Consider the following 57130-nt stretch of genomic DNA (forward strand, 5'->3'; position numbering starts at 1 on the left):
GGATCGACACGGCATACGCGGGCCTGGGCTACGCAGCGTTTGCCCTGACCATGACCGTGGGCCGCCTGCTCGGTGACCGCATCGTGCGCAAGCTGGGTGCGACGCGAATCATTCTGTTCGGTGGGCTGTTAGCGGCGGCGGGGTTGTTTCTCGCCACCTTCGCACCGAGCTGGCAAGCGGCGCTGCTCGGGTATGCGCTGGTCGGCGCCGGTTGCTCGAACATCGTGCCGGTGCTGTACACGGCGGTGGGCAAGCAAACGGTGATGCCGGAAAGCATCGCGGTGCCGGCGATTACCACCCTCGGTTATGCCGGTATTCTCGCCGGGCCAGCGGTGATCGGTTTTGTCGCGCATGCCAGCAGCCTGAGTTTTGCCTTTGGATTGATGGCGGTTTTGCTGGTGGCTGTGGCGATCGGTGGGAAGACATTGAAGGTCTGAACATCAGTGCGACACCTGTCAGGTTTGACAGTAGACAAGCCTGAGCCTCATGAATCATGTTGATTTCTCCCTCCACCGGAAAGGAAATCCACCGTGAATATGAGAATGGGATGTGCCGTTGCAGTCATTGCTCTTCTCCAGGGATGTCTCTCTGTCAGTCGATACGACTGGGGCGAAGGCACAGTCAACTTTGCTCCCGCTCAGCGACTGGCCAATGCAAACGGGCACTATGCGCATTGGCAAGCCATTGGCCGCGTCCAAGTTGAAGGCGGCATGACCTGCTCCGGCACACTCATTGATACCCGCGGACCGGGTACCCTGTCGCACCCGGCCTATGTACTGACCTCTGGGCACTGCACACACCCGGAGGTCGGCAACAACGAGATCGTCGTCAATGAACCTGCGAAGGGTCGGGTGACATTCAATTATTTTTTCGACACTCAACCGCAAAATCGCTCTTATGCTGTGAATCGGATTGCCTGGAGCACGCTGCGGGGTCAAGACATCTCTATCATTGAACTTGCTCCGTCTCTGGAACAACTGGTCAGAGACGGTATCGAGCCTTTGAAACTGGCAGATGAGCCACTGGCCACCGAAGAAAACATTCTCATCACGGGCGCGCCCATCGACGGTTTCATTCAGCGAATGGCATGCAGACAAGAACACCCGGCGTCTGTCATCGAAGGTCCATGGCGATGGATCGGCCAATCGAGCAACCGCTGCCTGGATGTCGTCAGTGGGTTATCCGGCTCGCCGGTGCTTGCGCGCTATACCAATGAAATCGTCGGTGTGCTGGGCACTACAACCCGCGGAAGTGGGCGCAATCGCTGTAAAGAAGGCGCTCCCTGCGAAGTCGTTGCCGGACAGGTCGACAAGCGTATAGATACCAACTATGCCTCGACGACCCAGGGCCTGGGCGCTTGTTTCACCAAAGGACAATTTGACCCGCGCCCGGGTGAGTGCCCCCTGGGAGCGGCATGGTCTTTTCCAAGAGCATCGCAAGATAGCGATTACATCAAGGTCGAGCGTGACGAGCACGGACAGATATTGCCATGGCAGTGGGTGCAAAACTTCTCAGTGAGCGCCCCGTTCTATCGCTATCGCTATACGCGCACTCTGGATGAATGTCAGTCACTCGCAGGGTACAGCCAAATACAAACCGCTCGACCTGATTCGGAAAATGAGTTGAGTCATGAACTCAAAGAAGGTGCGGGACTGTATTTTTTGCCTGATCGGTCAACAGCGGCCTACGGACGCGCCAAAACAGTCGGAAGGGAAGACCGCCAGCGTCTATTGGCGGTGGTTGCTGGAAGCGCCAGCGCCATTGGCGCCGACCTATAAAGTTGAGTGGGTGAATGGCGATGACTACGATATCAGGGTTTTTCCGGCTCTACCGGATCTGGATCCTTTTCGGTTTCAGTACAAGTCTGGTCAGCCGGAGCATATCGATTGCCATGACGAGCGTGGATTCCAACGTGTGTCTGGCTCCACAGGCGTGTTCCATGTCTCCCTCGCAAATGGCCGGCAGAGCATCTGCCTCAAAGGTGCAGATCTGGTGGGCAATCCCGGCCCGGTTATCAATTTCCTGATACCTCAATAGCTGAGAACGGCTATTGCTGAACCCCTGCGCACCAGTCCAGCAATAGCCGAAGGCTTAGAAACCGACGCTCGCCTGCACAAAGAACGTGCGCGGCGCGCCGACATACATCCCCGAGTTGTTGTCGCTGGAGCGGGTGAAGTACTGCTTGTCGAAGACGTTCTTCACCCCGGCGCCGAGCTTGAGGTTCGACACTTGCGGGCCGAAGTCATAGCCGCCGCGCACGTTCCAGGTCACGTAACCCGGGATGTCGCCGTACTGCCCGTCCGCCGTGCCTTCGGTGATGTAATTGCCGTTGAAGCTGCCATCCGCATTCACACCGGTGCCCGGCGAGCGCTGTTTCGATTGGGCGAAGCCGTCGATGTTGTATGTCCAGCGATTGATGTCGTAACGCAAACCGACCGTGGCCACCTGCCGCGAATAGAACGGCAGATCGCGGCCCTTGAAACCGGGGATCTCGCCTTCATAAGTGGCGCGGGTGTAGGTGAAACCGGCGTTGGCGGTCAGGCCATCGAGGCGCGGGTCGAGGGCCACCATGTCGTAGTGCACCGACGCTTCGATGCCCTGGTGTTTGGTCGCACCGAGGTTGGTCCAGCCGACGTCGTTGCTGATGTATTGCAGTTCGTCATCGAAGTCGATGTAGAACAGCGTCACCTCGCCGCCCCAGACGTCATCGTTGTAACGCGTGCCGATCTCGTAGGTCTTGGCCTTTTCCGGCTGCAGACCGTTAGCGGTGCTGTCACCCGAACCGCCCTGGCCGAGCTGGAAATACTGCAGGCTGCCGAACGAGGTTTCGTAGTTGGCAAACAGCTTCCAAGCATCGGACAGGTGATACATCACGCTCAACGCCGGCAGCGGCTCATTGCTTTCGATGCTGCGATTTTTTCCGGTACCGGCCGGCCGGCGGTGTCGAGTACGGCGCGGTCGTGCCAGTCGGTGCTGATGTGTTCGAAACGAATGCCCGGGGTGATGGTCCAGTTGCCGACGTCGATCTTGTTGTCGACATACACCGAGTTGGCCTCGGTGCCACCGGTGCGATCCTGGAATACATGGCCGTCGGAAGTCGGCGTGACCACCGGCTGGTTGTTGACCAGTGCCAGACGACTCGACTCTTCGTGCATGGCCTCTTTCAGATAGCGATAACCGACGCTGACTTCCTGGGTGGTCGGGCCGACATCGAACACCCGCGACACGCGCGGCTCGATGCCGAGGGTGTAGTAGGAACGCGGGTACGAGCTGAGGGTGCCCTGATCGCGCGCGGCGATGGTGCTGCCGCGAAAGCTGTCGGTGTAATAGGTGAGGATTTCCGCCTGAGTGCGCTCGTCGATCTGGCGAATCCACTTGAACGACACATCCTTGCGCCGGCCTGTGAACTGGTCGTAGTCACGCACCGACTCGTACGGCTTGTCGTCGTACTGGCGCTGGGTCAGACCGCCGGGCATGTCGGCGCTGGCGTCGTAGTAGTGGAAATTAAGACTGAAATCGTCCTGATCGGTCGGTGCCCAATGGGTCTTGAGCAGCACGTCGTCGATGTCGTTGCCGTTGTTGCGCTCGCGATAGCCGTGACCGTTGACACCCGAGTACAACAGCGCGACGCCCATGCCGTTGTCGGCGGTGCCACCGAGGAACGCGGTGTCGATGTGTTTCCAGCCACCGTACTGCGTGGTCTCCAGCGTTGTGCCGATTTCACCGGTGGGTTTTTCCGGGATCGCCCGGGTCACGAAGTTGATCACGCCGCCAACGTTCTGCGGCCCGTAGCGCACGGAACCGGCGCCACGCACGACGTCGATGCTGTCGAGATTGCCCGAGGAAATCGGCGCCATCGACAGTTGCGGCTGGCCGTATGGAGCAAACGCGGCAGGTACGCCGTCGATCAGTACGGTCGAGCGTGGCGACAGGCGCGACGTCAGATCGCGCACGCCCACGTTAAGGGAAATATCACTGCCGCCGGTGCCGTTGGAATCCTGTACCTGCACGCCCGGCACGCGCTTGAGCACGTCGCTGACGTTCATCGCGCCCTGCTCGACCATCGCTTCGCGGCGAATCACCGTGCGTGCGCCCGGGTGGTTTTGCACCACCGCCGCGTCAGCGTCACCGAGCCAGTCGCCGACCACTTTGATATCGGTCACGCCGAGCTCCAGTGGGCCGTTGCTGGCTGCGGAAGTCGCGGCGGGGGCGAGCGTCACCGAGCCTTCGTTGATCTGATAATCGAGGCCGCTGCCCTGCAACAGCTGACGCAAGGCCTGTTCCGGCGAGAGGTCGCCATCGACCGCAGGCGCCTGTTTGCCGGCCACCAGCTCGGGGCTGAAAAACACCTGCAGCGAGGTTTGCTGGCCCAGTTCGCTCAAGGCCTGGCCCAGCGGTTGCGCGCGGATATGAATGGCTTCAGCGGCAAACGCCGACGGCATCGCTGCGCTGACGGCCAGCGCGAGAGCCAATGGCAGCCAAGGGGATTTTTTATTGTGGTGGGTGGTGATGTTCACGTCGTACGGAGTCCTGTGGATCGCAAGAGTGTGCGGCTGTTAATGCAAACCAGTTGCAGTTGAACAGGAAGACGATGAACGGGGAAAAACCTGAATGCTATCTGGAAATTATTTCCTGACTGCCGTCGGCAAGGGTGCGCACGGCCACCGGCAGGATGTTCGGCAAGGCTTTGAGCAAGGCGTCGGTGTCATCGGATTTGAACACGCTGGTCAGGCGCAGGCTGGCCACGCCCGGTTGCGAAACGATCAACGGCTTATCCCGATAACGCGACGCTTCGGCCGCCACTTCTTCGAGGCTGGCGTTGTTGAACACCAGTTTGCCGTTGCGCCACGCAGTCAGCTGCGCCGGGTTGATCGCGTAGGCCGGCAGGACTTTGCCTTGCGCATCGACCGACGTGCCGAGGCCTGCGGTGAGGTTGATGAATTCGTGGTCCGGCGCAGCACTTGCCTGCACTTTCACCGTGCCCTGCTCCACCGCTACGCGGGTGTGCGTGGCATCGCGGCGCACATCGAAACGCGTGCCGGTGACCGTGACCTTGCCGCTGCCGGCCTCGACAATAAAAGGACGCGAGGCGTCGTGTGCAACGCTGAACATCGCCTCGCCGGCGCTCAATTCGATGACACGTCGATCCTGCTCGTAGCGCACCTGCAAGCGGCTGCGACTGTTCAGATCGATCACCGAGCCATCGGGTAACGCCACATGTCTGCGCTCGCCCAGCGCCGTAACGAACTCGGCGCGGTAGCCACTCGGATTATTCAGTCCACTGAACAGGCCAAGCCCCAGCGCCACGGCCAGAACACTCGCGGCCACGGCATAACGCAGCAACGGCCGGCGCTCGCGGCGATTTGGCGGTGTTTCAGCAAGCGCTTTGAGGCGCGAAGTCGGCAGCAGATCGGCCGCCGTCCACAGGCCTTGCAGCAATTGGAATTCTTCGCGGTGTTGCGGATGCTCGTTCAGCCAGGCGTCGAAGCGCCGCCGTTGCTCGACGCTGACATTCGGTTCCTGCAAACGCACGAACCAGGCCGCCGCCTTGTCACGCACCGCCGTTTTCCCACAGGCGCAATCACCCGTTTCCATCATGGAATGTCCTGTCCGACTGAGAATGAAAAGGCGCGAGCGCTCATGATTGAAATCCATCCAGCCGCTCACGCAGATGACGCAGGGTGCGGATCATATACTTTTCGACCATATTCTTGGACAGCCCCAGGCGTTCGGCGATTTCTGCCTGCGTCAGCCCTTCGATCTTCTGCCAGACGAAGATCTTGCGACAGTTGAGCGGTAATTCGCTGAGCGCGCGTTCGATGGAATCGGCCAGCTGGATCGCGTGCATGTAATGCTCCGGATCGCCCGCCGACGACGCACTGTCATCGACTGCCTCCGACTCCATGACACCACGGCGGTCCTCACGCCGATAACCATCGACGGCGATATTGCGCGCCGTCTGGTGCAGATAAGCGCGCGGCTGCTGCACCGCCGCCGAATCCGCCTCGAGCACCCGCACAAAGGTGTCATGCGCCAGATCCTCAGCCTGCGCGCGATTGCGCAGGCGCCGAGTCCAGGTGCCGATCAACTCTTCGTAATGCTCGAAAAAGCCGGATCTGCGGGAGCGCATGGAGATGGGCGGCGTGGTGAGGAAAGGGCGTGAATAATAATGCTTCGTATTAATCCAACGCAATGCGCGCTGTTGCCGGCAAATCCGGATAAACGACCATCGACCGCAGAAATAATTTGCCACCAAATATTACTCGCGTCATATTACGACTGTAATAACGCCTCGTTTCCTCAGGTACAGACGCCATGACCAGCATGCCCTCCCCGATCCCGTTCCGGTCAAGACCAGACCTGCGCTGCGCAAACTCCTGTTGATCGCGGGCGCCCCGTTGCTCGCACTGATCCTGGGCGGCTTGTACGCCATGCATTGGTGGGGCGCCGGGCGTTTTCTCGAGGAGACCGACGATGCCTACATCGGCGGCAACGTCACGGTGATCGGACCGAAAGTGGCCGGCTACATCGACGAGGTGCTGGTCAGCGATAACCAGCCGGTTAAGGCTGGCGATGTGTTGATCCGTCTCGATGCCCGCGACTATCGCGCCAATCTGGCGAAGGCCGAAGGTGCCGTGGCCGCCGAAGAAGCGCTGCTGGCCAACTTGGACGCCACCGAACAGTTGCAGTACGCCGTGATCGGTCAGGCCCGCGCCGGTATCGATGCGGCGAGCGCGGAGACCGCACGCTCGCGGGATGACAATACGCGCTATAAGCGCTTGGTGAGCAGCAACGCGGTGTCGGTGGAAAGTGCGCAGCGTGCCGACGCCACTTTCAAAACCGCCCAAGCCCTCAGCGCCCGCGCCCAGGCCGAACTGCTCGCCGCGCAACGGCAACTGGCGGTGATCGAAACCCAGAAACAACAGGCCCGCGCTGCCCTTCAGCAAGCCCGCGCCGAACGCGATCTGGCCCAGTTGAACCTCGGCTACACCGAACTGCGTGCGCCGGTCGACGGGGTGATCGGCAATCGCCGCGCCAGGGTCGGCGCCTATGCCCAGGCCGGTTCTCAGCAACTGTCGGTGGTGCCGGCCAGCGGTCTGTGGGTCGATGCCAATTTCAAGGAAGATCAACTGGCGCGGATGAAACCCGGGCAACGGGTGCGCATCCGCGCCGACGTGCTGACAGGCCAGGAATTCCACGGCCATCTCGATAGCCTCGCCCCCGCCACCGGCTCGCTGTTCAGCGTGTTGCCGCCGGAAAACGCCACCGGCAACTTCACCAAAATCGTCCAGCGCGTGCCGGTAAGAATTGTCCTGGACCCTGCCGACGGTGTGCTCGGCCATTTACGCCCCGGCCTGTCGGTGACCGCTGAAGTCGACACCCGCGCCGAGCCTGAAACCGCCGCCATAGCCGTCGCGCCATGAGCACCCGCCTCGCCGCTCCTGCGCAACCCTTCAACGCAGCGGACATGAGCACGGCGACCAAAGTGTTCGCCTTCGCGACGATGTGCATCGGCATGTTCATCGCCCTGCTGGATATCCAGATTGTTTCGGCGTCGCTGCGCGATATCGGCGGTGGCTTGTCCGCCGGTACCGACGAAACCGCGTGGGTGCAGACCAGCTACCTGATCGCCGAAATCATTGTGATTCCGTTGTCGGGATGGCTATCGCGGGTGTTTTCCACGCGCTGGCTGTTCTGCGCATCGGCGGTCGGTTTTACCCTCGCCAGTCTGCTTTGCGGCCTGGCCTGGAATATCCAGAGCATGATTGCCTTTCGCGCGCTGCAAGGCTTTCTCGGCGGCTCGATGATTCCGCTGGTGTTTACCACTGCGTTCTTTTTCTTCACGGGCAAGCAACGGGTGATTGCCGCCGCCACCATCGGCGCGGTGGCTTCGCTGGCGCCCACGCTGGGGCCGGTGATCGGCGGCTGGTTCACTGACCTTTCTTCGTGGCACTGGCTGTTCTACATCAATCTGGTGCCGGGGATTTTCGTCGCGGTAGCGGTGCCGATGCTGGTCACGATCGATCAGCCGGAACTGTCGCTGCTCAAGGGCGCGGATTACCTGAGCATGGTGTTTCTCGCGCTGTTTCTCGGTTGCCTGGAGTACACCCTCGAAGAAGGCCCGCGCTGGAACTGGTTCAGTGACCAGACAATCCTCACTACCGCGTGGATCAGCGGACTCGCCGGGTTGGCATTCATCGGTCGCACGCTGCACGTGGCCAATCCGATCGTCGATCTGCGCGCGTTGAAGGATCGCAATTTCGCCCTTGGCTGCTTCTTTTCGTTCGTCACTGGTATCGGCCTGTTTGCGACAATTTACCTGACGCCGCTGTTCCTCGGCCGCGTGCGCGGCTACAGCGCGCTGGACATTGGCATGGCAGTTTTTTCCACCGGAGTGTTCCAGATCCTGGCGATTCCGCTGTATGCCTTTCTGGCCAACCGCGTTGATCTGCGCTGGATCATGATGCTCGGCCTCGGCCTGTTTGCCTTGTCGATGTGGGAGTTCAGCCCGATCACCCACGACTGGGGCGCCGGGGAGTTGATGCTGCCGCAAGCGTTGCGCGGAATTGCCCAGCAACTGGCCGTGCCACCGGCGGTGACGCTGACTTTGGGGGGACTGGCACCGGCGCGGCTCAAGCACGCGTCAGGGTTATTCAACTTGATGCGCAACCTCGGTGGTGCGATTGGCATCGCTGCCTGCGCGACGATTCTCAATGACCGCACCAACCTGCACTTCACCCGGTTGGCCGAGCATCTGAACAGCAGCAATGAAGCGATGAATCAGTGGCTGTCGCAGGTCGGCGGCAACTTCGCCAACCTCGGCCAGAGCGGCGATGTCGGCGTCACCGCCAGCCTGCGGCAGCTGTGGCTGGTGACGTATCGCGAGGCGCAGACGCAGACTTATGGCGATACGTTTTTGATGATCATGGTCTGCTTCATCATCGCCACGGCGATGGTGCCCTTGATGCGCAAGGTGCAGCCACCGGCGGCGCCGAGTTCACAAGCACATTGAAGATTCCCTTGTAGGAGTGAGCCTGCTCGCGATAGCGGTCTGTCAGATAGCAAACATGGTGACTGACCTACCGCTATCGCGAGCAGGCTCACTCCTACAGGATGTGCGTGGGACTTAAGCCTGGGGCAGTTTGCGGAAGCCCACCGCCAGGCGATTCCAGCCGTTGATGGTGTTGATCGCCACGGTCAGGTCAACCAGTTCCTTGGGCGAAAACTGCGCAGCGACTACCTCGTAATCTTCGTCGGGCGCGTGGGTCAGGCTCAGTTGCGTCAGCGACTCGGTCCACAGCAGTGCCGCACGTTCGCGCTCGCTGAAGAACGGCGCTTCCCGCCATGCTGTCACGGCGAACAGGCGACGCGGGGTTTCGCCGTCCTTGATCGCGTCGGCGGTGTGCATGTCGATGCAGAATGCGCAGCCGTTGATCTGTGAAGAGCGCAGCTTGACCAGTTCGATCAGGCTCTTTTCCAGCGGCAGTTTCGAGACGGCATTTTCCAGCGCCATCATCGCCTTCATGGCATCAGGGGAAGCGGTGTAGAAATCGGCACGAGGTTGCATGGTGGACTCCGGGGTAGCGATTGAATGTGTGGCTACGTTAGTCCCCGGGGTGGTTCGGCAAATAGCCAATATTGCAGAAGAACGGTAGGCCACTTGGCGCAGCGATTGACCGCTCGTCACTCGACTGGCACCAAGGCTTGGGCGTGCGAGACCAATATCAGGTAATCCCCTTTATCAGGAGACGTACCATGATGACGCGCAAATTCACTTCGTTATTGTTGGCCGGTCTGCTCGCTACGGCATCCGCCGCCAGCTTCGCTGCCAATGACAGCACCGATGCGACGGGCACCAAGTCCGGCGGCGCCAGCAGCTCGACCATGCCGCCAGACAACACCCCGGGCTCGCCATCGGGTGGCAGCGGTTCTGGCGGAACCAATAACGGTACCGGCACTGGTTCGGGCATGGGCACGGGCACGGGCACCAATGGCGGCGCCAGCGGTTCGGGTTCCGGCGCGGGTGGCGGCACCGGTTCGGCCGGCGGCGGTACAGGTGGCGCGGGCGGTGGCACGGGCGGCTGAACGAACAAGAGCCATCCCAGATAGTCTTGAGTCCGTCACGGACCAACGTGGGAGCGAGCCTGCTCGCGAAAGCGGTGTATCAGTCAAAAAACAGGGTGACTGACATGCCCTCTTCGCGAGCAGGCTCGCTCCCACTTCTGATTTATGTTGATTGAAAGAATCAGCGATCCGACCGCATCAGTTCGGCAAAACCTTCTTCCGACGCATACACCGCCGCGCGATTGCGCCCGGCATTTTTCGCCTGATACAACGCCGCGTCCGCGCGCTGGATAAACATCTGCGGGCTGTCGTTGCCGTGCGGAATAAACGCATAACAGCCCAGGCTCACGGTGAGATAGCCGGTCGGCGAGCCACTGTGGATGATGTGCTTGTCGATCACGCTGCGCCGAATCTGCCCGGCAATCGCCAGCGCACCGTTGATGTCGGTGTCCGGCAACAGCACGGCGAATTCCTCGCCGCCGTAACGCACCGCCAGATCCGACTTGCGCTGGCAGCAGGTCTTCACCACTTGCGCCACTTGTGCGAGACACTGATCGCCGGCGACATGACCATACGCGTCGTTGTAGCGCTTGAAGAAATCGATATCGAGCATGATCAGGCTGACCGGGCTGACCTGGCGCGCGCCACGGGCAAATTCGATATCCAGCGAACGCTCGAACAAGCGTCGATTGGCCAGCCCGGTGAGGCTGTCGTGGGTGGCGATCTGTTCCAGCGCCAGCTGAGCCCTGCGTAGATTTTTCTCGATACGCTCGCCGTCGCGCACCTGATGAATGAATACCCAGCCGAACAGACCAATGCCCAAAACAACCAGCGCGACGATCACGCTGGACTGAAATGCGCGGTCGTGCCAGCCCCGCAAAATCGTGTCTTGCGAAGTCGCGGCAGAGACCACCAGCGGATATGAGGCAAGCTGCCGATAGCCATACAATCGTGTCACGCCATCGACCACGGAATTGAGCATCGCCGTGCCGGCGTTAGCGTTGGGCAGGAGGGTTTGATAGATCTCGCCGTGGGCCACCGAGGTATTGATCAACGCCTCGTCAAAGGGCCGTCGGGCCAACAAGGTGCCGTCGGTCAATGCCAGAAACATGATGCCGCTGTCATCGAGGCTGAAGCTTTTGAAGAACTGATCGAAGTACGACATGCGGATGCCGGCCATCAGCACGCCCTGAAAGTTGCCGGACTGGTCGTTGACGCGTCTGGAAATCGGAATGATCCACTCGCCGTTTTCGCGGCTGCGAATCGCCGGGCCGATGTGCGCAACCGTCGAAGCATTCTGCTGATGGAACTTGAAATATTCGCGATCGGCCACGCCATTGCCACGGGGTAGATTGGGGAACGACGTAATGACCCACTGCCCTTCGCGATCGAAAAGAAAGATGCCGTGCAACTGATCCAGTTGCTGCGCGCGGCGGGCAAAGATCCGCTGCAACCGAGGTCGCTGCGCCGTCCCGTAACCATCGTCCTGAATCCAGTCGACGAGGCTGGTCATCACCAGGTCCGCCGCCCGCACAGTGTCCTCGGCCTGCTGCGCCATGGCCCGGGTCAGGTTGCCCGAAGCCATCTTCGCCACCGCCAGATCCTGACGCCGTGACTGCTCCAGTTGCAGGTACAGCAGACCGCACAGGCACAGGCTCACCGCAACGATAAACAGCACCGCTGCTTTGCGAAGCGGCAAGCGTTTAAGGGTGCCGGGGCTTGATGCGGATCGTGAATAGGGATTGGCAAAAGCATGTCCTGGGCAGGTACGACTAGGGCGTGAGCCCGAAACCCTTATTTTTGTGAGCGTAGTTCATGGACAGTATCGAGGCAATTGAAGGCACCTACGGTATTGCAGTCAGCTCCATCACCCCACGAGAACGTTAGCGACCTGTATCTCCGCAACTTGACCTGTTAAAGTCAAAAACTTTCAAAAAGCAATGGCTACAGGCCACCATGCAGCTCTTACCGCTGACCTCAAAGGACTGAACGTGAACCGCTTTCTTGAACAACTTGATGACACGCCGCCATTCGATTTCAGCAACTATTTGGCTTACGGCAAGATCGATGACATTGAGGCTATTCCCGGCGAACCCTCTTTCGCCATGGCGTGGTTCAACTTGATCGCCATAAATTCACTATACAAATGTGGATTGCAGCGCAAACATCACGTTCAAGTTCACCGCGAACTTGCGAGTTTCGATGAGAATCCATACGAAGAAGCGGTGATTTTCCGCATAGAAATAAAACTCCATGTTTCTCGGGAATACTCATCGCTAGACGAGTTTCTGCTGAGTCATCAGGACAAGTGGTACATATTCAAAGTCCGCGATCCCGGCAAACAAAACGGGAACTCGAGGCTCTACACCAACCTCTTTACTACGTCGATTCCGAGTCAGGTTCGTTTCGACCCGGTGGACCCGGACCACCAGAAAATGCTTAACCGGGAGTTTTCTCTCGACACCGCCGAAAAGATCAACATGGTCGAGTTACAGCATCTGATCGCCCAATCGACCCCAGGCCCACAATTTCTGGCTGCATATGACGTTGGCCAGGGCAACTCCAACGCCTTGATCAGTGACTCCGGGGGCTTGTCCAGACATCTACTTTGATGTTGGTGCCGCTGTCGGCCCCAACAAAAGTTCAAAACCGGGTCTGATTGATTTCTGCTTTAGCAAACAACCGCTCATCATCATGTCTCATTGGGATCATGATCACTGGGCAGGTGCTTGTCCGAAGGAAAACAAGGACAGCGACGCGCTGAAGATGAACTGGATTGTGACCAATCAAATCCTTGACCCCATCCACAAGACCTTTGCTATGGAGGTAATCAATAAAAAAGGCCGCATCAGAGTTCTCGACATGCCAGTGGGAGATATTGGTCAGGCTGTTTTGAACAATAAGATGTCCATCCGATTCACTCTGGGCAATGGACGCACGCGCAACGATTCCGGGATTGTTCTTTCCATCGAGAACAATGACCCGGACTTCCCGGCCTGCTGGCTTTTGACCGGCGACTGCGACTACAAATGCTTCCTCGACAAATTAAAACCACCACCCGCCGTGGCAGTCATAGCACCGCACCATGGCGCTAATTTAAAAGCTACCGGCACTGTACCGATACCTGTGCAAAGTGGTTACCGGCGTCTGGTTTATTCATTTGGCAGGGGTAACAAATACAGGCATCCAACTCCCAAGTCAGTAGAACGGCATAAGAATGCGGGCTGGGATGTCGGAACCTGGTCGACCGCCCCTGGTGGCTGTGTGAAGACAGCCGATATCTGTGCAACCGCCGATAATGCCGTTACCGGATCATATCGAGGAGGCGTGCTAATCGGTTGGGAGGCTCTGACATCGCCTTTGCCAAACTGCCTCGGATGCAGCTGTAACACCACGCTGGTCAACCACTGAGTTATCAAGCCGCATAAAAAACAGGCGTCCCGTCGGACGCCTGTTTTCTTATCACCGCGACGGCGGAACTCGAATATCCCCGCCCGGCACTGAGTCTTCACACCCTTGCCGCACGCGCCAAACTGCAAATCCTTGCCCATGCACACGCGCACTTCCGCCAGTTCCGGGCCACTGCAAATGACGGCGATGCCATCGGCCGGGATCCCCGGGTTGGCCTTGCGGAAAAGGTCAGCAATTTCCTGGGCTTCGAAGTAATAGGAGGAGCTGAAGGGTTGCAGCTCATCGGGGACTTTCACCGCCGCCACCGCTTTGTCCGCTTCATCCAGATAACCCATCGCGCCGAGGCCGCTGCAGGTGCCGTGCTTGGACCATTCGTGGTCGAGCAGTTTCTTGGTCGGGAACAGCGTCAGACCTTTGCTGGTTTGCGCCGCGTTCAACGTGGTCAGCGGCGGGCAGGATTCCGGCCAGCCGCCCTTGACGTATTGCGGCCACAGGCCGTGCAGCACGAAGCCGTAGCCCTTGCCCGTGCACTGCGAGTCATCTTTATGCGTCAGGCAAAAGGTCGGCGACCAGGACAGCGCCAGCAGGTAGTAATCGAACACTCCCGCCACCGATTCCGCCTGGGCTTTGCTTGACTGTGATTGCCGCGCCGAACTCAAGCCGATGCTACCGGCCATCAGCGCAATCACCGCCAAAATTGTAAACAGCTTTTTCATGTACCCACTCCTTGGGACGCCTGCGTCCATGGTTTTCGATCCTGACCGACTTGGCCAGCGCTGATTTCGACACGCTTGTGTTGCAGGCGCATGACGCAAGGCAACGTCGTACACCGTTGAAAGGTCTACGATTAACAGGCAGACATCAAACCGAGGGATCCGAAATGAGTAAAGCAGACGAACTCGCCGCCAAACTCAAGCAAACCCGGCACACCCATGCCGATGCCGCGCTGGAGATCGATTGCTGGCCGGCGCAGGTGTACGACTTGTACCACCGCATCGAAGCGTGGCTGCAACCGGTGACTGAGGTTGGTTTGAAGATTCGGCGCAATCCCACGCACATCTGCGAAAGCTCCCCGGATGGCGAAAGCCACGATTACGCCATCGACCAACTGGTGATCGAAGCCAATGAGCGAAGCCTGACATTTGATCCCATTGCAAGGTTTACCGAGGATGGCGCCGGGCGGGTGCAGATCAACCCGTCAGCCACGGACACTTATCTGCTGCGTACAGTGGATGAGCATGGTGAGAGCCATTGGTGGATGCAGTCGATTGAAACCGGCCAGGAGCTGGATGCCATCGCCCTGACCGAAAACAATCTGCTGCAGGTGGTGCAGGAAGGATTGGGGCTTTAAATTCTTTCCATCACGACCAACTCAGAAAAACAGACCAATTGCATTGAATGGCCGGATTTCTAAAGAAATCTGGCCATTTGTCGTTACAGAACCACCAATCAAACCCGATGGAATCTTGATCGCATGGATGCTTCGCCCGCACCAACGTTTACGCAGTTCTTCAAACGCAATTTCAAACGTATTCTTGATTACTGGAGCCAGATCACCGTCACTCTGGGCTTTCTCGGCGCGGGGTTGGCAATCCTTGGGCTATACGTCTACACCCGGGCAATTGGTCGTACTGACCTTTTCCTGGCAGGCAGCGATGCCAAGTCAGCCCTTGCTATCTGGCTTTTACTGATCGTGCTGATCATGGTGGGCTACCTTGGCGTACTCTCCGCCAGTGCTTGGTTCTACGGTATTACCGTATCGATGTTCGAAAAAGTGCCAAAAAGGCACAAACAGATCGCTACCTATTTGCTGCTTCCTTTGTGTTTTGGCTTTTGTACTTTCATTTTTCTACTTTTCAAATTCTCGAACACATTCAGCGCCGGAATTTCGATGCTGTTTGTTTTTTCCATGACCCTGCTGGCCTATTTCGCACTTTTCCTGTTCAAACACTTTCGAAAGATTTTCAACAAAAACACCCGACGAATGGGAGGCTGGAAGAAAAACGGTTTCCGACTCTTGATCGGTGGCATGATCGGCTTAGCCGTTCTGTGTGCGTCACTCCCCACATTGCTGATCCTCGAGACCTACGTCGGCGATGATAATGCGCAGGCGGTAGTGGTTGTCGGGTTGTTTTCCCTCGGCACACTCATTTTCAGTCTCGTCCCGATTTTGATTTTTTATATCAGCAGAGGCCATGTCTTTGCGCGTATCGCTTATGGAATCGCAACAGCACTGGTTCTGTTCAGCGGGTTTCTTCTTTTATCGCCAGGTGCAATGCCAAGCATCACCTACGCAGCTGCTGGAAATCTGGCGATTCGTCAACCACCGGCGCGATTCATACTTGACGAAAACATCAGTCTGGACGATCTGGATAACAGACTGTGGCGAACCACACTCAATGAAAAACAAAAGATCGAAGTCACGGCGTTTCCCTTGTTCACCTTTGGCGACATCTTGCTGTTGTGCAGCAGAGACCTGCAGCGTTTGAACCTGTATGAATTGCCTCGCTACACACACTTTTGCATCGCCACACGTAACAGCAAGGTCACTCAGAAACCTTTGCGTCCAGGGCTTGCGCCGCTACTCAGCTGGCAGCAGCGTGCTGAACACATCGTTGGCTGGGATCACTTGCGCTCAGCCATTCTCAAACCGATTCACCTATCGCCACAGGTCCTCCAACTCCAACGCCGCATTGAGCAGTTGGCTGAACCTGTCAAAACTGTAATCCCCTACTCAGCCAACTGAATGCTGGCGCTGGTGGCGTTGCCCGGTACGTTGAGTCCGGGCGCGGGATGACACCCGAGAAGGCCTTTCACTACACTGGGCCACCTTCCTTCTCAGAAACCCGATCACAATGACAATGCCAAAAACGATGATCCTCTGCGGCCTGCTGACCGTGGCCGCCGTCGCCGTCGCCGTCGCTCACGCCGAGCCAAGCACTTCGCACCTCGACAGCATCCAGCAACAACGCCAGTTGCGCGTCTGCACCACGGGCGACTACAAGCCGTACACCTTCAAACGTCCCGACGGCGACTTCGAAGGCATCGACATCGCCATGGCTCGCTCACTGGCCGACAGCCTCGGCGTCAAGGTGCAATGGGTGCAGACCACTTGGAAAACCTTGATGCCCGACATGCAGGCCGGCAAATGCGACATCGGCATGGGCGGCATCTCGGTCACACTCGAGCGGCAGAAAAAGCCTACTTCAGCAACACCCTCGACACCGACGGCAAAATCCCGCTGGTGCGCTGCGCCGACCAGTCGAAATACCAGACCATCGACCAGATCAACCAGCCCAACGTGCGCCTGGTGGAACCGGCCGGCGGCACCAACGAAGCCTTCGTCCACGCCTTCCTGCCCCAAGCGCAACTGGCCCTGCACGACAACGTGACGATCTTCCAGCAACTGCTCGACAACAAAGCCGACGTGATGATCACCGACGCCTCGGAAGCGCTGTATCAGCAGAAACTCAAACCCGGCTTGTGCGCAGTGAATCCGCATCAGTACATGCAATACGGCGAGAAGGCTTACTTGCTGCCGCGCGATGACATCAGCTGGAAACTGTATGTCGATCAGTGGCTGCATTTGAGCAAGGTCACTGGCAAGTATCAGCAGACGTTGAGCGAGTGGATTGCGGTGCCGGGGCAGTAATGGTTATCGTCGTGCAGCATGGCGGAGCTTTAATGATTGAGGCTGCTGCCGATGCTGTTGCCGCCGTACTTCAGTGTGTTGGTGTTATGGCTTTCCGGCGATGCGCAATCGCCGGAGAAGCAAGTGCCTGCAAGAGTCCCTCAAGGGAAAACCGTACCGATCCTTGACCGGTCTTCTGACCACCAAATCCCGGTGACTATGCCGGAGATGTCATCAACTTTCACCTGCCCCATGAATCGACTGTCATTGCTGCTATCGCGGTTATCGCCGAGCAGATAGACATGATTGTTTTCGACCCGCGTCGGCGCAGTTTGCATATAACGAGGGTTCTTCACCCGCTCTCGCGGAGCAAAGAACAGTCCCAGGTTTTTACCATTGAGAATGACCTCCCCGTCGACTATCGACAAGGTATCGCCCCCACAGCCGCAACGCGTTTGACCGCTTCGGTACCGTTGTAGCGATAGACCACGATATCTCCCACCTGCGGCGAGCCGATGCGCAGTTTTGTGACGATGTAATCGCCGATAGACAGAGTCGGAACCATCGAGCCGGAGGGAATGAAGTAAGTTTTGAATCCCAACGTTGCAGTTCTCAACGGCCCCAGCAATACCAGCGTGATTACGATAAGAGTTGCCACATAAAGCACATGGAATCGAATGCCAGGGCTAGTCACCGAAGTTTCGTTTCTGCGCGCCAGCATCGCCGCCACAGTCGCAGAACCCAGTTTCACTAGTACGGCGAACACGACAACAGCATATAGTCCTATCGGAGTAGTCGTTAATCCGCAAACCCCCATCAGGACAACGCCGATATAAAGCAGAGCGGCAATGCGCACCGCCCATTTGACCTGACCGACGTAGACCAGCCCCCAGCCGGCCACCAGACAGGACATGACGAACGCTTGCAGTGGGCGCTTTGGCGAGGTGGCTTCCATGACGGACTGATCCTGAAAAAACGGATGCTACTGAATTGCCATTACTCAGTCCAGTTGTCCAACGGGCATAAGCGTCGGTGCAGCGTTGAACAAGATCCGCCAATCAGCCGGAGCGTTTGCGTCCGGCCTAAACACATGACGCCGCTGTACGGATCTTTGCCTGTCCGTAATCCTGATAAACTCTTGCGCCTTCGCCTTCTTGATCCAGATTCCTCACATGTCCCTATACCCCGCCCCACTCTCCCGCCGTTTTTCCGTCGCACCCATGATGGATTGGGTGGAGCAACCCACCGGCTCCCCGCGCTGATTGGCTAAAACATCATTGCAGCGTTGCGTTGTAGCAATTTCTAAGCATCAATAATCTTGTCCCAAAAGCCGCCCGGATTAGGCATCGTACCTAGTTACAAATACGCACGTGCGTTAGCCTCTTCGCTTGGATGGGAGTTTGAATCTCTCCTTCACCGCCACATTCAGTAAACGGAACCCCCTGATTTTCCTAGATAAAGTCGGAGGTTTGTGGTTTTTTACGTCCAAAAAATGGCTATATGGGACAGATCTGGGACGATGCGCCATTCTGGTGGGAAAAGTCATCGAAACAGAGATACGTGAGCTAATCTGGTCTGGCACGCCTGAACTAGCCCTTTTTGGTAGCTTTCGCTCAAGGACGATCCAAATGCCAAATAACTCAGACTCAAATGTAACCACGGCCGACGCGCTGACTTTGTTGCTACACAACCAGCATGCGCTGGGTGCGGCGATAGAAGAGATCACTCATTGGATCTCGGGGGCTGGCGCAGATGTTGTTGCCGATAATGCTGTAGTCGCCTTAGAAACACTGGACAGGAATGCGGCAGCGATTACGGACGCGATCACGCGATTACGGCAGGTGTAGTCACTCGTAATGGTTGGCAGAGCGAGCCGACGCGCGTTCGGAGTCCATCGGATTACGCTCAACACTTTCTGGACGTTGCGAAACGAGCTGTTCCGTCGCCAATGGCCGGTGATACTCCAGCAGACATAGCGTAGGAGATCAGGTATCTCATAGCTTCTACGTCAAGCGTCTTGCCTTTGTTCTTGTGCATGAACTGGCGGCTAATGAAATAGCGGCCACAGGCATCACATTCAATATTTACCCAGTCGCCTACCAGAGATCGACGCTCCGCGTTTTCCCAACAAATCCAGCACATACATTTCATAAAAGCGCTCCTCAATGACCAATGGATTGCGCCAGAAAAAAGCAAGTTCAATGCGGAGTTTCGACCGGAATCACCGTCTATCGGTTTATATATGTCAGATGTGCGGACGTCGCGTACGTCTGATGGCGGCTTTCGTCATCCAATGAACAGATCGCCGTTTATGTTGAATTGGCCCCCACACCCTTGCCAGGTGCGGGCGCTTTTCGTGGGGCAATGAAAACCACTTGTCCACAGGCTGGACTACCATAGTCCCACCGTCTGTTTTGTTGCCGTCACCCTCCTCGAGGAAAGGGTGCTTATACCGTACGTCTACGAAGGTCCGGCCACCGTCACCGTGATGGCCCGCTATCTCGGCCTGGAACCGGCCGAGTTGACCACCCTTGAATGTCCGGTGCGCTTGCTCAACGCTGGCCCCAACCGCGTACGCGTCGAACTACAGCATTACCTGCAAGGCCCCGCGCGGGCCAACACAGTGCGGGTCATGCTGCCGCACGGGATGATGGTGCAAGGGCCAATCATCGACGGCAGCAATGAACCTACCGGCGGGTGGCTGCTGATCAATGTCGAGCAGTACGACTTGGCCTTTGAGCCACCGGGCGCTTCGAAAGAATGGCAAAGGAAATGATCAAGCATGAGGTGCTGGCCGCACTCAACCTGCCGCGCTCGGTTCATGCGCAGGCACTGAAACTGCTCACGGCCATCGCCAACGCCGGCACCGTGGCTGACACACTGCACGCGGCCGACCGTGCCGAGGGTTTCACCTTGGGCATCGAAACCGTGAAGGCACTTAACCCTGGGGTGATCGAAAGCCTATACGTAGCGTTTGATCACGCCTCACAAGCGCGTCAACGGGAAGTGGACGAATGATCGTGATGGCATTCGCGTGGAAGCTCTGAGTCTTTGGCTCTCGCTTCGGCTTTACGCTTGCTTGTGATCACTCAGTGTCAACTGCGCCATGAGTTGCTCCTGCACACTCCGATTGTGTTGGAGTAACTGAGCTTTTAGGCCCATATCCCTCGTGTTTACTGGGTTAGGAGGCCCATTTGATTAACATGCATTTATGCATGATTGGCACTGAGAGGCATTGTTTGGCGTACGGTTTGCCCCATTTTTGCCCCATGACAGCCGGACGCTGATTGAGCGTCAGAGCACTCACCATCGATAGACTTCCCGCACTATTGCGGAACAGACGCTCAGGAATTAGCATCGATCCAATTCCAAGGTGCAAGCCCGCCAAGCCCCACAAGGGCGATTCTGGGCAGATCTTCATCTTCTCCAGATCGATCTCTGGGTTGCTTTGAATCAGCCGGGAACTCAACTTCAATTTCTGATTTGGGTACCGACCAATGTTAAAGCACCTCGCGGCTTGCTTAAGAATTGTTGCTACATCGCCACAGCTACGACTTCTCCTACTCCCCATATCATATTCAATTCCAGTCTTATCCTTTGCCTTGCTGATCTGGGTGTGTCACACCACGTAGCCAGGAGCAGACCGCTGTTTTTCACTTATGGCTGAGAGCTTTGGGCAAAGACAGCGAATGGATTTTCAACGTAAGGATAGGGATTCTGACGAGCTTGTCGCACCGACGCAGCCATGGTTTTTACAAGGATCATATCGGGCTCACGGCCGTCTGTAGCGGCACATGAACAGTAATACTGTGCGCCCCGGAGCGCGCGAGGCACTATGCTTACACCCTTCATGCTTTCCTTTTGAACTCATCGCTCCAATGGCGGCGGTTGAGATTCAATGCTACTCACCTTCAAGGAATTTGATTTCATGGCTAGAAAAACAACGCCCCCAACGCAAATTGCCCCGAAATTGACGTTAACAGCCCAAGACATTGAGCGTGCATTATCTCGACTTGAAGATCGGATAAACGAGCTGAAAGCGTTCGACGTAAATACCGTTAGCTTAGGTATGACACCAGAACTAAAAGCGCTTGAGGTAGCGGTAAAAGATACGCTGATCAGATGCTTCGGCGAAAACACTACGGCCTACTCTACCTACGAAGGTGCCTGTAATCTCACCTACTACTCTATGATGGTATCTAGGGATTCAAGGCCGAATTACGTCGCACCGGTAGACCGCAACATTAAGAGCTCAATAGCGCTGCTCGCACAAGCTCAACGAAGTCTCAATGAAGACCTCGCGGACATTCAGCATTCTTCCGCACAAAGTTTGACCATTGCTGAACCCATAGAGCCGTCGACTAAATTTAGCTCTAAGCGAGTTTTTATAGTGCATGGCCATGATGACGGGCCTAGAGAAACTGCGGCTCGCTTTTTAGAAAAAATTGGGTTTGAACCTATCATTCTTCACGAGCAGGCAAACCGTGGTCGCACGATAATAGAAAAGATCGAGGCTAATAGAGACGTGGGCTTTGCTGTGGTTCTGCTGACGCCCGATGATGAAGGCTGTGTTAAGGGTGGCAAACCTGAACCGCGCGCTCGTCAAAATGTTCTTCTTGAACTTGGATATTTTATCGGCTACTTGGGGCGTGAAAAAGTTTGCGCACTCAAAAAAGGCGGTTTAGAAATTCCGAGCGACTTCGCAGGAGTAGTGTGGACATCTATGGATAGTGATGGCTGGAAGCAAGCTCTGAGCCTAGAACTTCAGGATGCTGGTTACGAAATCGACTGGAACAAGGTTATGCGCGGCTAACCTTGGATCCGCGAAAAATAACTAGCTCGACCTTAGCAAAATCCACTTTGATCGGCGAGACCCAACCAACGAGTCATTAAAATCAGGGGTGAAAAGATGGCATTACTCAGAAGATGTAACATCTGCCTCCAGCGTCGAGAGATGACTGAGGATCATATCTTCCCTAAGTCCATTGCCATCCCCCAACAACGACAAGTCACCGAAATCCTCAAACATATTAAAAATAAAAATGGAAAACCGCATTCACGACTATTCCAAAATGGACTATTCAAAAAAACACTCTGTAGCGACTGCAATAATAGATTATTGGGAACTATTTTAGACCCAGCCTTAGAAGACATATGTAAGAAATTTTCAAACGAGCTACGGAATGTGCGCTTCCTGATGGTTCCTAACCTTATGGCCACAGATGTTCAATTAAACAAAGTTTCGAGATCAGTAGCGGGACACTTTTTAGCTGCGAGTGACACAGCACAGTGGCGACATCCACTTAGCAGGGCGCTGCGTCGCTACGTAATGAACTTCGACCGCGCATTTCCGGAGCGATATCGCTTTCAAATGTGGCTTTACCCGTTCAAGCAACAGGCGATATTAAAAGATTTGTTCCATACCATTTTCGGAAGCGGGTATGATCCGTTCGGAATATCAGCATACAAAACATTTCCGTTAGCTTTTTCCTTCTCAGACCCTATCCTCAACCCCGCTTATAAACTAGACGGTATTTTAGACGTTTCTTCTTTTCTTGACGGCCCGCTAGACCGAAAGGCTAATATTCACCTAAGGGCTGGGGTCACTGTAGACCCCAACTGGCCTTACGCACCCCACAAACATGGCGCAATTCTTTCAAGCGATAATGGCAGTGTTCAAACCAAACCCTACATGAAAATAAAAACATACCCTTACTAGTGAATTTTTTACGACTGTCGAGTTAAGATATTCTTACGAAAAGCACGCCTTAATTATCTACAGCTAACTGTCCATAATTGATCCAAGCGCGTGGTGTAGCTTTGACTCATCATTTCCCGACGCATGCCCCAATCTGGATTGCTCGGTACACTCGCGGACCGGAGCGTACCCCTACCCCACCGTCCATTGATCTCGTCCAACACCGCCATCACCCTTGTTGCCTCAGTGGGTTGAGAAATGGCAAACAGATCATCCGTGTATTCACCCGGCTGGCATAGATTCAGCAATAGGACTTCCGCCTTGCTGTAACTGAATCCAGGACGGAATACGCGATCAAGTGCATCGACCGCTGCCGTCGTTAACAGCCGAACATCATCCGTTGGGTACGGTAGATCGATCACCACACCGTTTGCGTATTTAGCCTCATCGGGGTTGAACATGCCGGTGCGGATGCTGACGCGAATCTTCTTGCACAGCGACTTCTGCGCCCTGAGCTTTTCCGAAGCACGCATCATGTAGGTGGCCACAGCTTCCATGATCGGTGCCAGCTCCGTAAGCCGCTTCCCGAACATCCGGCTGCAGCAGATCTCCTGCTTTGGCGGATCCGGCTCGTCCAGCTCCAGGCACGGCGTGCCGGCCAGCTCCCAGGCGGTTTTCTCTATCACCACGCTATAATTTTTTCTCAACGTCCACGGGTCGGCCTTGGCCAGATCCATGGCGGTCTTGATCCCCATGCCATCCAGGTGCACTTTCATGCGCCGGCCTACTCCCAGACCTCAGCGACATCCGTGTTGCGAAGCACCCAGTCGCGCTTGATTGGGTCGCAGATGTTCACGACGCCACCGGTTTGCGCCTGCAGGCGCTTGGCAGTGTGGTTGGCCAGCTTGGCTAAAGTTTTGGTGTGAGCGATGCCGACACCGACCGGGATGCCCGTGCAGCGCAGCACCTGGCTGCGGATCTTGCGGCCAAGGGCGTCTAGGCCATTAATGCCGGTAAGGTCGACGAAGGCTTCGTCGATGCTATAGACCTCAACGGCCGGCACCATCGATTCGATCAGCGTCATGACACGCTCACTCATGTCGCCGTATAGCGCATAGTTCGAGGAGAACGGGACGATGCCATGCTGCTTGAGCTTGTGCTTGATCTGGAAGTACGGCTCGCCCATTTTCACGTAGGGCTTGGCATCGTAGCTCCGCGCGATGACGCAGCCGTCGTTGTTCGACAGCACCACGATAGGCACCTTCGCCAGGTCAGGACGAAACACGCGTTCGCAACTGGCGTAGAAGCTGTTGCAATCGATCAGGCCGAATACCGGCAGCGTCTTAGACATGGCTGCGCACGCTGCTGGTGATCACACCCCAAATTGCCAGCTCATCACCCTCAAGGACATACCGTGGCGGATACTTGGGGTTTTCCGACATCAGTATTACGTCGCTACCGCGAAGGCACAGACGCTTGCACACGGGTTCGTTATTCAACAACGCAATGACGATGTGGCCGTGAGCTGGCTCGATTGATCGATCGACAATGGCCAGGTCCCCTTCGTAGATCCCGGCACCCTGCATGCTTTCACCGGTGAGCGACACCAAATAGACGTGTGGCGCGCGAATGTTCAGCACCTCATCCAACGATATCTGCGCTTCGATGTGATCCGCTGCCGGCGAAGGAAAGCCGGCCGGGACTCGGAAGAGACACAGCGGCACCTTCAAGCCGCCCTGACTGATGGGACCTAGAATTGAGTAACTCATGACGCACGACTTCCAGAACTGTACGAATATACAGTTAACTTTCTGAATGGCTTGCGGTCAATTTTTGTAGGAAATATCAGATAGGCGGGCGGGCAATGTGCGGACGACTCTCGCAGTACAGCGGCATTCACGACTTCGTTGCCGCATTGAGCATGCCCAACGCGCTCGTCAACCACATCGGGGATTTGCCGCTCGAACGCTACAACGCAGCTCCCACAACACAGCTTGCGCTCTTTCACCAGGAGGAAGGATTTCTGCATGCAGACATGGTCCGCTGGGGATGGCGGCCCCATTGGGCAAAAGATCGTGCAGCCCCATCAATGCTCGGGTAGAGAAAGTCGCGCACGGCCCATTCTTTCGTGCCATCTGGCCGCATCGAGCTATCGTCGCGATCAATAACTGGTTCGAGTGGGTGGATGAAGGAGGACCTAAAAAGCAGCCGTACTTGATTCGCCGCCGAGACCGGGCGCCCATTCTGTGTGCTGCAATTGGGCAATATCCAAGCGCCGGGCGAGAACCTACCGAGCATGACGGCTTCGTAATCATCACCGCTGACAGTGCCGGTGGGATGGTGGATATCCATGACCGGCGTCCGGTAGCGCTCTCACCCGAGCTAGCGCGTGAATGGCTGGATCCAGCCACACCCAAAGAGCGCGCCGAAGAAATGGTGCTTCACCAAGGTGAACCGACAGATGTGTTTGAATGGTTCAAGGTGGATCGAGCGATTGGCAATGTTCGCAACCAAGGGCTGCGCTCATCGCTGCAGTGACTCCAACGCCGGGCTAACCCACTCTGCGCACGTTGACTGCTAGCAACACGATTTACAACTTTCGTGTAAATAACAGATTAACTGTTTAGACGTGGCGATTACTTGCGAAGCCAGTAACAACAAGCACTTCGCTCTACCACGGTCGGAAAAAGACCACGCCTTACTTACATACGTATGTACGTAATTTCCACTTTGCGTGTAATAAACAGATGTAGGACCAACTCGAAAAACAGGTCAGATCATTCATATACACCCATTGCCCGATACCAGCTTGCGATATACACCCATTGCCCTAATCCCCGACCGCCATATACCCCCTTAGCCCTAACACCATGAAGGTGATGCGGGTGCATACACATTCAGCCCTACTACAACTTCCCCGAGTGGATTCGCAGCAGCAGACGTAATTAATCTCGATCAACCATTGACGAATACCGCTATAAACATCTAGTTTAAAAACAGATCGACCTACTCCTTTCCGCTACCGCGCCCATAAGCGCGGCACGTTTCTTTGCGAGAATAAAAAATGAATGTTCTGATTCTTCTGATGGCGACTGTCGAGTTTCTTATAAAACTCACCGAGCTGTTGCAGCTGTGGGGTATTGGATGCCCCGGATTCGCACCCTGGTGATCAGAACAGCCCACCCAACGCTGCCGGCTCCCAATTCATGATCACCAGCTCGCCACTGACTTCGGCCTTCCCCTGTCGCTGGTTGGTCGTGGTGTAGCGAATGTCCAAGGTCTCGAAGTGGAAGCCTTTGAACACGCGGCGGATATCGGGATGGTCGTTGATACTGACCATCACTTTGCCTTTGCAGCGGCGCATGAAGTCGGCCATCCGCTCGTAGTTCTCGAATGGAAAGTCCACGCCATATCCGGCGGTCTGCCAATAAGGCGGATCCATGTAGTGGAAGGTGTGGGCACGGTCGTAGCGTTCAGCGCATTCAAGCCATGGGAGGTTTTCGACGTAGGTGCCGGACAGGCGCTGCCACGCGGCCGAGAGGTTTTCTTCGATCCGTAGCAGATTGATGGCCGGTGCGGTGGTCGCCGTGCCAAATGTTTGACCGGAGACCTTGCCGGCAAAGGCATGGTGCTGCAGGTAGAAGAATCGGGCGGCGCGCTGGATGTCGGTGAGGGTTTCGGGGCGGGTCATTTTCTGCCATTCGAACACCTGCCGAGAACTGAGCGCCCATTTGAATTGGCGTACGAACTCTTCGAGGTGGTTCTGCACGACGCGGTAAAGCGTGACCAAGTCACCGTTGATGTCATTGAGGACTTCGACCGGTGATGGCTGGGGCTTCATGAAGTACAGCGCGGCACCGCCGGCAAAGACTTCAACGTAGCATTCGTGTGGCGGAAAAAGCGGAATGAGGCGATCGGCCAGGCGGCGTTTGCCGCCCATCCAAGGGATGATGGGTGTAGACATTGAAAGCAAGACCTTTACTGTATGGATAAACAGGTGCTAGGCTCGCCGCGCTTTGTGCACGGAGCAAGAGCCTCGGCTGGACTTGCAGGGACAATCTGCAGGGACGGCGGTCGATCTGGATGTTGACGCATCCGGACCGGCCGCTCTTTTTCACTTCGGTGTTGACACTTCTTTGGCGTATGCCTGACAGGCCGCGAGGGCAATCAGCCTCCGGTCACCGGCATCGGTGATGCCGATAATTCTTTGAGCATGCGCTGGGTCAAGTTCGGCTCTTGCGGGGCCATGAACCACGCCGCCGGCGCTGGCAGGGGCTGACACCCCGTCACAACGGCCGGCAGCGCTGCCGGCGTTGAGTAGGACTGACAGCCGGACATCAGCAGTGGCAAGGCGATCAGACAGGCGTTGCTGAGCTGTTTGCGCATCGGATAAATCCTTGTAGTGGGTTTTGTCGTTGTCTTCCAGGCGCTGCTCCAGCGCCAGGCGCTTGTCCTGCTCGATCACCAGCGCGCCTACCATCGCCTCGGCGGCCGCCCGGGCCACGTCGGCGGACTGGCGGGCCTGCTCGGCCAGCGCGTTACCGTAACGCCAGTCCTGTATCGCCCAACTGCCGGCAGCGCCGGCGCCGGCGATCGACAGCAGTACCAGGGCGATCGCCCAGGGCCGCACCGGTGCCGGAATCAGATCGAGGATTGACATAGCACCGCCTTGGCCTTGGCCCACAGCTCGCGGCGATCGGCCAGACCGGCGCTGCCCACGTTGATTTTCCGGGTGATGCCGTCGAACAGCCCCACGTCGGCCAGATCGTTAAGGCCTCGATCCCACCAGTACCAGGCCGCCGACAGCGCGGCATAGTCCGGCTGCTCCAGCAGCTCCGGCCGATCGAGCAGCGGCAGGCCGAGCGCTTGACCGCACAGGCGGTAGGTGTCGCGCCCGGTGATCTGGATCAGGCCGCGGCCTCGATAGCGGTAGCCATCGCCAGAAGCTTCGGGACCATTGCCCATGCGATTTGCATAGACGCGGTTGGCCAGCTTTTCCGAGTTGCACAGATAAGCCTTTGCGGCCTCGATCTCGGCCGGATCTGCACGGCCGTTACGGTTGTCATCGAAACCCGACTTGAACAAGGTCGCGACGCGCTCGGCGTCCCGGTAGTAGAGGCTTTCCGACAACTTGGTCAGGTGCTGCGACTCGTGCCCGCACTGGGCGATAAACGCCGCCTCGCGCACCGGCGAGGTGATGCGAAACCGCGCCATGGCCGTGACCAGCGCAGACACAAAAACGCCCGCGACTGGGCGGGCGTTGGGGAGGATCTGCAGCAATTGCTGCTGAGTGATCGGCATACAAACTCCAGGCACAAAAAAGCCGCTCAAGGCGGCGGGATTTGGTGCGCTCTCGCGCTATTTGAGGCTCACAACCTTGACCGGCTTGGCGGGTTTTTTGCCCTTCTTGCCTTTGGCTTTGGCCTTGCCATTCTTGCCGCCGTTGCACTCGACAACGGTGGTCCAGCCGGCTTGGGTGTACGTCTGCTGCACCGACTCGGCCAGATACTCGCCATCAAGTCCAACCTTGAAGCCCTGGGCGATGATCGATCGTTCGGCAAACAGATCGGTACGCCCTGCCATCTCCAGCCGCACGCCGGCGGTGGACCGGTTGAACGCCGCCAGACGGGCTTTGGCCGCTGCCTCGGCCGCCGTCTTGTTCGGGTGAATATGACGATCGGTATGCACCGCCGGCAGGCCGTCCGGGGCGTCGTCGTTCTCCAGCGACACCACCGCAAGCTTGCCGGTCTTCTTGTCCTGATGCTTGGCCCCGACCGCCTTGTGGGTGCTGCGATCGCCAAGGTGGAACTGCCAGCGGCTGACGTCTTCACGCGTGATCACGATCGGCGCAAAGGCCTTGCCGCTCGCACTCTGCCCGCCCTGACGCGGCATCACCAGTAGCTTGCCGTCGGCGACCTTGGCCGTGCAGTCGTACTGCTTGGCCAGCCGCGTGATGAAATTAAAATCGGACTCGCTGAGCTGATCGGCACGCACCACTTTCGTATTGACCGGACACATCGGCGCCCAGCCGTTGCGGGCCGCGACGTCGGCGACGATCTTGGACAACGGCACGTTTTCCCAGCTACCGCTGCGAATGGTTTTGCCGCTGCCGCGCATGTCGCTTGCCTTGCCCGTGATCACGATCGTATCCGGCGGACCGGATACCGTGACCTCGTCGACCACATAACGGCCCAGCCGGGCCAGCGACGTCTCCAGATAGCCCAAGTAGACCTCGATCCCGGCGCCCCGGGCAGGCAGCACCACCAGCCCGTCACGGTCATCAATGCGCAGTTCGAACTCGTCGGACTCCATCCCGACCTTGTCGGTGACACTCAACTGAATCAGGCGATCGTTAAGCAGCGCCGTGATGTCGTTGCCATCGGCAACAATGCGGAATCGGGGGTCATGGATTGTTTCCAAAGAAAGCCCGCACAGGGCGGGCCAAGGATTGAAGCGTTACGCGTAACGCGAGCGGACGCCGGCGGCGTGTCCGGACGGGATCAGTCCCACAAGGTCACGGCCTCGGTGATTGGGTGCGGCAGATCCGGCAGCACGATCACCACGCCGGCGCGGTAGGGCTGTTCCTCGTCGGCCAACCCCTGATTGGCGCCCAGCACCGCCTCGACGCTGCCATTCAAGTGCCCGTAAAAGTTGTGACAGATGGTATCGAGCAGATCCCCGTCAGACGTTCTGCATGTCGTCGCCATAGCGGACAAACTCCAAGGTAAAGGCCTGTTTGCGCGGGATGCCGCCGGTCATCAGCGAGCTTTGTTCCTCGTTGACGCTCTTGAGGCACCACGTTCCCAGCACGTCGCCATAGCCGGTGGTCAAGGTCAGTGGCTGAAGCTGGGCGCCCAGCGTGCGCAGCGTGTCGAGCTGCTTTAAACCGCCCTTGAAGCCCGGGAAGATCACCCCTTGAGCGTGATTTTCTCATCGCCCATGCCCACACCCTGCTGCGCCGGCCGGCGCCCCAAACGCTCTTGCGAAGCCCAACGGAATTCGGTGGAGCGGCGCAGCTCGTCAAACGCAGCGGTGTCGAGGTTGAACGTGTACTGCGGCGCCTTCGGGTCCTGCGGCTGAATGATCAGCAAGTGCGGGAACGGCTTCACCGCTTCCGGCGCCGGCGTCTGATCCGTGGCAAAGGCACCGGTGGGCACGATGTTGGCCAACGCTGGGCTGGCCTTGCCGGCGATCTTGTTGATCGCCGTGGCGGCGCGGCCGGCCTGTTCCTTCAGCACCCCCAGCCGCTCGTCGATCTGCGCCACCGCACGCGTGGCCGTGCCGTACATCGACACCACCCGCCCGACTTGCGCCTGGGCGGCATTGATCCCGCGCATGGCACGCTGAAGCTTGGCCCCGATCGCCGGACCGACAAAGGGCAAGCTCTCCAGCTCGGACGCGGCGCCGGTGATTTCCCCGATCGCGCCGTTAACCGGCGCCATCATGCCGTCAAGGCTGCGCCGGCCCGTCTCCCCGGCCGAGGCCAAGTATTTAATCCCCGACTGCAATTGCCCCAATGCTTCCATAAATCCCCCTGATCACACGTGCGGCGCATCGAACAGATTTCGGCTTTCCTGCTGCTTGGCCATGTCGCGGTAATACTGATCGAGCTGCGGTTTGATCTGCGCGAACAGTTGATTGCCGTCCTTGACGTCTCCGTTGACCGTCAGCGAGAACGGCGCATTGATCGCCACGTTGGACTCGACCTTTGGCGCCGCCGGCGCACTGGCCGGCGCTGCCTTGGCCAACGGCCCCAGCTTCGCGTCGGCACTGACTTCGGGCAGCATCATCGAGCGGCCCACATCGCCGGGCTTTGCCGAGTCGCTGGCCACTGGCGCAGCGCCAGGCGCGGCCATCATCAATGGCGTAGCAGGCTTGGCGAAGGACTTGGCGATATCGCCCATCACCGGCGCAATGTCCTTGCCGGCGTTGGCCATCATCAACGGCCCGGCGTCCGGCATTTTCTTAGCCGCCTCATCGGCACCGAACAGCGATTTGCCGACAAAGCCGCCCAGGGAGTCGCCGCCCATGTTGCCCAGCACGCCGCCGATCAAGGCGCCGATCGCCGTACCGATCACAGGCACGACCGAGCCGATCGCGGCACCGGCCGCCGCACCGGCGAGCGTGCCCGCCAAGCCGCCGGCCGCTGCACCGTAGCCCTCGGCTTTCTCGTCCTGAGTTTCGGCGTTCTGATAGGTGTCATAAGCCTTGAAACCAGCGTCAGCCACTGCGAGAACCGCCGTGCCTCTTACCGCTGATCCGATGCCAATGCCACGGCCGACACCGCGACCACCGGCCCTGCCTTTGCCCTTGCCCCCTTTGGCTTTCTTGCCGTCGCCGGCATCCACGTCGGCGCCGTCCAGACCGCCACCTGCACCACCGGCCGGCAGGTTGGTCACAATCACCTTTTGCGGGATGTTCGGATTACCCATCAGCGAACCACGGCCGATGTTCATCAGCCCCTTGGCCATCTTGAGGCCGCTCATAGCCGTCGACAGCCCAAGAATGCCGGCGGTGGCCAGCCCGATCGCAGACACCAGTCGCGGCGACTCGTCGGACAGCTTGGCCAGCCCGCGCGCGACAGAGCCGATCCCGTCTACCACAGCATCCGTCACCGGGCGCATGGCGTCGCCGATCGCGCGCATCGAGTCGTCAAGACTCTGAACCATTTCGGACTGCTTTTGCGCCGACGACTGGCGGCGCTCTTCCAGGTTCTTATCGAGAATCCCGGTCGCGCTGGCCGATTCCTTTTTCAGCTTGTCGTAAAGGTCCTTGTTCTGCATGTACGCAGTCAAAGCGCCCTTGACCTGCATGTCTGCGAACAGGTCGCCGGTACGCAACGCCGATTCCAGCGAGGCGATCATGGCCTTGGCTTTCTCGGGGTCCGATTCCTTGCTGATTGCGGCCGTCGCCTTGGCCATCTCGGCGGCCTTCTTGGGGTCGGTCGCCTCAATGTATTTTTGGGCCAGCGCAAAGCTGGATTCCAAGGTGGACTTGCCATTTTGCAGGCCGGTATTCATCGAGCCTTGATAATCAATGCCGGCCTTCTTGTAAGCCGCCACGGTATCGTTGGAACCGATTTTCTCCATCCAGTTTTTGAGGTTGTTCGCCGCCTCGTCGGAACCGCCGGCCGTCTTCATCTGCACCTGAAGCATCGAACCCAGTTGCGTCACCGAGTCCATGCCGGTAATGCCCAGCTTGCCCATACCCGCGAGCAGTTCAGGGAACCAGCGCGCCATGTCCGCCGCTTCAAAGCTGCCCGCCTGCCCTTGATAGGCGATCGCCTCAAGCGCCTTTTGCATCATTTCGGGGTCGGTGATCTTGGCGTTTTGTCCCAGGGCATTGATCATCCGGGCGGTTTCCGTGCCGTCCGAACCCTGCCCCACAGCGAACTTGGCCGCCGTCGGTGCGTAGGCCAGCGCCTTGTCCAGCTCCATGCCGGCACCCACCAGGGCGTTCACCACCTCGGCCACCTGATTGCGCGCCATGCCGGTATCGCGCGAGGTGTCGATCACGGTCTTGGACAGCGTCGCCTCTTCGGGCGTGTTGGCAATGTTGGACTTGATCGCAATGTCACGAATGATCGCGCCGTAGTCCGCGCTGATCTTCGTCGGGACCGCCATCAGCGCCGTGGCGGCCGTCGCCCGCCCGATACTGCTGCGCATCTGCTGCTTGCCTTCGTCAAGCTGCATGTGCCCTTTGGCCTTCAGCTCGGCACCCTGCGCAATCTTGCCCATTTGGCTGTAGGCCTTGCCGAGGTTGCGAACCTCAACGCCCTGCTTTTTCAGCGCGGCCAAGTTGGCTTCCAGCTTCTTGCGCAGATCCTCGGCGCCCTTCTCGCCGGCCATGTGCGCCTTTCGAAACTCGGCCTGCAGGCGCATGGTTTCGCCAATGGTCTTTTCGAGGACCCGGGCCTTTTACCGGTTTCTTCCAGCTTCTTGATACGGCCGGTGGCGTCCTTGAACGCCGCTCCCAGCGTCGAACTGACAGCCCCGCCAATCACCAGACCGAGCGCTAGTTTCTTGCTCATGTGCGTGCCCTATGTTCACCGAGTTAAAAGCGGCTCAATCCCTGAGCCACCACAGCATCCGGTCAAAGGGCATGGCCTCAATCTCGGCGGCAGAGAAACCCGTCTCTCTCGCCAAGGTCTTGGCCGCTACCCGTTGGGTTTCGGTGTTAAAGCTCGTCCTCTTCGACCAGGCGAAAATAGCCAGCCTGCAAGCGGTTGTAGTTCCGCTGAGTCAGGGCGGCAATTTCCTTTTCGGTCGCACCGATCAGGCTGCACAGAATGTTGATTTCGATCTGCTCGTAATCACCCTTTGCCGTGGCAGTTGCGGCACGCGTGTCACGCACCGTCGGCGCTCGCATGGTCACCTTGTCGACCTTGATGCCGCCGAAATTGGCGGCCCCTTCAAGGTGATGATTGCGCTGTCGTCACTGATAGCCAGCCAGGACGGGACTTTCTTTTCTTCGGTTTCGTGAGTCATGTTCTATTTCCTTACAGGCCGAGGGCCGAGCGTTCAGCGGCCAACTGGTCTACACCATTGACAACCATGATCATTGCGAGCGGGTCGATCTCGTACATCAGGCGACCGTCAATTTCGAGCTTGTAATACGTGAGCTTTACGGCGTGCTTGATTTCGCCCACGGTCGCCGGTTTCCAGTCGCCCATGTCCACCTCTTTCACGCCGCCGCGCATGGTGACGATCACCGGCGTAATGCGGCCTTTCAGATCCGCGAAGGCGCCACGAAACGTCAGGCTGGTGGCCGTCTGGTCAGCCAGACCAAAGAACTTCAGCGCCTCGCGGCGCACACCGTTGGTGGTAAAGGACGATTCGATCTTTTCCATGCCCACGGCAAACTCGATCGGGGCGAACATACCCCCGCCCTGATAGTCCTCGGTTTTCAGGGTCAGTTTCGGCAGCGTCAGGGTGGGCACGTCGCCGGAAAAGCTGACGCCGTCCACAAACAGGTTCATGTTTTTCAGAACTTGAGGAATCATTGGCAAGCCCCTTAGGCTGCTTCAAGCACTTCAGTCATCCACTGATCGGTGACTTCGAAAAGGAAATTCGGGTTTTCTGCCGGCGGAACATCGGTGAAACGGATGCGCCAAAACACCTTGCCTTGGGCGATCTGGCTGGCCGTGTTCAGTTCGGTGTCGGGGAACACTTCAAAGTTGATGATCGCGCCCTGGGCTTTGAGGTCAGACATGAACGCGTCGAGACCGTTGGTGACATCGGCCACGTAGGTCTTGGTGATCGAGCGGTCGACCGCCCACTTGTGCCCGGCCTGCACCGCGTCCATGAGAATGAACAGCGTGCGAACACGGGTGACGAAGGCCCACTTCGGATCGCTCGACAGCGTGCGGTTGCCCCACAGGCGGTAACCGTCATCGCGAATGATCGTGGTGATATTGGCGTTATTGAGCAGGTTGGCCCGGCAGGTCTCGTCGCCGTCCAGGTACTCGACCGCGCGACCTGTGCCAGTGATGCCGGTCAACTCCTTGTTCGACGGCGAGGCCCAGAAACCGTATTCAGCATCCGTCCACGCGAACAGCCCCGCCGCCCAAGCCGAACCGGGCGCGTCGACGGTCTTGCTGGTGACGGTGTCCCAATACTTGACGCCCGGGTCGACCATAAACAGGTTGCGACTGCCGAAGTTATCGGCGTAGGCCATGGCGGCCTCGTCGGTCGTGCCAGGGCCGTCGATGATGCCGATGGCGCGCAGCTTCTGCGCCACGCTATCGAGCGCCGTGGCCACCGCCTGAGTCGCGGTATGACCCGGCGCGATCAACAGTCGCGGCTGCGCATTGAACAGGCTTTTACCGTCGAGCAGCGCCTGTAACCCGGTGCGCTGGCCCGAGGCCAAAACGCCGCCGATGATCGCCGAGGTTTGCAGCGCCGCGTCTTCCAGCTTGGCCACGCCGATGGCAACGATCACGGCTTTAGCCTTGGCGTAAATAGCCTGACAGGCCTTGGTGATCGCCGAGTCAGGGCCGAAAGCCGCGATGGCTTCGCGCTCGGTGGTGATCAGTTTCAGCTCGCCCGCCTTGGCCGTGCCACCGCCCAGAACGCCAGGGGTGAAGGTGTCGCACAGACCAATGATCGAGGACGACGGCAGCGAGATGGTGCGCGCGCCAGTGTCGACCGACGTGGTCGTGACGCCGTGAAAGAAAGTCATAAGGCTCGTTCTCCAGAAACGAAATAGCCCCGCATGTGCGAGGCTGTGAGGGTGTTCGTGTTACGCGTAACGGAAAAGAAAACGCCCCGTCAGTGCGGGGCGTCTATTGCAGCTCTGCCGGATCAGGCGGCAAGGAATCCGGCCAACCTTGCGACAGCATTTCGTCGTGATACTCGCCGGCCTCGATCGCGCGCAACAGCGTAAACTCGCGGTCAAAGCAGGCTTGAACGTGCGCCCGCACGGCCTTGGCAATCGTGATGATTTGCGCCGCGCCGATTTCGACAAAACCGTCTGCCGTCTTGAAGTTGCAGCGGTAGTCAGGATCGAGGACGGCGGACAATCCCGTACTGGCGATCAGCGCCTGGCTGTCGCGAGTCGTCTCGATGGCCAGCCCCTCGACCACGACGCCCGTACCCTCTCGGCGGAAGCGTTCGGCGGCAACCACTTCGGCGAGCGGCAGGGGGCGACCGCCAAACCCGGCGCCGAGAACTGCCAAGCGCCGTCGACCTCTACCGCCTTCCAACCCGCCGCCGGCATCGGCTCGATGCCGTCAACACACACCCACACCATGGAAGGGTGATACAGCGCCGTGATATCGCCGTCAGTCTCGATCAGCTCAAACACCTGCTCGCCGTAGACCCGCGCATAAATACTCATGCCCACTCCTCAACATCGATCCAACCATCAGCACCGTGACCGCCGCGCAAATGCGCAGGGTATGAAGGAAGCGCAACGGCACCGCCGCCACCCGACCCCGGGTTGACCGCATCAGCACCCTGCGAACTGGTTGAGATTGAATTACCCCCGGCCCCATTTCACTCGGGCCGCCCTCGCCAGATACGACAAAGTCAGTTTTTGGCCCAATGACGCCACCACCACCCTTGCCCTGCCCATTTTTCACAGTCGCGCCGACCGCCGGTTGTGAATTCGGGGTCTGGCCCAGGTACAGCGGCGGCGCCACGTTCGCCGACAACCCACCACCGATACCGCCCGGCGCGGTGACATGTGATCCGAACGAAGTGGCCCCGCCGTTGTTACCCGGACCAACCAGCACACCGGTGCCGCCCTTGCCGATCGTGGCCATCACACCGTCGAAACCGCTGGTGATCCACGTATCAAATGGCGCCCCGCACCGCCGCCGCAGCCGGCGGAAACCTGACCCGCCGCGGTTGATGCTGCACCACCGCCAGCAGCGCCTGCCCCTGCCCCCTCACTCGAATTTTGATGGTTCCAGGCGTCGACCAATAAATCTGAGTCGCCCGAATTCGACGCAGGCCGAGAAAGCGCCCGGTCGCCTTGCGCACTTCATCGGCCAAAACACCGACGTCAATCACGCCTTGGTTAACCGGCGCACTCCAAGCCTTAATACACCACATCACCGCGACGTTACGCGGACGGGTTACGCCACCGGCGAGACGGGAACGGGCTAAAACTCACATTCGCCGAGGTGAAAGTGATCCCGACGCCCGGATAATCCGATTCGCGATATAAGTCCGCCTGCGCCTCGACTGGAGAACCTCGCACAACGTCGACCGATTGCCCGCCCGTATAGTTACTGTCGAACACGGCAAGCGTACCGAGCTGGGCGCTGCCAATCGCGCGACCCACATCGTAGCCACGACCGTGATCCCAGCCGCGCAGGAATTCAGCGCGCAGATCCGGCAAGCGGAAATTGCCGGCGCCCTCGTTACCCTTGTTGAAGGCCGTCCCGAGGAAGGCCGACAGATCTGGGTAAGCGGCGACACTCTTGACGCTTCCGTCCAGCTCCAGAAACCCGGCCGGCTGCTTATCGACCGGGAACGACACAATGGCGCCAACCGGCATGGCCGTGGCCTTGGCAATCAGCGCGTCGACCTGTGCCGACGTATAGCTGTCGGTGATGCCCATGCCGGCGAGCGTCCCGGGGTTGTCTCCCGACACTACGATCCCACGGTCGTTAGTCTTGACCCGCGTCCACTGGCCCGGCGTTTTGTTCTTCGGCAGCACCTCCAGGATCGCCGCGTCGACGTAGGACCGCGTGGCCAGCACCACGGCCGGGTCAATCTTGAGCTGAATGTTGCCGGTGCTGGTGACGATGAAGTTCATCCGCACGATTTGCGTACGGCCCGAGCCTTGCGACAGCAACGGCTTGAAGCTGGGCGCGCAGTTGGCCACCGCCACCAGATCGCCGTCAGCATCGTAGAGGCCGATTTCGCGGATCCACTTACCGCCCTCGTCAGCCGGGATAATCTGCTCGGCGATGATCACCGCCGGGTTTTTGGGTCGACCAGCAATTGATTCAGCGGCTGACGGCGCCACTCGTTGAGCAGTTCGGTTTGCCCGGCCGAGGGCACCGGGTTGGGCGGATCGGCCAGCCCGTTCGGGTTGGCATCCCCTACGCCCATTTGCGTGATCAGCCAGGGAATGCCGAGCGCGTCGGCGTTCGCCTGCTTGGCCATCCCCACATTCGTAAGGATCGCGAAAAACTGCGAATTCGCATCAATCATAATAAACGTCCAAGGTGTCTATGGTGTGTTCGCGGCCGACCACGCCGAAGCTGCCAGTCACCTCAATGTCACGCATGACGGGCGGGTAAACGTCGATTTCGTCGCCTTCGTAGACGGACACAGCGATATTCAAATTGCCTTGAGTTTCCAGGCTGATCGCCAGCCCGGTCAGATGCCGGGTGACGGGTTTGGCGTCGTCAATCAGGCGCTCAAGCTCCTGATACATTTCTTCGGTGATGCCGGTATCGAGCACCCCGACCTTCAGCGCGAAAGTGCCCGGCACGCCCTCGGGCACGGTCTTGAACCACTCGATAATCTCGATCAGATAGCCCAGCGGCTCGACCACGCGGCGCAGCGCGCCGATCGTGCCCTTGTGCTTGTGGATATAGAACGACGCCCTGATGGCCGCGCGCTTGGTCGCCTCAGACCATCGGTAATCCCAGCGATCGACCGACCACGCCCACGCCAGATGCGGGAGCAGCTCGACCGGGCAGGTGTCGGGGTTGTACAGCGTGCGCAGCGGGACAATCGTGCGATCGTAGAAAGCCGCTTCGATTGCCCGCTCCAGAGGCGTGCTATTGCTCGGCAGTAGGCTTTTCATGTCGCCCCCGCCATCGTCACCTCGTAACCGGTGCACCACGCCGCTTGCGCCTTGGTAGGTGCCAGATCCTGCCAGCCCACCAACTCGACCCGTGAAACGCCGGCAATGTGCAGCTGAGCGTCCACAGCCGAGCGCGCCACCTCAACCCCCAGCCGTTTGCGCGGGTTGATCCACGCGGCAAGCCGGCGTTTCGCCTCGGTCAAACTGGCGTCACCCTCGGGGCCGTCGCTGCTCATGTGCAGGATGGCGTCAATCCGGTACTCAAGAATTTCAGCGCTTTGCACCTTGACCCGATCGGCCACCGGCCGCGTGTCCTCGTCATCCAGCGCCAGCCGGACAATGTTCAAAAGCTCGGGGCTGGCCTCGCCTTTCCCTTCGGTACTCAACACCGTTACCGTAACGTTGCACGGCGCCGGACTCTCGGCCGAGGCGTCAGCCACCAGACCCGAGGCGTTACGCGTGTGTAGGATGTAGCTGTTACGCGGCCCCGCCGTGGTCAGCCCCTCATAAGCCAGTTGAATGCGTTCTCGGTACGGGTCGTCCTCTTCCAGCACTTCAGGCACTGGCGGCGTGGCCGTCAGGTCCTCGGCCTGGATCACCAGGCGCGGCAGATTGACGTTGCCGCCAAGCTGATCGAGGTCAGTTTTGATCGCGTAGGCCAGCAGCAGCGCCTTGGCGCCATCGTTGACCCGGGCACGGTTGCCGAGCTTGTTATAGGCCCCGACTTCCAGCAGCTTGACCACCGGATCTGACTCAAGGTTGGCCGTCCAGTTGTCGCCCATGCTCCCGCGAAACATGCTCAAGCTATCTTCAAAGGTTTGTTCGAAGTCCAGCGGCTCCAGCACGTCCGGCGCCGGCAGCGCGGACAGATCCAAGATACTCATGCGCTCACCTCGGCCAGAAAGTCGTCGCCCAGATATTCGCCGACGACGACCAAATCAATTTTTCCGCCCAGCACAGACCGCACCTTGACGCTCTTGAGCTCCACGCGCGGCTCCCAGCGGCCGAGCGCCCGCGCGGCCTCAGCCTGCACCGAACTGATCCAACCGGCGTTAACCGGCAAGTCCACATAGGTGCGTAGCTTGCTGCCGTAGTCGGGCCGCTCCCGGCGACTGCCCAACGGAGTGCTGAGAATGTCGCCGATGGACTGAATAACGCTGTCGATGCCGGTAATGGGCTGGCCGGTGCGGCGATCCATTCCGATCATCTGCGTTACTCCTGGGATTCAAGTTCGGGATGGGATTTCAGGAACGTCACAGCCTGTTCATCGGACGCCGAAACATCGACCGAGGCCTTGACCACGGCAAGCGTGCGATTGGTTCCAGGGATGCAAAGCGTGCGCGAGGTATAGACCGTGTCGCGAAACGCCAAACGCAGATCCGTCGCCGGCGCCGCATCAGCGCCGGGTGTTGCAGTGGCCTTGGCCATGGGTTTCCTCCAGACACAAAAAACCCGCACTTGGCGGGCTGCATGGTTGATTGATCAATGCTTGTGGTGATTGTCGCTATTGCCGGCGGCCATGATGTGCGCGTCGCCGTTGATGTTGCCCGTTACGTGTAACGGCCCGTCGATGTTGACCGGTCCTTTGATGTTCACAGTGGCCTCAATGTCGACCGTGCCAGACTTCACCGTCACCGCGTTATCCGTAACGACCAGTTCTGTACCGCCGACCTTGATTGTCACGGTCCCGCTGGGCACGGTGATCGTGTAGCTGCTTGCCTCCCAGTCGTAGACCAGTGAACCCCCATCATCGAACCGCCAGACCTCGACATGATCGCGATTGTCCGGCTGGGCGCCGGCATTGCCGTACAGCCCCGGGATAAACGTCCCGATGCCGGCCTGCCCGCTGGGGCTGAACAAAACCCCTGCTCTCCAAGGCTCGGCGAGCGCCAGTGCCGCGCCTTGCCGGCCGCGAGGCTGTGCCAGCGCACCCAGGCGCTCGTCCACTCGCCATTCGATACCCGAACCGCACCGACGGCCAGATCAACCCCCACGACCGCACAGGGCATCAGCATGGCCGCAATCATGCGGTCATGCTCACCGCTTGGATAACTCACGGCAGGCTCTCCGGCGGGAAAAACTCCGGCTCCTTGTCGTCGTTGAAACCGAACATCAGCGAACCCGGCGGTTCGTCTGGCCATGGCCAGTCTTCAGTCCCTAGATAAAGTGTATGGGTCCACTCAACCACCCAGACCGTGTAGCCATCCAGTTCTGGCTTGGTCCAGTCCTGCATGGCCTGCACAAATTCGGCGGGCTGGACGGCTACACCCCAGGTCTGCATGCGCAGCAGCACCGCCAGTTGAGCAGCCAACTGCGAAGCCTGCTGGCAATGTCGGGGACGAATCGGGTCAACGATGATCCGCGCTTCAAACCTGCAGACGAGCGTCGTCTCGCCGGTGCCGATGTCGGTACCAGGCTCCATCTCCACCATTTCAAGGAACACCGCAGGCAGCGCGATGCGATCCTTCACGTCGGGCCATGCCGTAACAGCTTTGACGCCTGGCAGATGATTTACCAGATACAATTCGATCGCCCGATAAAGCTCATCAAGCGTAAAGGGTTCTTCAGACATTTCACGCCCCCTTCAGGTACTTCTGAAACTCGAAATTGAGTTCTTGCTGTAGGATCTCCAGCAAACGCGCATGGGCGCGTTTAACCCACTCGTCGAAATGCGGACGGGCATGCTCAAGCGACACTTTGGCCTTGGCCAGCGGAAAGCGGCTGTCGTTTTCCGCGATCCAACCCGAGCTGGCACCACGACTGGATGACACCGTCGTATCGGGATAGTCGTCTGAACTGAAATGCTTACTCGCGGTACGAATCCAGATATCGGCCTTATTCCCATAAACCTGTTTGAGGAAAGCGCCTTGATACCGCCGTCCCGCCACGGACACGCCTTTTCCGTTTTGCCGCGCCCGACCGATCCGGCTGGATTCAATGGCATTCAGACCGAACCACAACTTGCCGCTTGCTGCCCTGCCTGCGACCGGATAGCTGCGCAAGCGCTGACGCACTGCAGCGACAGCAATGCGCTCCTCCCGGCCAACTGCCCGTGCGATGTGAGTGCGCAACCAACCTAATGTTTTGTTGATCGCACGACGTTGAGCGACAGCGGCCGCTTTTGGCACCAACTTGGCGAAGCCCTCGAAAGCTTGTAGATCTGCAGCCGAAGACTGAATAGTCAGCATCCCGCCGCTGGCCGAGGAACTGTAGTAACTGCCTATACTCATGCCCGCATCCTCAGAATCAAAGCCACCCAACCGGTACCATCTGGCTCAAGTTGGACAAGGTCATATTGGCCACCGCCGTCTTGCACCGATAGGTCAATGGAAACCAGTTGCCCCGATTCGATGCCATCCGCATCTATGGCACGGATCTCAAACTGCGGCTCGCGCAAGGCGGTATTAATCCGTCCCATGCGCGGCTGCAGCCATGGGGCGGAAAAAACCGGCGATCTCTCGACCGCCGACCGTTGCCATGTCGCCCAAGCCATCCAACACCAGGGCGTCCATGTCGTCGCTCAATTCGCGAAAGCCCATCACTCACCGCCGCTGTCGTCGTCCTCATTGGCAACGCCCGATTTCTGGCGCAGCAGTTCTTGGGCTCGGGGTCCTTGAGCGGAGCGATACGGCCTTCGGCGAGTAACGCTTCCTCAACCCCTTTACTTGGCGCATTGTAAGGCTCGCCCTTCACAACAACGACGCGGCCATCCTGCACGCAACCGTCGATCACCAGAAAATCGGCTTTCTTGGCCATGTCACACCACCTTGGCGTAAATGAACGCATCCGGTTCGAGCAGGCCAGCCAACGCCGCGCTCTGCAGCTTCAGCCAACGAGCGCTCGGCTCTTGGGTCACCCAGCTCTTCGGGAAGCGCGCCGCTTCGACCAAGCCGCTTTCCACGGCTTCCAGATCTTGAATCGCCCCGTACAGCATGGCGTTGCGCGTGGACGTCGAGCCGAGAATCAAGCCACCTGCCGGAATCATTGGCTGCTCGTCATCGTCGTCATCCAGGTACCACTCGTCATAACCATAGAGATCGACACCGGGATCGTTCAGGTAACCCAGGTAGGTCACGCCGTCGGGCAGTTCCTCTGGCTTGATCAAGCCCATGTCAACGCGGCGAGTGTTGAGTTGTTTCATCACCATTGAGCTGGATTGAAATGCATCCAGCGCTTCGCCGCTCATGGCTACGGTGTTTGCAGTACGGCCGGAATCCTTGGCGATCTTGCGCTTCCAACTACGAAGATTGGCAATCGGATCGCCGCCTTCGGTGCCCCACTGACCGCTGCCCAAGCTGATCTTGTGATCGCTGGCCATCAGGAAGTCGATGGTGTCATCCACCCCTTCTCCCACGACGCGAACCTTCCCCGTGGTGAGTGCCTGGGCGCACATCCATTCTTCCCGGCGGATGATTTCGTCGTCCAGATCGCGCAGGTCCTTACCGAGCAATTGCCCGGCACGCTCCAGCGGAGTACGCGAGGAAAACGGGTTGTCGCCGGCCGAACGCTTGAGCACCAGCTCGGCGGTGGTTTCGCGCTTGGGTTGAATGTACGGCGGGCTGTAGGTGCTGGTGGTATAGCCTTCGCGCAACGACACGCTGCCCGGCAGACGAGGATTAACAAAGGGCGCCATTTTGCGTTTGCCCTTGATGATGTCGATGTCCACGGTCTTGGTCGGGAACGTGACAGGACTGCCACCGTTGAAAAAGTGTTCAGCAAAAGCGCCGCGCGGTTGGCATCTGCTCAACCGCTTCAAGCATTGTGCGGGTATCAAAAATATCCATCAAAGACTCCGAATTAACGAACAAACAGGCACAGGGAACGCAGCGCAGCTTTTGCCTGCGCCAAAGTAAAACCCTCGCCGAGTGTGAGTTGACTGGCCAGCACTTCACCGGTCAGGCGGATTGGCGCTACCTGCGCGCCTGAGGTCGTATCAGTGAACTGATCCAGTACAGCCGCAGGGGCTTCGGAGCCATCGGTTGCTGCGGCCTTGCTCAGCACATATTCGCCACTGGCCGTTACTTGCCCAAGGACGGCGCCTCGACTGAGCTTCTGGCCGGAAGCGATCACGGCGGTGTCGATCATCACCGGGAAGGCACCGGCGGACAGCTGGTCCGGCACATAGGTTTGGCGTTCTGGGTTGCTCATGATGTTCTCCAATCAGCGGCGCGAGGCGCCCTCGACAATGGCGTTTACGACGGCCTTGCGCTCACCCTGAGCGGCATCGCCCGTCGGAGTGGACGTCGATGCGCCAGTGGCATCGGCCTTGATGGCGTTCAGAGAAATGCCGCGATCCTGCGCTGCCTTGAACAGCTGTAGCGCTGTGGCTTCAACCGTTGTGCCTGCGTCGATGGCAGCGGCGATTTCAGTTTCGAAACCCTTGCTGGCCATTGCATTGATGCCAGTGATGCGTTGCCGCTCTGCAGTAGCGCCTTCCTCGCGACTTTGGGTGCGGATGCTTTCGAGATCCGGTTGGCTCGCCTGAGCGATTTCGATGGTTTGCGGATCCGTGCCGGCGGCCAGCGCCTCACGCAACTCCGCCGTGCTGCTGACGGTGGTCATGTTGTATTTCCTCGGTTGAGTGGCGGCCGGTTTGGCCAGTTCGGTAATCAATGTTTCAAGCGACCCCAGACGGTGGGCCAAGCCGGACTCGACAGCCGCGGCGCCAACGCGCAGGCCGCCGAAGTCGCCCATCTCTGGGACACGCTCCGGCTCCACGCCCAGGTTACGGGCCACCTTGGCGACGAACACATCGCCCATGGCATCGACCGTTTCGCCGACTTTGGCCCGCCCTTCTTCGGTAGAGAGATCTACACGCTTGTTCGGGGCATTGCGGCTGACGATCTGATAGCGCTTACGGCCGTTGCCTTCCTCGCCGCCGACCACGGCTTCAACGACCACACCGATACTCCCGGCGAGCGCCGTTTCGTCGATGACGATTTCGCTGGCAGCTGACGCAATCCAATAGGCCGCGCTTGCACCAGTGCCGCCGATGTAGGCAACGATGCGTTTACGGTCACGGGCCGCATGGATCTGGTCAGCCAGTTCGTTGATGCCGGCGGCAACGCCGCCTGGGCTATCGATGTTCAGGATGATCGCGCTGATCTTGGGATCATCGAGTGCGGTCTGCAGGTCGGTGGCCAGCACCTGAGTGCTGGTCGCACCGCTGATCTCGGTGAAAAGGTTGGCATAGCGAAACACCGGACCGACTACCGGGATGATCGCCACACCATTGCGTACGCTGACAGTGCGGCTGTTATCCAGTCGCATGCCAGTGCGTGTTTCCAGCGCCGCCGGATCGCCCATGCGGTCTGCAATGGTCAGCAAGTTATCCAGGGCGCCGGGCAGCATCAGCCACGGCTGCGATGCAGCCAGCTCGAATGCGCGGGGCATGGTTATTCCTCGTTGGGGTTGGCGGACGGCGGTGTTTCCTGCTCCCGCCCTTTGGGTAAAACGTGCAGGCCATCGTTGCGCCGCTGGGTGACTTCGCGCACGCGCTGCCGATACACCTGCTGCCACGGCTCGCCGGTCATTGCGGCGGTTTCCAGTGTTTCGTTGCTGACACCAATCTCGATGCGCTTACCGGCAGCGTTGGCTTCCTTCAGCTCATCAATGGCGCCACGTGCCGGGCCGATCCAAATCGCCTGGCAGTAGGCTTTGCGTTTCGCCGGGTCCGCGTAACCCGGCAGGCTGATCAATCCACGGGCCACCGCCTCATCGATCAGCAATTCCCGGCTGGGCTGGCAAAAGTCACAGATCAACCACCAGCGGCGCAGGCTGTAAAAACGCCACGCCTGCAACATCGCCGCACGGGCTGCGCTATAGCTGCTGCTGTAGTGGAGCAACAGCTCTTCCATCGGTTGCTCTAAAGCAGCGCCGATTTCCTTGACCACTGCCGTAAAGAACGGATCGAATTGCGCATTAGGCCGCGCAGGATTGGCGATTACCGGTTCCTCACCTTGGCCTAGGTCAACAATCGCCCCCTCGCCCAGAGCCAGTTCGCCGTCAGCCGTTGTGTCGCCTGCGGGACCGTCGCCTTCGTTGGCTAATGCGGTCAGCGGGAGATTCCCGACTTGAAAGTCGTTGGTCTTTTTGATGAACACCGTGAACATTGCGGAGATCACCGCCGCCATCAGCTCGGCGCTGCTATAGCGCTCCAGCTTCTGCAACGGTTCCAGTACCGGTGCCAGGTAAGGCGCTCCGCGCTTTTGCCCCGGACGCTCCTTGTCGGCCATGACGTGCATGACGCGGCGCCGGCCCGTGGCCTCGCCAAAGGCTGGCAGACGCTCCCATTTAAGCGCCTGGCCGGCGGTGTATTCGTTGGGGTATCCGGTACAGACGTGATACGCCAGCGGCGCCCCCAGCCGGTCGAACTCGACACCGTCCACGAGGTTTGCAGTGTCCAATTGCCCGGCTGGATTGCAGACCCGGTCCGATTCGATCAACTGCAAGCGCGTGCTGAAAATGCAGCCTGAGCGCTCATCGTCAGGACTGGCAATCAGCACGTCACCACCCACCATGGACGAGATCAATACCAGTGCTTGTAACTGGTAGTGATTGAGTGTCGCTTCGGCATCGCATTCGCGTGGATCATCGGCGTATAGCGACCACAAGCGATCAAGCTGATTGTTGATTTTCTCAGCCTGCGCCTCGTCGAGACCTAATGCGTCATGATCGATCTGTGACCGGCAAACCAGCCCGGTTCCTACAACATTGGTGCGCAAGCGCGTGATCGCCGCACGGGCTATCAAGTGATTGCGCATGGCGTCTCGCGAGCGAGCAACCAGCATTCGACGCTCGTTTTGATCGAGATCTCGACGCGGACTGCCAAGACCGGGAATCCAGCTGGCCATGCTGCGCAGTACGCGAGAAGCCCCGCGCCATCTCGTCTCAACACCGCCCCCGCCACCTTGGGCGACGATAGGCTTGGACTCGTTTGCCGACTTGGCGAGTTTGAGGGCCTCGCGCATCAGCAGCTCGGCCGGGTCTTTTCGAAAAAATCCCATAGTCAGATCTTCATGAAGGAGACGCGGTTGCGGCCACGTCCCTGTTGTTGAGCCTGTTCCAACGCGACCTCTCTGGCGTACTGCTGCTCCAGAAGACGCAAGCTGTTCAGCTCAGCGCGATAAAGCTCGCGATCCGCACGGCGCAGGCGCTGGCCTTTTTCAGGACGTCAGAGATCGCCGCCCGGACTTCCGCGAGGCGCTGTTGTGCGTCTGTCATGTGTGTTTCCTTAATAGCCCGCGCGACTGCGGGTGCCCCGCCCACGAGCGACAGCTCGGCGCGGTACCGGTGCGACCGGTTGTTCGGTACTGAACAGGGTTGGCTGCAGCAACTGCTGCTCCAACTGGTCCCATTCGTGATCGCGTAACAGATGAGTTTTCAGGCTGCGAGCCGCGTGCAAGGCATACACCTCGCAATCCAGCGCTTCGTTGCGACGGCCGGCTTTCTTTTGCCAAACCATTTTGCTGGGGTTACGCGGGTGCGGTGCCAGGACTTCGTTGGTGAGTTGCTCGTAGTAGTCCGAGCGGATCTCGCAGTACCAATGCATGCGCCCCGGTCCAGCACCTTTGAGGCGCAGCCGCCCATCAATGAGCGTCTTCGCTTTGTGCGTACCGACGATGTGGACTCGCAGGCCGTATTTCGCAGCCTTGGTGTTGTCCTGTGAGGTATCCACCGACTGCGGAGGCTTGGTAAAGATCTCCTTGTCGCGACTGTCGATAGAGGCGCCTTTGATCGCCATCACGTTGTAGCGTTGACGATCCCGCACGTAGGCATACACCGCATCACTGGTATTGCCGTCAGAGCTGTCGATGCTGACCGCCGATACCGCCAGTTGCGCACCGCTTTCGACCGGTATGGGTTGAGAAATAACCCGATCCAGTTCTTGCCAAACAGCGTCATGGGGATCGATGGGGTTGCCGTGAAGCTCACCCCAGTACAAGCGCCACGACTCTTCGCCTCGTCCCCAACCGATGATTGTGAGAGCAAGACGGTCGCCTTGGACGTCAACGCCAACGGTGATCAGCAGGACACCTTTCGGCGCTGTCAGCTCCGCATAAGGCTCCGCACGCTTTTCCAGCTCATCGGTCTTCGGTGCATCGCTCTGATACTCGTAGCTTTCGCCCTTGGAGCTGTTGACGAAAGCGATCATCGGTCCGATGTTGCCTTGCGAGGCCGCGTGTTCGGCCTGGAGCTTTTTCTCCATCAACACCTGGAAACGCGATCCCCAAAACGTCGCGTACAGCTCGTTGAGGATGTAACCGGCGATCCCCCGAAATTCTGCTGTAGCCGACCAGCGCCCGTGCTTGAGGTTGGCGTTCTTCTGGTTGTCATCCCAGATTCCACCGCAGTGCGGGCAGGAGTAAAAAGTTTTCTCCGGCCGCTTCTTGCCGTACACCTCATGCAGGTATTCCGGATCCTCGTCGCAGTGCAGGTTGTCAAAGCTCAACGCGTGTTCTTGGCCGCATTCGTGACACGGCACCAGGCCGACGCGCTTGTCCGACAGTTCCAGCTCAGCATCTATGGCGGACAAGCCCTTGATGGTCGGTGTACCGCCGATGATGATCTTCGAGCGGCGAAACGTTTTCAGTCGTTCCTTGGCCAGCTTGATACTGTCGCCCTGACCGCGCAGGTTGAGGTTGCAGTCGTCCGGCTCTTCGATCGCAACGCGCGGCACTGGCGTGGACTTCACACTGGCCGGGCTGTTTGAACCCACCATTTTCAGGAAGCCGCCTGGGAAACGCTTGAAGTCCTGTCGCTGCTGCAACTTGCGGCTTCGCAGATCGACTTTCTTGCGCAGCCGTGGTGTGGCTTCGATCATCGGTTCAAGCTTTTCGCCGACGTACTGTTTGGCCGCTTCGGCCTTGGGAAAGAGCACCAGTATCGGTGACGGATCGATGTCGATCCATTTGCCCAGGGCGTTACCCAGAACGCCTGACGTCCAAGCAACCTGCGCTGACTTACGGCCGACGATCTCGCTGACAGCTGGATCGTCCAACGCTTCCAGTGGCCCGCCCGGCCAGATCAGATGAGGCGTAACGTCAAAGCGATATTTGCCGGGTCGCGCTGCCTCTTCTGGTGCGAGCCAGCGGTACTTGTCCGCCCACTCGATAATGCTCATGCGAGGCGGCGGCGCCCACTTGCGGCAAGCACCGCGCAGCGCTTTAGTCGCCGTCTTCCTCAGGGCCCTCCGAATCGTCCGATTCGTCAGGATATCCATCTGACGCGGCATCATCCTTGTCATAGTCAGAAAGCCTCCTCAGGATGGCTTCAATGGGGTCGCGAATCAGTTGCTCGTCGACTTCCACGTCGTAGCGCGCCGAAAGTTCGGCGGCCAGCACATCGGGGAAAGAGTTGAGCAACTCCACTTTTGCGGCGGTGATCATTGCTTCGAAGCGTTCGATCAAATCAGCAGCGATGACCACCTCGCCAAGATCTTTGGCCATCGCGAGTTCTTCACGATCAGCGCGGATCCGGTCGAGGCGATCGCGGGAAGATTCTTTTTGCCGTTGAGTGCGGCTTGGTGCATCAGCCACTGAATCACGGCTTCGGTGTCGTATTGGTTTTCGTTGCCCCGACCGAGGCCGAACTCGGTCACTGGCATGCCGTCGTTCTGCCATCGGGTCAGGGTGCGTTCATCGCGACCGACGATCTCGCTCAAGTCGGCCTTGCTGACTGTCTTTCCCATGTCTAACCCTTTGAAAAGACGGACATCCCTGTGAAATTCTCAGCTGCAGAGATCCCGCGAGTTCCGTAACCCGTGTAGGGGAGGCCTTCGGGGAGGACCCGGAAAAACCGGCGCCCCTGCTCCGCCCCGCCTCTTAGGTGTGGTCGGTCGATGCTGATTCGGAAAGGCCAAGCCGCTTGGCAGCCCAGCGTTCGTACAACCCGATGGCAACGTCCGCTCCGGCCATTGCAGTGAGGCATCCCAAGGCGCCCGCCGTCCAGATCGTCATGCCGGCCGCGATCATCAGCATCATCGCCGTCACCCCGCAGACAATGCAGGCCCCCGACCGAAGCGCGAGCCTGCGCAGCAACGCCCAGCCCCGGGCACCATCCTTGTCTGCTCGCCACATCTCACCGGATACGCCGCCGACCAGAGCCAGGACGATCACCAACCAGATCGGCATTTCTGCCAGCGCTTGCTGCTCATTTGTCATGTTGTGCCTCAAGTGAAGGAGCATGCCGAACACAAAAGAAAACCCCGCCGGAGGGCAGGGTTTTCAATGTCGCGGCATACGCCAGGACGAAGTGCACAGCACGTGCTCGGGAAGCGCCAAGGCGCAGAATCCATATCGTGGGGACTTTTTACCCCTGAGTACGGAACCGAAAAGGGGGCATTTTCGGTTATCCAACTTGACGCAACTTTGACGCAACTTTGAGGAGACTTTGAGGTAAAGCGCCCCGACCAACGGTAAGCCACTTACGTGCGTCCTTGCGCTCGGCCAGCACCTCAAAGAGTCGGACATGAAGACGGTGCACAAGATCGTAGTAGGTTTGCTTCGCCTTTGAGACGTAGCCCAGTTCGTGCATCTGCGCTGCCCATGTCGGTGCTGGGTCAAAGCCGTAACGCATAACTGCCAACTGTTGCAGCCTTTCACCCCGACCATCTTGCCGGGCAATCTCGGAAAGGGCGGCACCAATTTCCTGCGCAATTGAATCTGGACCCGCACCACCGCCGAGAAGGATCCGAGAACCGGGTGTGCCCCGCGGCGCACAACCGCCCCACTCCATGATTGTCGCCATCGGGCTACCCATGCCTCCCGCTTCACCAGCGTGTCGGCATTGCTCGCCCCAATGTTTCAGCAACAACTCCATCGCCTCAATCATTGCCCTGCCCCCGTAAAACCCAACCCAACACAGAAAAACCGCAACCCGACACAAACCCAACACAGATAAATCCCTTTAAATTCAATGCCTCAATCAAACTTGAGTTGAGTGTGTTGGGTTTGTTAGGTTTATCAGTCTTCGCATAAGAAAAAATTCGTTCCGTTGAATTCGTTGCAAAGAACGTCATGCATGCGCGTGCGCGACACAAAACCCAACACACCCCACACAACACCCGCGAGGGCATGTAATTCGGGCACTCAAATTGTGTGGGGTATTCAAAATCAACCCGACACACACTCAACACACCCAACACACTTTTGAAAATAGTCATGCTGCAAGCGCCTTGATGTGATCCCAGCTGTCCACGTGCCAGCCCGCCAGCTTGGCCTTAGCCCGCCAGTTCTCTACCTGCTTGCCCAGCTCTGCCGCCTTGAGTGATGGGGGCGGGGAAGCATCCAGATCCACAGGAAAGAAAAACGCGCCGAAGCGACGGTTATTGCCGTCAGTCCAGGGTATCGCCCGCGTTTTATCCACCTCGGAACTGATAAATAGAGAGAACTTGGTCTGACTCATCACGTGCTCTTTGTTGCGCTGGCACCATTCGAGAAACAACGAATAGAGGTCGGTCGATAGACACGGTCCCCAAAGCCCATGCCCCAGCTCGCTGTACTTCCACAGATGCAAGAATGTTTGCCAGCCGGCCCGGCTCAAGGCCACCAAACGCTCACGCGCCTCGGTCGATGGCGGCCGCGTGCGCTGGTTGAAGTCCCCTAGATCGACCGACAATAACCAACCGTAGAGCGCCGCCACCCCACCCTGCTCCAGTTCACGACCAATCGCCTTTTGCCTTGCGACTGGCAGGGTCTCCATAGGCCACATGACCAGCATTCGTCGATCACTGTCGCTGATTGGCCACGGAAGAATCTCGTTGCTGAGAAACACCGCGTTCATGTGGTTGGCTTCTTCCCAGCCATTAATGAATTTCGACTCCATCCGCACCGTTTTACCAGTGATCAAGTGCTTGATCTTGCCCACCTGGTTGTAACGTTGATCGCGACTGACGACCTCTTCAAATACCGACCACAATTTGCGGCTTTGCCACGCGTTGAAACTGCTTTCCAATTGCGTCTGACCAACAGTCGCCGCGTATTGGCCGTAAAGCATGCCGAGTGCGTCAGCGAACAAAAGGCTCTTGCCCGAACCTTCCATGATCGAATGCATCAACACAGCGGTATCCATCTTGGCGCCGAGGTGTTGCAGCGGATACGCCAGCCAGCGAGTTAGCCAATCGGTTGCAGCTTCATCGTGGTTACAAAGAAATGAAATCAGCCAACGCAGGTTGGCACACGCTGCATCATCCCTGACTGGCTCAAGCGGCAACCCGTCAAAGGTATTGATGTACACCGCAGGATCCTTCGTCATGGTCGGATCAAACACGATGTGTTCAACATCGACGGTGCGGCGCTCACTGCTGTTCAACCACAGCGGGTAAGTGTCACCCAGCGCCATCTTCACCGCGCCCTCGGCTATACGCCGCTTCTTTTCCCGATCCCAAACGTCTTTGGTGCCATCGATGTAAACGTAGCGATCGGTTGGAGACATCCCGAATGCACCGCCTTTCTTCCCAGCCATGCGGCGCGCCTGCTCGATCTCGCGAACATGGTCGTCAGAAATCAGCCTCTTTCCGGTGTCGTCCAACCAGGCTTTGGCCAGAGGCTTGCCCACGCGAGCTTCGAAGGCGGACTTCTTCATTACCTTCGATTGGTCGCAGTCCCATACGTGCGTGGTGCCCTCGACCAACGCAAAACGACGCAGAATGTGATCCAACGTTATGACCTCCCCGCCCCCCGTCAGGAGCAGGAGCGGCCTCGCTGGACGGGCATGTTTCGTCGGAGATCGGCCCGCTCAATTCACCGGATGGGGTGGGGGAAGATCATTCGGATCTGGACGGGCGGCGTATTGCATGCCCAACATTCGCGCAGCATCCTTCACAGCCTTCGACTGGTCGCCACCGTGCTCGAGTAAGCAGAACACTTCAAAGGCGTCGTTCTGATGCCCGTTCGCGAGAGGGTCAGCACCGTGGTGCGAATAAACCTTGTCCTCACTGATCGTCACCCCTGGCAGACCGGTGCTGCTTTGAGGGTACAGCCACTTATTGCCTCGCTTGATGTATCCATGGGCACGAAGAAGCTCCGCAACATCGTGACAACGGTTGAATTCATTAATTACCGAGGGCTGTTTGCCGCCACCGAGTGCAGGACGCTTTTGGGCTTTGGCCGGTGGCTTTGGTGGCGCAACCGCCCATGGACATGCAGCTTCAGCATCTCGCTTAAAAACTCCCAATTCTGCCAAATGGTAAGCAGCTCGTTGGTCAGCGTCGGCAGCCCGTCAGTAGCACTTGGAGCAGTTTTCCAGATGTAAGGTTTGCCGGTACCGGGATGAATTGATGGTGGAAATACGTCTTGCACCAATCCCGCACGTAGTTCAAAGACCGTGAAGCGTTTGAACGGCTCGGCTTCGGTTCGTGCAGCAGCTTCTGCGGCAAGATCACCCTGCTCTTTCGCAACCTTAGCCTTGTCCATCAACCCTTTGAAAATCGAACCGTCCGGGTCTTTTTCATTCGGCCATGAAAGTGAATGACGCGTGAGTTCGATGCCTTCCGGCACCTTGAACACCACCCGGAATCGCAGCGGATTCCCGACGATAGTCGGGAACACTACTGCCATCGCGTCAAGGTCAAGGCCCAACAGTTCATACAGAACATGTCGCGTCCATTGAACGTCATCAACATCCAATGAACAAACGCGGCTCGGCCCCAGCACGACGCCAAGGTTGTGATTTGGGTTTCGTTGCCAGAACGCCTCGGCCGTGTCGGCGTCGGTGATGTAGCCTCCGGGCTTATTCCACCCAAGGCCTTTCGGAGCCTTTTCACCTGGATCAATCGATACGAGTGCCAAGTCAAAAGTACTGATGTAACGCTTTGCCCATTTAGCGATGGCTGTTCCTTTGCCCGATTCACTCATCGCCGGGCCTCCCGCAACTCCTGACAAGAGACGCAGGTCTCACAACCTTCAACCTTCTGCTGTCGAAGCAACGGGATTGGTTCGTCGCAGTCGCCACAGAACTGCGCGCTAACGCGGCTCGATGGCACGCGGCGACTGCGATGGATAGCAACATCAAGCAGGTATTGCGCCTGCTCGTTTGCGCGGTCGATATCATCAGCCATTGATGCGATCCTCCATCGCCTGACGAGCGCCCGCCATGATTCCAAGGACTTCGCGAATCACATCCATACCGTGCTTTTCGAGATCAACAACTTCGTGAAGCTCCCAAACATTATCCGCGGCGCCGTCATGCATTTTTGCCACGAATTCACCTGTCTCACCGAGCAACTTGCCAACGGCTTTCAGGGCATCACGCGTTGCCGGTACTGGCACTGGGCGGTACCAAACTGCACCTGCTGGACGCATTAATGCGTCCAGTAAGCGCGAATCAGCCGTCAGCCTGATCACTTCCTCAAGCTCATCGGGATTTAACCAGCGGCGTTCTTCATCGAGTTTGAGTTTTTTCTGGAGGGTGTCGTTGTCCAACACCATTTCAAAGGCAAGGGCGGTGATTCCGCCCTTGTAGTCACGACCAGCGCGATAAATCGCTTGGCGTAGTGGCAGGACCGGACCAGCGTCCGGCAAAAGATCTGTGCGACTCATAACCGTAAATCCCCTGTTTACGGTGTAGCCATAGCCCAGGGCAAACCCTATCCTATGACCACGACCGATGTGCATGTGCTGTGTATCGTCGTAGTCGGGCTGGGGGATTCTTTGGTGAGAGGCCCCAGCTCGACACCTTTTAAGCGGCCCTGACCTTGCGGCGCGATCCGATTGGACGAATCTCTACCGCTGTACAGGCCCCTTCTCATCAACCCGAACTCGAATATCTCGAGCTGAGTTGAGCATTTGAGAGACAGCGCTTTGCGATACCCCAATCAGTAAAGCGAGCTCTGGTTGAGTCTTACCCTCGGCGAAATCTCCCAAGGGAATTCCTATTTCGTTTGCCATCCACGTTTCCTCGAATGGGCGTTGCGGCGTGGATATTAGTGTTACTTCTTTTAAACAGCAAGAAAAAAGACGTGAAGCTGTTTTGATAAAATAAGTCTTCCTTATAAATTGGGGCGCATGATTACCTCGATATCCTTCTCTGCCGACGACGAGACCCGAAAAGCCGAAGCTATGCGCTTGAAGGCTATTTATCAGGACCGCAAACGGCATGATCCTTCCCTTACCCAGGACAAAATCGCCGATCTGTGCGAATGGGCTGGGCAAAGCGTTGTCAGCCAATACTTAAATGGCCGAATCCCTCTCAACATCGGAGCGCTGATCAAATTTTCGAATGTCTTGGGCTTTTCGCTTGAAGAGGTAAGTCCACGTCTCGCTGCTCTCGCCGAAATGCCCCGACTGCGGCATTCGCAGGGCGGCAATGAAAGCTCAAGAACCCCCGACTGGGAAATGCATCAGATTGAAGTGTGGGATGACGAGACCCCGCTCGGGCCTGATGAGGTAGAGCTGCCATTCTTTAAGGAAGTGGAATTGTCTGCGGGTAATGGATCTCAGGTTAGGCTTGAAACAAACGGACGCAAGCTTCGCTTCGGGAAACGTACTCTCAAAAGAAAGAGCATCGATCCTGCTTCTGCAGGTTGCGCTCCAGTAACTGGGAACAGCATGGAGCCAGTGCTTCCGGATGGCAGTACCGTGGGTGTAGACACCGCGAATACAGTCGTTCAGGACGGCAAGATGTACGCCATTGATCATGACGGACAGTTGCGCGTGAAGCTTCTCTATCGATTGCCAGGCTCGGGTTTGCGCCTACGGAGCTACAACACTGAGGAACACCCGGACGAACGCTACGATGGCGACTACGTCCAACAGCACATTCGTATCATCGGGAAGGTTTTCTGGTACTCGGTAATGCTTTAAGAGAACTCCCCAAAAGGCCCGTAAGGGTCTTTTTTCGTCTACTAATTTTATTTATCGAATTTTATAAGTGATACTGTTGACATATTAAATCAGTAACACTAATTTTGCATCGGAATCTACCTCTCACCAAAGAGATCAACCCATGCAAATCACACAGCAAAGCGACACCCGCTGCCCTGTTTACCTGCACCCCTCCGCATGCAGCAGTCGCGCCGCAGTTGAAGAGCTACAGCTTCGCACCGGACTTCTCGTCGTCAGCAACCCCAAGGGCCGTACCGCCGCTATCAGGCCAGTCATTATCGCTAACGCATCCGAAGCCACTGCCGGGCCGCTCGGAGACGATGCGGCATGAATAACTACCTCATCCCCCTCACTAAACAAGACCTGTTGCATCACATGCTCCAGGTTGGTGGAGGCGCCGAGTGCCCTCTTCAACGACCAGAGCAAACCATCTATGCAAGCTTTGATGTGGAGCTCACTCAAAACAGCGCAGTCGTCAGCGTTGAATTGGGAGGTCACACCGGCGAACTGACCCTCAAGCGATCGGACCGAGCCAATCACCTGCACCTGCGGGATTTCATCCAGGACATTGCGAACGGCCGAATTGAATCAGCTCAACCCGCGCCACCCGAGCAGTCCGGCCGACTGGCGAAAATTGATCGAGCACTTGCGGACTCGGAAGCATTGCTTGCCCGCGTTCGCAAAATGATCGCTGCCTGAGGACTGCGCCATGAACCGCACCCTGGACGAAACAGCCGCATTGCTCGGACTCAAGCCCCGCGCCTTCCGCACCAGGTTGCGCGAGCTGAGCATTCTCAACAGCAGTGGCGATCTAGCCAGCCAGCACCGTGATCGCGGCTATTTGTATTCGGATCCGCGCAGCACCGTGATTCCGTCCCTCAACAAATGCCGTCATTACTCCGTGGTGATGGTGAAGGAAGAAGGGATCGAATGGCTGGCCAAGAAGCTAGGAATCATCATTACCAAAAAGGACGCCGCTGCATGAAAACCAACAACCTCAATGCTTACACGCAAGCCCTCGGCGCCCTGAAGCTGATCCCGATCTACTTGAACTGCCCGGGGGTAATCAGCCGCGCAACGCTCGTTGGCGCCTCGACGGAAGCCATCCAATTACTGGAAAGCATGCCAGCACTAAGCACCGAGCTGGCCGAGGTATTTCGCTGCGTCAACAACGTGATCCTTGACGGGCAAGTCGCCTACGTCACGCCGACCAATTCGCCTGAGTTCCCATTCGGCGCGGTGGTGGCTGACGCCAAGGGCAACATTTGTGCGGCTGCAATGGGCAAAAGTAAGGAAGGCCTCGCTGAGCTGATTCGCCTCAAGTTGCTGCCCCCATCGGAGGGGCTCGGGGAGAACGCAGCGTGAGCAACACACTTGAACAATTGCGACGTCAGTTTGCTACTCCATGCCCGACCCTGGCGGCAGTCCGGGAACAGTACTTCGCACACATTCGCACCGACCGTTACCTACTGGCCGAGATCAAGGCAGGGCGTATCGCGCTGGACGTGAAGCGTTTGCACGGATCCACTCGCGCACAACGAGTAGTGTACCTGCACGACCTAGCCCTGTTCCTTGATGCCCAAGCTGTAAAGTAAGCAGTTTGATTTAAATGAACGCCTCTGTCGTCCAAAGGCAATCAGCCGGACAAACAATTGGAATCGTCAAGCAGGCAACTTCGGAGGCCTAATGAACACCCTATTTCTCTTAATGGCTCAGTACAACGGACAAGCGGTAATACCTCTAGATCGCGTATGCGCAGACTACATGAACCTGACAGTAGAAAAGTTTAAATTAAAACAATCGTCCGGTGAGATCAACATACCCATAACCCGACTTGGCACAAATAGCCAAAAAGCGGCGTTAGGCGTGCACCTAAACGACCTTGCCGACTACATAGATCAACAACGAGAAAAAGGAATAATAGAGCAAAAAAATCATGGCATAAGCAAACGGGACGTGTAGTCCCGCTTGCTTTTTTAATTGAGCTCTATTGTATCGTCGCCCTTCCCGCCAATCGAAGAATGAATTCCCTAAGTGGAACGGGAATCGGTGACAGGATAGCAAATACTCTAACCGACTCCCTCTCGGGTCGAATTTTACTCCAACCTTACTTCCAAAATACTGAGGCTGCTCAGATGTTCTATCTGCTTTATAGTGAGTTAGCATTTCTACAAAAAAACCAAAAAGAAATTTACCTCTCCAGCTTACAACAGGATCCAACCGAAGAAAGCTTTC

Annotated in this window: 53 protein-coding genes and 16 pseudogenes (2 of these 69 running past the window's edge); 22 read left to right on the forward strand and 47 right to left on the reverse strand. The window is 58.1% G+C overall.

What is annotated here, in order from left to right; genetic code table 11:
* Both LJU32_22275 and LJU32_22280 read left to right on the forward strand, forming a co-directional pair.
* On the forward strand, positions 1-437 hold the 3' portion of the coding sequence (locus tag LJU32_22275) for an MFS transporter (GenBank protein WKV88200.1). The gene continues 715 nt to the left of window position 1, outside the view; 437 of the gene's 1152 nt are visible here — the last part of the coding sequence; its start codon lies off the left edge, out of view; it ends in the stop codon at positions 435-437.
* Positions 438-536: 99 nt separating this feature from the next.
* The gene (locus LJU32_22280; GenBank protein ID WKV91172.1) at positions 537-1778 is read left to right on the forward strand and encodes a trypsin-like peptidase domain-containing protein; all 1242 of its coding nucleotides are present in this window, start codon (positions 537-539) and stop codon (positions 1776-1778) included.
* A 313-nt stretch (positions 1779-2091) separates the two neighbouring features.
* On the opposite strand, the pseudogene LJU32_22285 reads toward LJU32_22280, so the two are convergent.
* From LJU32_22285 to LJU32_22295, 3 genes and pseudogenes are all read right to left on the reverse strand, one after another.
* Positions 2092-4517: pseudogene (locus LJU32_22285) on the reverse strand (TonB-dependent siderophore receptor).
* Positions 4518-4614: 97 nt separating this feature from the next.
* A complete protein-coding gene (locus LJU32_22290; GenBank protein ID WKV88201.1) occupies positions 4615-5598 on the reverse strand; it encodes a FecR family protein in 984 nt (327 codons plus the stop codon).
* 40 nt (positions 5599-5638) lie between these two features.
* Positions 5639-6130: a sigma-70 family RNA polymerase sigma factor gene (locus LJU32_22295; GenBank protein ID WKV91173.1), complete on the reverse strand. Its 492-nt coding sequence runs from the start codon at positions 6128-6130 to the stop codon at positions 5639-5641.
* A 185-nt stretch (positions 6131-6315) separates the two neighbouring features.
* Here LJU32_22295 and LJU32_22300 point away from each other — a divergent pair.
* A pseudogene (locus LJU32_22300) lies at positions 6316-7424 on the forward strand (HlyD family secretion protein).
* Positions 7421-9013 carry a DHA2 family efflux MFS transporter permease subunit gene (locus LJU32_22305; protein ID WKV88202.1) on the forward strand — a complete coding sequence of 531 codons (1593 nt, stop codon included), beginning with the start codon at positions 7421-7423 and terminating at the stop codon, positions 9011-9013. Before LJU32_22300 ends, LJU32_22305 begins: the two are co-directional and overlap by 4 nt.
* Before the next feature lie 114 nt (positions 9014-9127).
* On the opposite strand, the gene LJU32_22310 is transcribed toward LJU32_22305, so the two are convergent.
* Entirely contained in the window at positions 9128-9568 is a 441-nt protein-coding gene (locus tag LJU32_22310) for a carboxymuconolactone decarboxylase family protein (GenBank protein ID WKV88203.1), read from the reverse strand.
* Positions 9569-9756: 188 nt separating this feature from the next.
* On the opposite strand from LJU32_22310, the gene LJU32_22315 reads away from it, so the two are divergent.
* Entirely contained in the window at positions 9757-10086 is a 330-nt protein-coding gene (locus tag LJU32_22315) for a hypothetical protein (protein WKV88204.1), read from the forward strand.
* A gap of 160 nt (positions 10087-10246) precedes the next feature.
* Here LJU32_22315 and LJU32_22320 read toward each other — a convergent pair.
* Positions 10247-11814, reverse strand: a pseudogene (locus LJU32_22320) (sensor domain-containing diguanylate cyclase).
* 242 nt (positions 11815-12056) lie between these two features.
* On the opposite strand from LJU32_22320, the gene LJU32_22325 reads away from it, so the two are divergent.
* Both LJU32_22325 and LJU32_22330 read left to right on the forward strand, forming a co-directional pair.
* Positions 12057-12677, forward strand: coding sequence for a hypothetical protein (locus tag LJU32_22325; protein WKV88205.1), 621 nt, complete (start codon positions 12057-12059; stop codon positions 12675-12677).
* Complete coding sequence (locus LJU32_22330; protein ID WKV88206.1) at positions 12643-13476, forward strand: hypothetical protein; 834 nt, start codon at positions 12643-12645, stop codon at positions 13474-13476. Before LJU32_22325 ends, LJU32_22330 begins: the two co-directional genes overlap by 35 nt.
* Before the next feature lie 51 nt (positions 13477-13527).
* Here the strand turns inward: LJU32_22330 and LJU32_22335 are convergent.
* Positions 13528-14192, reverse strand: a pseudogene (locus tag LJU32_22335) (ribonuclease T2).
* Positions 14193-14356: 164 nt separating this feature from the next.
* Between LJU32_22335 and LJU32_22340 the strand changes: the two are divergent.
* The 3 genes and pseudogenes from LJU32_22340 (at position 14357) to LJU32_22350 (ending at position 17128) form a co-directional block, all read left to right on the forward strand.
* Positions 14357-14827, forward strand: a complete 471-nt coding sequence (locus LJU32_22340) for a hypothetical protein (GenBank protein ID WKV88207.1) — start codon at positions 14357-14359, stop codon at positions 14825-14827.
* A 123-nt stretch (positions 14828-14950) separates the two neighbouring features.
* Complete coding sequence (locus LJU32_22345; protein WKV88208.1) at positions 14951-16222, forward strand: hypothetical protein; 1272 nt, start codon at positions 14951-14953, stop codon at positions 16220-16222.
* Between the two features lie 109 nt (positions 16223-16331).
* Positions 16332-17128: pseudogene (locus LJU32_22350) on the forward strand (transporter substrate-binding domain-containing protein).
* A 140-nt stretch (positions 17129-17268) separates the two neighbouring features.
* Here LJU32_22350 and lepB read toward each other — a convergent pair.
* Positions 17269-17828: pseudogene (lepB, locus tag LJU32_22355) on the reverse strand (signal peptidase I).
* Positions 17829-18735: 907 nt separating this feature from the next.
* On the opposite strand from lepB, the gene LJU32_22360 reads away from it, so the two are divergent.
* The 5 genes from LJU32_22360 (at position 18736) to LJU32_22380 (ending at position 22826) form a co-directional block, all read left to right on the forward strand.
* Complete coding sequence (locus LJU32_22360) at positions 18736-18954, forward strand: hypothetical protein (GenBank protein ID WKV91174.1); 219 nt, start codon at positions 18736-18738, stop codon at positions 18952-18954.
* A 596-nt stretch (positions 18955-19550) separates the two neighbouring features.
* The gene (locus LJU32_22365; GenBank protein WKV88209.1) at positions 19551-19883 is read left to right on the forward strand and encodes a hypothetical protein; all 333 of its coding nucleotides are present in this window, start codon (positions 19551-19553) and stop codon (positions 19881-19883) included.
* The gene (locus tag LJU32_22370; protein ID WKV88210.1) at positions 19880-20125 is read left to right on the forward strand and encodes a hypothetical protein; all 246 of its coding nucleotides are present in this window, start codon (positions 19880-19882) and stop codon (positions 20123-20125) included. Before LJU32_22365 ends, LJU32_22370 begins: the two co-directional genes overlap by 4 nt.
* An 880-nt stretch (positions 20126-21005) precedes the next feature.
* A complete protein-coding gene (locus tag LJU32_22375; GenBank protein WKV88211.1) occupies positions 21006-21920 on the forward strand; it encodes a nucleotide-binding protein in 915 nt (304 codons plus the stop codon).
* 141 nt (positions 21921-22061) lie between these two features.
* Positions 22062-22826: a hypothetical protein gene (locus LJU32_22380; GenBank protein WKV88212.1), complete on the forward strand. Its 765-nt coding sequence runs from the start codon at positions 22062-22064 to the stop codon at positions 22824-22826.
* A 53-nt stretch (positions 22827-22879) separates the two neighbouring features.
* Here the strand turns inward: LJU32_22380 and umuC are convergent.
* Both umuC and LJU32_22390 read right to left on the reverse strand, forming a co-directional pair.
* A pseudogene (gene umuC, locus LJU32_22385) lies at positions 22880-24156 on the reverse strand (translesion error-prone DNA polymerase V subunit UmuC).
* On the reverse strand, positions 24149-24574 hold the full coding sequence (locus LJU32_22390) for a S24 family peptidase (GenBank protein ID WKV88213.1): 426 nt from the start codon (positions 24572-24574) through the stop codon (positions 24149-24151). The pseudogene umuC and the gene LJU32_22390 overlap by 8 nt, the downstream one beginning before the upstream one ends.
* Before the next feature lie 95 nt (positions 24575-24669).
* On the opposite strand from LJU32_22390, the pseudogene LJU32_22395 reads away from it, so the two are divergent.
* A pseudogene (locus LJU32_22395) lies at positions 24670-25343 on the forward strand (SOS response-associated peptidase family protein).
* Positions 25344-25974: 631 nt separating this feature from the next.
* Here the strand turns inward: LJU32_22395 and LJU32_22400 are convergent.
* From LJU32_22400 to LJU32_22580, 37 genes and pseudogenes are all read right to left on the reverse strand, one after another.
* Positions 25975-26769: a DNA adenine methylase gene (locus tag LJU32_22400; GenBank protein ID WKV88214.1), complete on the reverse strand. Its 795-nt coding sequence runs from the start codon at positions 26767-26769 to the stop codon at positions 25975-25977.
* Positions 26770-26919: 150 nt separating this feature from the next.
* Positions 26920-27465: a lysis protein gene (locus LJU32_22405; GenBank protein WKV88215.1), complete on the reverse strand. Its 546-nt coding sequence runs from the start codon at positions 27463-27465 to the stop codon at positions 26920-26922.
* Entirely contained in the window at positions 27447-28106 is a 660-nt protein-coding gene (locus LJU32_22410; GenBank protein WKV88216.1) for a glycoside hydrolase family 19 protein, read from the reverse strand. The genes LJU32_22405 and LJU32_22410 overlap by 19 nt, the downstream gene beginning before the upstream one ends.
* Before the next feature lie 57 nt (positions 28107-28163).
* On the reverse strand, positions 28164-29225 hold the full coding sequence (locus LJU32_22415) for a late control protein (GenBank protein ID WKV88217.1): 1062 nt from the start codon (positions 29223-29225) through the stop codon (positions 28164-28166).
* Between the two features lie 80 nt (positions 29226-29305).
* Positions 29306-29512, reverse strand: coding sequence for a tail protein X (locus tag LJU32_22420; protein ID WKV88218.1), 207 nt, complete (start codon positions 29510-29512; stop codon positions 29306-29308).
* Positions 29487-30331: pseudogene (locus LJU32_22425) on the reverse strand (phage tail protein). The gene LJU32_22420 and the pseudogene LJU32_22425 overlap by 26 nt, the downstream one beginning before the upstream one ends.
* A 12-nt stretch (positions 30332-30343) precedes the next feature.
* Positions 30344-32835 (reverse strand): annotated as a pseudogene (locus LJU32_22430) (phage tail tape measure protein).
* A gap of 146 nt (positions 32836-32981) precedes the next feature.
* Positions 32982-33292, reverse strand: a pseudogene (locus tag LJU32_22435) (phage tail assembly protein).
* An 11-nt stretch (positions 33293-33303) separates the two neighbouring features.
* A complete protein-coding gene (locus tag LJU32_22440) occupies positions 33304-33813 on the reverse strand; it encodes a phage major tail tube protein (GenBank protein ID WKV88219.1) in 510 nt (169 codons plus the stop codon).
* A gap of 5 nt (positions 33814-33818) precedes the next feature.
* A complete protein-coding gene (locus tag LJU32_22445) occupies positions 33819-34985 on the reverse strand; it encodes a phage tail sheath family protein (GenBank protein ID WKV88220.1) in 1167 nt (388 codons plus the stop codon).
* A gap of 103 nt (positions 34986-35088) precedes the next feature.
* On the reverse strand, positions 35089-35481 hold the full coding sequence (locus LJU32_22450) for a DUF4376 domain-containing protein (GenBank protein ID WKV88221.1): 393 nt from the start codon (positions 35479-35481) through the stop codon (positions 35089-35091).
* A 120-nt stretch (positions 35482-35601) separates the two neighbouring features.
* Positions 35602-36069, reverse strand: a complete 468-nt coding sequence (locus LJU32_22455; protein WKV88222.1) for a hypothetical protein — start codon at positions 36067-36069, stop codon at positions 35602-35604.
* 31 nt (positions 36070-36100) lie between these two features.
* Positions 36101-36319, reverse strand: a complete 219-nt coding sequence (locus LJU32_22460; protein WKV88223.1) for a hypothetical protein — start codon at positions 36317-36319, stop codon at positions 36101-36103.
* A gap of 52 nt (positions 36320-36371) precedes the next feature.
* Positions 36372-36809: a phage tail protein gene (locus LJU32_22465; protein ID WKV91175.1), complete on the reverse strand. Its 438-nt coding sequence runs from the start codon at positions 36807-36809 to the stop codon at positions 36372-36374.
* Positions 36810-36986: 177 nt separating this feature from the next.
* Positions 36987-37471: pseudogene (locus tag LJU32_22470) on the reverse strand (phage tail protein).
* A complete protein-coding gene (locus tag LJU32_22475; protein WKV88224.1) occupies positions 37464-38072 on the reverse strand; it encodes a phage tail protein I in 609 nt (202 codons plus the stop codon). The pseudogene LJU32_22470 and the gene LJU32_22475 overlap by 8 nt, the downstream one beginning before the upstream one ends.
* Positions 38069-38956: a baseplate J/gp47 family protein gene (locus tag LJU32_22480; protein ID WKV88225.1), complete on the reverse strand. Its 888-nt coding sequence runs from the start codon at positions 38954-38956 to the stop codon at positions 38069-38071. Before LJU32_22480 ends, LJU32_22475 begins: the two co-directional genes overlap by 4 nt.
* A complete protein-coding gene (locus LJU32_22485; GenBank protein ID WKV88226.1) occupies positions 38953-39279 on the reverse strand; it encodes a GPW/gp25 family protein in 327 nt (108 codons plus the stop codon). The genes LJU32_22480 and LJU32_22485 overlap by 4 nt, the downstream gene beginning before the upstream one ends.
* A 5-nt stretch (positions 39280-39284) precedes the next feature.
* Entirely contained in the window at positions 39285-39500 is a 216-nt protein-coding gene (locus LJU32_22490) for a hypothetical protein (protein WKV88227.1), read from the reverse strand.
* Positions 39501-39554: 54 nt separating this feature from the next.
* A pseudogene (locus LJU32_22495) lies at positions 39555-40129 on the reverse strand (phage baseplate assembly protein V).
* Positions 40126-40644, reverse strand: coding sequence for a hypothetical protein (locus LJU32_22500; protein ID WKV88228.1), 519 nt, complete (start codon positions 40642-40644; stop codon positions 40126-40128). Before LJU32_22500 ends, LJU32_22495 begins: the two are co-directional and overlap by 4 nt.
* A 1-nt stretch (position 40645) precedes the next feature.
* Positions 40646-41302 carry a hypothetical protein gene (locus LJU32_22505; GenBank protein ID WKV88229.1) on the reverse strand — a complete coding sequence of 219 codons (657 nt, stop codon included), beginning with the start codon at positions 41300-41302 and terminating at the stop codon, positions 40646-40648.
* A pseudogene (locus tag LJU32_22510) lies at positions 41299-41611 on the reverse strand (hypothetical protein). The gene LJU32_22505 and the pseudogene LJU32_22510 overlap by 4 nt, the downstream one beginning before the upstream one ends.
* A 218-nt stretch (positions 41612-41829) precedes the next feature.
* The gene (locus LJU32_22515; protein WKV88230.1) at positions 41830-42819 is read right to left on the reverse strand and encodes a major capsid protein; all 990 of its coding nucleotides are present in this window, start codon (positions 42817-42819) and stop codon (positions 41830-41832) included.
* A 50-nt stretch (positions 42820-42869) separates the two neighbouring features.
* Positions 42870-43220 (reverse strand): head decoration protein, encoded by a 351-nt coding sequence (locus tag LJU32_22520; GenBank protein ID WKV88231.1) that lies wholly within the window; start codon positions 43218-43220, stop codon positions 42870-42872.
* 12 nt (positions 43221-43232) lie between these two features.
* Positions 43233-44465: a S49 family peptidase gene (locus LJU32_22525; GenBank protein WKV88232.1), complete on the reverse strand. Its 1233-nt coding sequence runs from the start codon at positions 44463-44465 to the stop codon at positions 43233-43235.
* A gap of 2 nt (positions 44466-44467) precedes the next feature.
* The gene (locus tag LJU32_22530) at positions 44468-46078 is read right to left on the reverse strand and encodes a phage portal protein (GenBank protein WKV88233.1); all 1611 of its coding nucleotides are present in this window, start codon (positions 46076-46078) and stop codon (positions 44468-44470) included.
* A 2-nt stretch (positions 46079-46080) separates the two neighbouring features.
* Positions 46081-46295: pseudogene (locus LJU32_22535) on the reverse strand (hypothetical protein).
* A gap of 10 nt (positions 46296-46305) precedes the next feature.
* Complete coding sequence (locus tag LJU32_22540; GenBank protein WKV88234.1) at positions 46306-48195, reverse strand: phage terminase large subunit family protein; 1890 nt, start codon at positions 48193-48195, stop codon at positions 46306-46308.
* 43 nt (positions 48196-48238) lie between these two features.
* On the reverse strand, positions 48239-48520 hold the full coding sequence (locus LJU32_22545) for a hypothetical protein (protein ID WKV88235.1): 282 nt from the start codon (positions 48518-48520) through the stop codon (positions 48239-48241).
* Positions 48478-48762 (reverse strand): terminase small subunit, encoded by a 285-nt coding sequence (locus tag LJU32_22550; protein WKV88236.1) that lies wholly within the window; start codon positions 48760-48762, stop codon positions 48478-48480. The genes LJU32_22545 and LJU32_22550 overlap by 43 nt, the downstream gene beginning before the upstream one ends.
* A gap of 133 nt (positions 48763-48895) precedes the next feature.
* A complete protein-coding gene (locus LJU32_22555) occupies positions 48896-49234 on the reverse strand; it encodes a pyocin R2, holin (protein WKV88237.1) in 339 nt (112 codons plus the stop codon).
* A 187-nt stretch (positions 49235-49421) separates the two neighbouring features.
* Positions 49422-49904 (reverse strand): hypothetical protein, encoded by a 483-nt coding sequence (locus LJU32_22560; protein WKV88238.1) that lies wholly within the window; start codon positions 49902-49904, stop codon positions 49422-49424.
* Complete coding sequence (locus tag LJU32_22565; GenBank protein ID WKV88239.1) at positions 49897-50235, reverse strand: hypothetical protein; 339 nt, start codon at positions 50233-50235, stop codon at positions 49897-49899. Before LJU32_22565 ends, LJU32_22560 begins: the two co-directional genes overlap by 8 nt.
* Positions 50232-52927 (reverse strand): annotated as a pseudogene (locus tag LJU32_22570) (bifunctional DNA primase/polymerase). Before LJU32_22570 ends, LJU32_22565 begins: the two are co-directional and overlap by 4 nt.
* Complete coding sequence (locus LJU32_22575) at positions 52924-53130, reverse strand: TraR/DksA C4-type zinc finger protein (GenBank protein WKV88240.1); 207 nt, start codon at positions 53128-53130, stop codon at positions 52924-52926. Before LJU32_22575 ends, LJU32_22570 begins: the two are co-directional and overlap by 4 nt.
* The gene (locus LJU32_22580; protein ID WKV91176.1) at positions 53123-53611 is read right to left on the reverse strand and encodes a hypothetical protein; all 489 of its coding nucleotides are present in this window, start codon (positions 53609-53611) and stop codon (positions 53123-53125) included. The genes LJU32_22575 and LJU32_22580 overlap by 8 nt, the downstream gene beginning before the upstream one ends.
* A 465-nt stretch (positions 53612-54076) precedes the next feature.
* On the opposite strand from LJU32_22580, the gene LJU32_22585 reads away from it, so the two are divergent.
* The 6 genes from LJU32_22585 to LJU32_22610 all read left to right on the forward strand — a co-directional run bounded on the left by LJU32_22585 (position 54077) and on the right by LJU32_22610 (position 56857).
* The gene (locus LJU32_22585) at positions 54077-54874 is read left to right on the forward strand and encodes a helix-turn-helix transcriptional regulator (GenBank protein WKV88241.1); all 798 of its coding nucleotides are present in this window, start codon (positions 54077-54079) and stop codon (positions 54872-54874) included.
* Between the two features lie 348 nt (positions 54875-55222).
* The gene (locus tag LJU32_22590; GenBank protein ID WKV88242.1) at positions 55223-55594 is read left to right on the forward strand and encodes a hypothetical protein; all 372 of its coding nucleotides are present in this window, start codon (positions 55223-55225) and stop codon (positions 55592-55594) included.
* A gap of 10 nt (positions 55595-55604) precedes the next feature.
* Positions 55605-55880, forward strand: a complete 276-nt coding sequence (locus LJU32_22595) for a phage antirepressor KilAC domain-containing protein (GenBank protein WKV88243.1) — start codon at positions 55605-55607, stop codon at positions 55878-55880.
* Positions 55877-56260 carry a hypothetical protein gene (locus LJU32_22600; GenBank protein WKV88244.1) on the forward strand — a complete coding sequence of 128 codons (384 nt, stop codon included), beginning with the start codon at positions 55877-55879 and terminating at the stop codon, positions 56258-56260. Before LJU32_22595 ends, LJU32_22600 begins: the two co-directional genes overlap by 4 nt.
* Positions 56257-56490, forward strand: a complete 234-nt coding sequence (locus LJU32_22605) for a pyocin activator PrtN family protein (protein ID WKV88245.1) — start codon at positions 56257-56259, stop codon at positions 56488-56490. Before LJU32_22600 ends, LJU32_22605 begins: the two co-directional genes overlap by 4 nt.
* Positions 56491-56581: 91 nt before the next feature.
* Positions 56582-56857 carry a pyocin activator PrtN family protein gene (locus tag LJU32_22610; GenBank protein WKV88246.1) on the forward strand — a complete coding sequence of 92 codons (276 nt, stop codon included), beginning with the start codon at positions 56582-56584 and terminating at the stop codon, positions 56855-56857.
* Here the strand turns inward: LJU32_22610 and LJU32_22615 are convergent.
* A protein-coding gene (locus tag LJU32_22615; protein WKV88247.1) for a DUF4435 domain-containing protein crosses the window boundary here: on the reverse strand, positions 56768-57130 show its final stretch. 696 nt of this gene lie beyond the right edge of the window; only the last 363 of its 1059 coding nucleotides appear in the window; its start codon lies off the right edge, out of view; its stop codon occupies positions 56768-56770. The genes LJU32_22610 and LJU32_22615 overlap by 90 nt on opposite strands.

Origin of the sequence: Pseudomonas sp. B21_DOA (assembly GCA_030544685.1) — a bacterium.
GTDB lineage: Bacteria > Pseudomonadota > Gammaproteobacteria > Pseudomonadales > Pseudomonadaceae > Aquipseudomonas > Aquipseudomonas fluorescens_AO.

Bases quoted from the DNA above. Each gene is read 5' to 3' on its own strand.
- LJU32_22280 (WKV91172.1), top strand. From the start codon at position 537: ATGAGAATGGGATGTGCCGTTGCAGTCATTGCTCTTCTCCAGGGATGT.
- LJU32_22290 (WKV88201.1), bottom strand. From the start codon at position 5,598: ATGATGGAAACGGGTGATTGCGCCTGTGGGAAAACGGCGGTGCGTGAC.
- LJU32_22295 (WKV91173.1), bottom strand. From the start codon at position 6,130: ATGCGCTCCCGCAGATCCGGCTTTTTCGAGCATTACGAAGAGTTGATC.
- LJU32_22305 (WKV88202.1), top strand. From the start codon at position 7,421: ATGAGCACCCGCCTCGCCGCTCCTGCGCAACCCTTCAACGCAGCGGAC.
- LJU32_22310 (WKV88203.1), bottom strand. From the start codon at position 9,568: ATGCAACCTCGTGCCGATTTCTACACCGCTTCCCCTGATGCCATGAAG.
- LJU32_22315 (WKV88204.1), top strand. From the start codon at position 9,757: ATGATGACGCGCAAATTCACTTCGTTATTGTTGGCCGGTCTGCTCGCT.
- LJU32_22340 (WKV88207.1), top strand. From the start codon at position 14,357: ATGAGTAAAGCAGACGAACTCGCCGCCAAACTCAAGCAAACCCGGCAC.
- LJU32_22345 (WKV88208.1), top strand. From the start codon at position 14,951: ATGGATGCTTCGCCCGCACCAACGTTTACGCAGTTCTTCAAACGCAAT.
- LJU32_22360 (WKV91174.1), top strand. From the start codon at position 18,736: ATGCCAAATAACTCAGACTCAAATGTAACCACGGCCGACGCGCTGACT.
- LJU32_22370 (WKV88210.1), top strand. From the start codon at position 19,880: ATGATCAAGCATGAGGTGCTGGCCGCACTCAACCTGCCGCGCTCGGTT.
- LJU32_22375 (WKV88211.1), top strand. From the start codon at position 21,006: ATGCTACTCACCTTCAAGGAATTTGATTTCATGGCTAGAAAAACAACG.
- LJU32_22380 (WKV88212.1), top strand. From the start codon at position 22,062: ATGACTGAGGATCATATCTTCCCTAAGTCCATTGCCATCCCCCAACAA.
- LJU32_22390 (WKV88213.1), bottom strand. From the start codon at position 24,574: ATGAGTTACTCAATTCTAGGTCCCATCAGTCAGGGCGGCTTGAAGGTG.
- LJU32_22400 (WKV88214.1), bottom strand. From the start codon at position 26,769: ATGTCTACACCCATCATCCCTTGGATGGGCGGCAAACGCCGCCTGGCC.
- LJU32_22405 (WKV88215.1), bottom strand. From the start codon at position 27,465: ATGTCAATCCTCGATCTGATTCCGGCACCGGTGCGGCCCTGGGCGATC.
- LJU32_22410 (WKV88216.1), bottom strand. From the start codon at position 28,106: ATGCCGATCACTCAGCAGCAATTGCTGCAGATCCTCCCCAACGCCCGC.
- LJU32_22420 (WKV88218.1), bottom strand. From the start codon at position 29,512: ATGGCGACGACATGCAGAACGTCTGACGGGGATCTGCTCGATACCATC.
- LJU32_22445 (WKV88220.1), bottom strand. From the start codon at position 34,985: ATGACTTTCTTTCACGGCGTCACGACCACGTCGGTCGACACTGGCGCG.
- LJU32_22455 (WKV88222.1), bottom strand. From the start codon at position 36,069: ATGGCCACGATCGGCAAGGGCGGCACCGGTGTGCTGGTTGGTCCGGGT.
- LJU32_22465 (WKV91175.1), bottom strand. From the start codon at position 36,809: ATGCCGGTTGGCGCCATTGTGTCGTTCCCGGTCGATAAGCAGCCGGCC.
- LJU32_22475 (WKV88224.1), bottom strand. From the start codon at position 38,072: ATGAAAAGCCTACTGCCGAGCAATAGCACGCCTCTGGAGCGGGCAATC.
- LJU32_22480 (WKV88225.1), bottom strand. From the start codon at position 38,956: ATGAGTATCTTGGATCTGTCCGCGCTGCCGGCGCCGGACGTGCTGGAG.
- LJU32_22485 (WKV88226.1), bottom strand. From the start codon at position 39,279: ATGATCGGAATGGATCGCCGCACCGGCCAGCCCATTACCGGCATCGAC.
- LJU32_22490 (WKV88227.1), bottom strand. From the start codon at position 39,500: ATGGCCAAGGCCACTGCAACACCCGGCGCTGATGCGGCGCCGGCGACG.
- LJU32_22500 (WKV88228.1), bottom strand. From the start codon at position 40,644: ATGTCTGAAGAACCCTTTACGCTTGATGAGCTTTATCGGGCGATCGAA.
- LJU32_22505 (WKV88229.1), bottom strand. From the start codon at position 41,302: ATGAGTATAGGCAGTTACTACAGTTCCTCGGCCAGCGGCGGGATGCTG.
- LJU32_22520 (WKV88231.1), bottom strand. From the start codon at position 43,220: ATGAGCAACCCAGAACGCCAAACCTATGTGCCGGACCAGCTGTCCGCC.
- LJU32_22525 (WKV88232.1), bottom strand. From the start codon at position 44,465: ATGCCCCGCGCATTCGAGCTGGCTGCATCGCAGCCGTGGCTGATGCTG.
- LJU32_22530 (WKV88233.1), bottom strand. From the start codon at position 46,078: ATGGGATTTTTTCGAAAAGACCCGGCCGAGCTGCTGATGCGCGAGGCC.
- LJU32_22540 (WKV88234.1), bottom strand. From the start codon at position 48,195: ATGAGCATTATCGAGTGGGCGGACAAGTACCGCTGGCTCGCACCAGAA.
- LJU32_22545 (WKV88235.1), bottom strand. From the start codon at position 48,520: ATGGCCAAAGATCTTGGCGAGGTGGTCATCGCTGCTGATTTGATCGAA.
- LJU32_22550 (WKV88236.1), bottom strand. From the start codon at position 48,762: ATGGGAAAGACAGTCAGCAAGGCCGACTTGAGCGAGATCGTCGGTCGC.
- LJU32_22555 (WKV88237.1), bottom strand. From the start codon at position 49,234: ATGACAAATGAGCAGCAAGCGCTGGCAGAAATGCCGATCTGGTTGGTG.
- LJU32_22560 (WKV88238.1), bottom strand. From the start codon at position 49,904: ATGATTGAGGCGATGGAGTTGTTGCTGAAACATTGGGGCGAGCAATGC.
- LJU32_22565 (WKV88239.1), bottom strand. From the start codon at position 50,235: ATGACTATTTTCAAAAGTGTGTTGGGTGTGTTGAGTGTGTGTCGGGTT.
- LJU32_22575 (WKV88240.1), bottom strand. From the start codon at position 53,130: ATGGCTGATGATATCGACCGCGCAAACGAGCAGGCGCAATACCTGCTT.
- LJU32_22580 (WKV91176.1), bottom strand. From the start codon at position 53,611: ATGAGTCGCACAGATCTTTTGCCGGACGCTGGTCCGGTCCTGCCACTA.
- LJU32_22585 (WKV88241.1), top strand. From the start codon at position 54,077: ATGATTACCTCGATATCCTTCTCTGCCGACGACGAGACCCGAAAAGCC.
- LJU32_22590 (WKV88242.1), top strand. From the start codon at position 55,223: ATGAATAACTACCTCATCCCCCTCACTAAACAAGACCTGTTGCATCAC.
- LJU32_22595 (WKV88243.1), top strand. From the start codon at position 55,605: ATGAACCGCACCCTGGACGAAACAGCCGCATTGCTCGGACTCAAGCCC.
- LJU32_22600 (WKV88244.1), top strand. From the start codon at position 55,877: ATGAAAACCAACAACCTCAATGCTTACACGCAAGCCCTCGGCGCCCTG.
- LJU32_22610 (WKV88246.1), top strand. From the start codon at position 56,582: ATGAACACCCTATTTCTCTTAATGGCTCAGTACAACGGACAAGCGGTA.